Raw genomic sequence first — 48,012 nt, 5'->3', positions numbered from 1 at the left:
CGCTCGGATACCGCACGGTCATCGTCATTCCCGAAACGCAGAGCCAGGAAAAGAAGGACGCGTTGCGACTGATGGGTGCCGAGCTGGTCGAAGTTCCTGCGGTGCCGTACAAAAATCCAAACAACTACGTGAAGATTTCGGGCCGGCTGGCCGCCGAACTTGCCAAGACGGAACCGAACGGCGCGATCTGGGCGAACCAGTTCGACAACGTCGCGAACCGTGACGCGCATGTGGAAACGACTGCGCCGGAGATCTGGCGTGACACAGACGGCAAGGTCGACGGTTTCATCTGCGCAGTGGGCTCCGGAGGCACGCTCGCCGGCGTGGCTCAAGGGCTGCGTGCCAAAAATCCCGCGATCAAGATCGGTATTGCCGATCCGGAAGGGGCCGCACTTTACAATTACTATGCGCATGGCGAGCTCAAGGCGAGCGGGAGCTCGATCACCGAGGGCATCGGCCAGGGCCGCATCACCGCCAACCTGGAAGGATTCACGCCGGACTTCGCCTATCAGATTCCCGATTCGGAAGCCGTGCCCTATGTCTTCGACCTGATCGAAAAGGAGGGGATCTGTGTCGGCGGTTCGACCGGCATCAACATTGCTGGCGCGGTCCGGCTCGCCAAGGAGCTCGGTCCCGGCCACACGATCGTGACGATTCTTTGCGACTATGGTAACCGCTATCAGTCCAAGCTCTTCAACCCGGACTTTCTGACTTCCAAGGGACTGCCGGTCCCAACCTGGCTGAAGACCGCTTCGAACATCACCGTGCCATACGAGCCAGTTGGATAAGATTCGCGATGACCAAGTTCGTTACCGCCCTCTTCCGTGAAGATTTCTACCTCTCGACCTGCGAAGCAAGCGTGACCGGAATTCTCGAGGACGGCGGGATCGAGCTTGACCAGACCTGCTTCTACGCCACCTCCGGCGGACAGCCGGGCGATACCGGCTTTCTCGAGCGTAACGACGGAAGCCGAATCGCGATTGCGGGCACCCGGCACGGCGCCACCAAGGACGTGATCGTCCATGTCCCGGCGGAGGGCCAGCCTTCGCCGGCGATCGGGGAAAAGCTTGTCCTGCATATCGACTGGCCGCGGCGGTACCGATTGATGCGCATGCATACTGCCTGCCACCTGCTGTCCGTCGTCTGCCCGTTCCCGATTACGGGCGCCGCCGTCGGCGAGGACGAAAGCCGCGTCGACTTCGACATGAGCGAAACGATCGACAAGAATCAGGTGACGGCTGCGCTCATGAAGCTGGTCGAGGAGAACCATCGCGTTTACGTGCAATGGATCACGGACGAGGAGCTCGCCGCCAATCCGGGCATCGTCAAATCGAAAAACGTCCGTCCGCCGATGGGCCTCGGACGAGTGAGCCTCGTCTGCATTGGCAAGGATTCCGCCGTCGACAGCCAGCCCTGCGGCGGCACGCACGTGTCCGAGACCCAGGAAATAGGAGCGATTCACATCGCCAAGATCGAAAAGAAGGGTAAGGAGAATCGGCGTTTTCGGATACGCTTCGGAACGCCCGAAGATCGTGCGGCTGTTTGAATCTCTGGAGTGACGACAATGAACAACAACGAGAACAAGAGTGCTTTTGTCGTTTCCGCCGACTGGCTCCAACAGCGTCTCGGCGACCCATCGGTGAAAGTCCTCGACGCAGCCTGGTACCTGCCGGCGCAGAACCGAGACCCGAAGGCAGAATACGAAGCGGCGCACATTCCTGGCGCCATATTCTTCGACCAAGACGCGATCGCCGATCAGTCGAGCGGACTGCCGCATACCCTCCCCTCGCCGCAAGTTTTCGCGCAAGCTGTCGGTGCCATGGGCATTGGTGAGAACGACACGATCGTCGTTTACGACGGGCCGGGCATCCTCACCGCGCCGCGTGTCTGGTGGATGTTCCGGATCATGGGCGCAAAGCACGTCTTCGTTCTCGATGGCGGCATGGACGGCTGGAAGGCAGAGGGACGGCCGACGACCAGGGAGATCCCCAACCCGACGCCACGCGTTTTCAACGCCACGTTCAACGCGGCCGCCGTCACCTCCTTCGAGAGTATGAAGGCAGTCGTGGAGACGCGGCTCGCGCAGATTGCCGATGCGCGCGGCGCAGGCCGCTTCACGGGCGAGGAGCCGGAGCCGCGCGCCGGCCTGCGTTCGGGACATATGCCCGGAGCTAAGAGCCTGCCGTCCGGCGTCTTTTCCGAGGGAGGCAAGTTCAAGGACCTTGATGCCTTGCGCCAGACCTTTGCGGATGCCGGCGTCGACCTGACGAAGCCCGTCGTCACCACTTGCGGCTCCGGCGTCACGGCTGCGATCATAACACTCGCCCTTCAATCGCTGGGGCATACGGACAATACGCTCTATGATGGCTCCTGGTCGGAATGGGGCGGACGGCCCGACACGCCCGTAGCGACCGGCAGAGAGTAAGTGCCATGCAAGGATCGAAACCTGCAGCCATCACGGCGCATGTGACCGAACTCGAAATGACGTCACCGCCGAAACAAAGCCTGCCGATGCCGGTCAACATACACACGGCCATGTTGCGCGTATCGGAAATCCCGCTCGCCTACTACCGCTTCCTCTACCTTCGCGTCGGCAAACGCTGGCACTGGACCGAACGCCTGCGGATGAGCGACGAGGAACTGGCGGGTTTGCTCCACAACAAGGCAACAACGCTCACGGTACTCTACGTCGACGGTGCACCGGCCGGCTTCTTCGAGCTGCACGAACGCGCAGACGAGGTTATCGAACTCACGCATTTCGGCCTCATGGAACACGCGCTCGGCCTCGGCCTCGGCAAATGGTTCCTGCTGCAGACGTTGCTGGCGGCCTGGGCGATGAACCCGCGCAAGGTCAAGGTGACGACGAACAATCTCGATCATCCGCGCGCCCTCCAGCTCTATCAGCAGTTCGGTTTTTCTCCGGTCGCGACGCGGGAGGCAACTGTCGAACCGTTGACTGACGCCGAACTGCTTGCCTTGGCAAGAAAGCTCTAACGGCGCCGCGCGTCTTTGCAGGTGAATTGCGGCATGTTTCTTCTCTTGAAGCGAGCCGCTTCAAGAGAACAGCAACGGGCAAGTTTCGGGTGTCGAAACGACGCGAAACAGCGCATTCCGTTCCTCCACGATTGTTTTCGACGAGGAGAACCGCCATGGCCCTGCGCTACATCCCGATGCCTGACGACGATGCCGAACGACTGCGCGGCAACGGCCCAGACGCCTACGGCAACCCGCCCGAGCGACGCATTTCGGATGGGACTGGCGTTCCCTGCCGGCATTGTCTGCGTAACGTCGATCGCGGCCAGCCCTACCTTGTTCTGGCGTATCGACCCTTCCCGTCAGTGCAAGCTTACGCGGAAACCGGGCCGATCTTTCTGCATGCCGACGAATGCCAGGCACATGACGGAAACTCGCTGCCGCCGATCCTCGCATCCAGCAAGGACTATTTGCTGCGGGGATATGGGAGCGACGACCGCATCGTCTATGGCACCGGCGGCCTCGTTGCGGTGGAGAGGCTGGCAGAGCGCGCCGAAGACTTGCTGGCCCGGGCGGAAGTTGCCTACGTGCATGTGCGTTCCGCCAAGTACAACTGTTATCAATGCCGTGTCGAGATCGCCTGAGCCTACGGCGCCGCGCGTCTATCAGACGTGCAAAGGATGTTGCAGTAACTTAAAGCGGCCGTGACTTGAGGAAACATGCAATGGGGCCCGGCGCCTTGGACGCCGGGCCTGCAAAGTGATCGCGTCAGGCGACGTTGAGAACGGCCTCGGGCGCGTGGGCATCGTAGCCGAGCGCCTCTGCTACTGGCCTGTTCGTCACGCGGCCCTTGTGGACGTTGAGACCGGCACGCAGGTGGCGGTCTTCGGCGATTGCCTTGAGACCACGGTCGGCGAGCTGTAATCCGTAGTAAAGCGTGGCATTGTTCAAGGCCTGTGCCGAGGTCACCGGCACCGCGCCCGGCATGTTCGCGACGCAATAATGCACGACGCCATCCACCTCATAGGTCGGATCGGAATGCGTCGTCGCATGCGACGTCTCGAAGCAACCGCCCTGATCGATGGCGACATCGACGATAACCGCGCCCTTCTTCATACCGGAAAGCATTTCGCGTGTGACGAGCTTGGGGGCGGCAGCACCGGGGATGAGTACGGCGCCGATGACCAGATCAGCGGAAAAGACTTCCTCTTCAAGAGCATCGATCGTTGAGAACCGGGTGTGAATGCGGCCGTTGAAGATGTCGTCGAGCTGACGGAGGCGCGGGATGGAGCGATCGAGGATCGAGACATCTGCACCGAGACCAACGGCCATCTTTGCGGCGTGCAGGCCGACAACACCACCGCCGATGATCGAGACCTTGGCCGGGAGCACGCCAGGCACACCGCCGAGGAGAATACCACGGCCGCCGTTCGCCTTTTGAAGCGAGGTCGCGCCGGCCTGGATGGCAAGCCGTCCAGCCACCTCCGACATCGGCGCAAGCAGCGGCAATCCGCCGCGCTCATCGGTCACGGTCTCGTAGGCGACTGCGGTAACGCCCGAGTTGAGCAAGCCTTTGGTCTGCTCGGGATCCGGCGCCAGATGCAAATATGTGTAGAGAATTTGGCCCTCGCGCAGCTGGGCCCATTCGGAAGGCTGCGGTTCCTTGACCTTGACGACCATGTCCGCCTTTTCGAACACCTCCTTCGCCGTCGAAACGATCCGCGCGCCCGCGGCGCGGTAGGTGTCGTCGTCTGCCCCGATCCCTGCCCCGGCCTTGGTTTCGACGATCACCTCGTGACCATGGGCGACATATTCCCGCACCGATCCGGGCGTCAGACCTACACGGTATTCATGGTTTTTGATTTCCTTCGGGCAACCGACACGCATCTTCGCGTTCCTCTCCTGTCTGTGGGCTTTCCGCCGCATTGATGACAAGCTCAGCAAAACAGATGGGACGGCGAATGTCCTTGCAAAGAGAGGCCCGGTAACGCATTGCTTTCGAATATTATTGCGTAATTGAATGCCATCGTGAGGGAAATCTCGAATGAGCGCGCTCGACACCATTGATCATGCGATTCTGCGTATCCTCCAGCAGAACGGCAGGATATCCAATGCGGATCTCGCCGCGAAGGTCGGCCTTTCCCCCTCTGCCTGCTCCCGCCGGGTCGATATTCTCGAGAAATCGGGCACGATCAGCGGCTATCACGCCCGGATCGCGCACAAGGCTCTCGACTACAAGATCATGGTCATCGTGCACATCTCGCTTTCGGGCCAGTTCGCCAAGACGCTTGCCGAATTCGAGGCGGCGGTAAAACTCTGCCCCAATGTGCTGGTCTGTTATTTGATGTCGGGAGAATACGACTACATCCTGCGCGTCGCGGCAAAAGACCTCGAGGATTACGAGCGGATCCACCGCGACTGGCTGTCGGCCCTGCCGCATGTAGTGAAGATCAATTCCAGCTTCTCGCTTCGCGAGGTTATCGACCGGCCGAATGTCGGCATTTGAGCGTCCTCGGCGTGGCTCGCTGGCCCCGATTATCGTCCGACCACTCGGTTGCGGCCACCACTCTTGGCGGCATAGAGACGCAAGTCCGCCTGCGACAACAACTCGCGAATGCCGTTTCCATCTCCGAATGCCGATGACAGGCCGATGCTGGCGGTCACCGGAGCCCCATTCGGCGTCGTCACGCGGCCGGAAACCGCGAGCCGTATCTCCTCGGCGCGCGAAAGCGCGTCCGGATAGGCGAGCCCCGAGCACAGGACGACGAATTCTTCGCCACCGTAGCGGAACAGGCGGTCGGTCGGCCTGATTGTCGCCTTTACCGTTGCGACCAGATTCTGCAGGACATGATCGCCCTCGATGTGCCCGAAGCGATCATTGACGCTCTTGAAGTGATCGACATCGATGATCATCAGACTGACCGGCGTGTTCTTCGCGGCAGCATCGCGCAGCATCTGCTGCCCCTCGGCCTCGAAGCGGCTTCGATCGAGTGCACCGGTCAACGTGTCCTGGCCGGAGCGCGACAGCAGATCCTCGTAGCGTTCCCGGAAGGTCAGATCATTGAAGACATCGCCAAGCGGCCGATCGGAGATCGCCAAAAACGGGTGGCGCGATGCATTGAGATAAAGCCCGATGGCAATCGCATAAAACGGCGCGGCCAACATCTTCGCCATCCAGCCGCCCCAGAACACGTCCGCCGGCGCATCGTTCACCCAATGCAGCGCCGCATAAAATCCCAGTTGATCGAGCGTCAGGACCACGACGCCGCAGATCAGGAACCTTGCCGTGACAAACCGACGAAGCCAGCGCCCGAGCCTCTCGTAAAGCAGGATGATGACCAAGGAGTCGAAATAGAGAAGCGTCGTGCCCCATACCATCAGCCATCCCATCTCGTCGATGAAAGCGATGTCGGCGACGCGATTGGGCACGATGGCAACAGTGTCATGCAGCCTGAGCAGCAAGCTTAATGCCACCGTCAGAAAGTTACCGGCGAGCAATCCGTAGATAGGCTGACGAACCGTCGCTGCATCCTCCTTCACATAGAGGAGCAGGATCATCATGAGCTTGCCGGAAAAGAACACGGCGGAGCCGGGGGAGATCACTCCGAACGGAAGTTGAACATAGAAAACGGCGGCGAGATAGGTCTCGATGAAATGCATGACGCCGAGCGCCGCCACGAAAACACCAAGCCCCAGGCGCCCGCGCAAATGCAGCAGCCAGATCATTGCCGCTACATAGACCAGCGCCTCGCCGACAAAGAGAATGAGATTGGCGTTTGGCATGCGCACGAGATTTCCGTTTTCGCTCGCCAGTCTCTTAGGAAGAAACTTTGAAGAAAACTTTACTCATGCCCGCCAACACCGTGGCCAATATGCAAGAATCCGCCGCTTTGCCTTGCGGGCACCTTCCGCCATAGTCGCCTGCAAACCAGGACGTTGCCGGAGGTTGCCACTGCGCACTCGGAGAACTCTTTCAACATGGAGACCGCGATGCCATCGATGACCGCTCTTCACCCAATTTCGCGCCGTTCCCTGCTCGGCGGGCTCGCTGCCTCGTCCGCTCTCGCGATGCTTCATCCGTTTTCCGCCCAGGCCAAAGCCAACCAGGCACATCTGCGCATCATGGAAACGACCGACCTGCACGTGCACGTCTTTCCCTACGACTATTACGGCGACAAGCCGAACGACACTGTGGGCCTTGCACGCACCGCCTCCATCATCGATACGATCCGCGCCGAGGCAACAAACGCCATTCTCGTCGACAACGGCGACTTCCTTCAGGGGAATCCGATGGGCGATTACATCGCCTACAAGCGCGGCATGAAGGAAGGCGACATGCATCCGATCATCGCCGCGATGAACGTGCTCGGCTACGATTGCGGCACGCTTGGCAACCACGAGTTCAACTACGGCCTGGACTTCATGTTCAACGTGCTGAACGGCGCCAATTTTCCGATCGTCTGTGCCAACCTGACCAAGGGCGCGCTTGCGGCGAACGCCCGTCAGGATGCGCTCTTCCTCAAGCCCTATGTCATTCTCGACCGCAAGGTGAAGGATGGTGCCGGCCAGGAACACGCAATTCGTATCGGCCTGGTCGGGTTCGTCCCACCGCAGATCATGACCTGGGATGCGAAGAACCTTGAAGGCAAGGCGAACACACGCGACATCGTCAAGGCGGCGGAGGCGTGGATTCCGCAGATGCGCGAGGAAGGCGCCGACATCGTCGTCGCGCTTTCTCACTCCGGAATCGGTCAGCAGAACTATGCCGAAAACCTTGAAAATGCATCGGTGCCGCTGGCTGCGATCGACGGTGTCGACGCGATCGTGACCGGTCACAGCCACCTCGACTTTCCCGGGCCGAAATTCGAGGGCTTTGCCGGTGTCGACAACGCGAAAGGGTTGATTTCCGGCAAGCCGGGTGTCATGGGCGGCTTCTGGGGCTCGCATCTCGGCCTGATCGACCTGCTCATCGAGCGCGACGGCGGCCGCTGGCGCGTGATCAGTTCGACCAGCGAGGCACGTCCGATCTATCGGAGGGAAGAGAAAAAGGTAATCGCCCAAGTCGGTGACAAGGCAGAGGTTCTGGCGGCGGCCCAAAAAGACCATGAGGCGACGCTCGCCTATGTCCGTACGCCGGTCGGCAAGACCTCGGCCCCGCTCTATTCCTACTTCGCTCTTGTCGCCGACGACCCGTCGGTCCAGATCGTCAGTCAGGCGCAGACCTGGTACATCCGCGGCATGCTCAAGGACACGGAGCACAAGGATCTGCCGGTATTGTCGGCGGCGGCTCCCTTCAAGGCAGGTGGTCGCGGTGGTGCCGACTACTATACCGATGTGCCGGCGGGCGACATCGCCATCAAAAACGTCGCCGATCTCTACCTCTATCCAAATACGGTTCAAGCGGTCGTCATCAATGGCGAGCAAGTGCGCAATTGGCTTGAAATGTCGGCCGGTGTCTTCAATCAGGTTGCATTCGGATCGGTAGACGCAGAACTGATGAACGCGGGCTTCCCGTCCTACAACTTCGACGTGATCGACGGCGTCACTTATCAGATCGACCTCTCGCAGCCGGCAAAGTTCGATAAGGACGGCAAGCTTGCAGATGCCTCGGCAAGCCGCATCCAGAACCTGCAATTCGACGGCAAGCCGATCGATCCCGCGCAGAAATTCGTCGTGGTGACCAACAACTATCGTGCCGGCGGTGGCGGCAACTTCCCGGATATCGCCTCCGACAAAGTGATCTTTGTCGCGCCCGACACCAACCGCGACGTCATCGTCCGCTATATTGTCGAGCAGGGAACGATCAACCCTTCGGCAGACGCGAACTGGAGCTTTGCGCCGCTCAACGACACGAGCGTGGTTTTCGACAGCGGCCCCAAGGCAAGACAGTTCCTTTCGCAGGTGAAAGCCGTGACGATCGAAGAAGCCGGCGAAGGCACTGAGGGGTTCGCCCGATTCCGCATCAGGCTTTGAGACGCTGAACGTGGAGGCGGATCGGACACGCTCTTTATCGCGAGGAAGCCGGCCTATCTCGTGCGCCATGTCTTGTCGCCGGAGGCGGAAGCTAATCCAAACTCTGAGAAAAGCGCTCTAAGCCGACGCTAGGGGCGGATATTCACCGATGAGTGAGATTTTGCGGCTTGGCGTTACACCGGCCTGGATGGCGAGTCGTCGTTGAAAAGCAAGGCGCGTTGCTCGTCGATGATCTGCCTTCCCTTTCGCAGGGCCGCATCGATAGCATCCTGTTCGGAGGCGAAGAGATCGGCGCGAATGAAGGTGCGCACCTTCACGCCGGCATCAGGCATTGCACGTTCGATGCTGCCTGCCAAGCGAAACTGAGGCCCCTCCCGCATGGGAGTTGCGCGGATCAAGCAATCCCCGTAGGATTCCGTCTTGCCGGCGGCCTGTTCCGCCTGCTTTTCGGAGCTACCGGAGAAGCCGAACAATTTCGAGAAAAACGATGCCATGCTCCACAGTTAGCCGTGGCCGCTGGCGCTGTCAAAGGCTAAGTGCGCGGCGATGCCGTCCACCTGCTCGACGCGCAGATCAAATGACGAGATTTGCAAGAATCTCATTCTCGGTAATGTCCTGGTAGCGCAGACCAGCCGCATCGAACCGCGCCTTTAGGGCCGGGAAGTTCTCTGCGTGCCTGGTCTCTATTCCTATGAGGACCGAACCGAAGTTGCGCGCCGACTTCTTCAAATACTCGAACCGCGCGATATCATCCTCGTCGCCAAGCAAATTGAGGAAATCGCGCAGCGCACCGGGGCGCTGGGCCATGCGCAGGATGAAATATTTCTTGAGCCCGGCATGCCGCATCGCCCGCTCCTTGACATCGGGAAGACGCTCGAAGTCGAAATTGCCTCCGGATACGACGGCAACCACCGTCTTGCCTTCCAGCCGCTCGCGCCCGAGAGTCTCCAGCGCCGTGATGGAAAGCGCGCCGGCCGGCTCCAGAACCACCCCCTCGACGTTCAACATATCTATGATCGTCAGGCAGATCGCGTTCTCTGGCAGCAACATCACTTGCTCAGGCGCAAAAGCGTGCAGCGCGGCGAAGTTTAGATCGCCAACGCGCGCGACAGCCGCGCCATCGACGAAGTTATCCACCTGGTCGAGCGTGACCACGCCACCGGTCTCCAGGCTCCGCCTCAGACTCGGCGCTCCCGCCGGCTCGCAAAATACGAAACGATCAGCAGAAAGCGTGTCAGCGAAATAGCCCGTGACGCCGGCGGATAGCCCGCCGCCGCCGACCGGCAAGGCGACGAGATCGGGAACGACGCCCCCTGGCAGTTGCTCGGCAATTTCAGCGGCAACAGTCGCCTGCCCTTCGATGATATCCGCATGGTCGAATGGAGGCACCATAACGCCGCCGATCGCGTCGACGTGGTCGCGCGCGGCCTTATAGCAATGATCGAAAATGTCGCCCACGAGACGGATCGTGATGAACTCGCCACCAAACATGCGGGTTTTGTCTATCTTCTGCTGTGGTGTGGTCACCGGCATGAAGACGACGCCTGGAACGCTGAAATGACGGCAGACAAAAGCAAAGCCCTGCGCATGATTTCCCGCGGAGGCGCAGACGAAGGTCTTCCCGGCCGCTCCTGCGGCAAGCGCCTTACGAAAGAAATTGAAGGCGCCGCGGATCTTGTAGGAGCGCACGGGCGAGAGGTCCTCGCGCTTCAGGAAGACGGTCGCGCCGTAGCGGGCACTGAGGTGATCGTTGAGTTGTAGCGGCGTCGCCGGAAAGATCTCACGGAGCGCGAGCGCTGCACTTTCAACATCCTGCTTCATCACGTAGGCTTTATCCGTTGCGTTTGCCGATGCCTGACGCTATGGCACATTGCATGGCGCGAGGCCATCGATTTGACACGAATCGATCGAGCAAGCCACTATGGCCGCGGCACTGGCCGAACATGCGGTCGTTCCGACAATTGTTTCCGGGAAATCGAAGCTTGAATGCAACCCTGTTCCGGCACGCTGTCCACATTGCGGCGATCCTCGGCCTCTATCTTTCCGCCGCGATGCTGGTCCCGGCCATGGTCGACCTCTATTTCGGACATGCGGACTGGCAGATCTTCGCCGTAACGGCCTTCCTGACCGGCGGCCTGTCAGCGGCGACTTTCATGGCGACCCGTGCCGGACCTCCGCCGTTCTCGAAGAAATTCGGCTTTCTTCTGGTCAACCTGCTCTGGCTCGTTTTCTCCGTCGTCGGTGCAATCCCGCTCTGGCTCTCCTCGCTCGACCTTGATTTCGCTCAAGCGCTCTTCGAATCCGTTTCCGCGGTTACGACCACCGGCTCGACCGTCATTGTCGGGCTCGACAATGCACCACCTGGCCTGCTGCTCTGGCGCTCGCTTCTTTGCTGGCTCGGCGGCATCGGGATCGTCGTTCTCGGCCTCTTCATCATTCCCTACTTGCGCGTCGGCGGCATGTCCTTCTTCAAGATGGAGTCCTCCGACACGGGCGACAAGCCATTCGCCCGCATCGCAAGCTTCAGCCGCGCCTTTCTCGCGATCTATGTGACGATCACGCTGCTCTGCGCGATCGGCTACAGCGTGACCGGCATGAACCGCTTCGATGCGATCAATCACGCAATGTCGACCGTCGCCACCGGTGGCTTTTCAACCCATGATGCATCATTTGGCTATTTCGGCAGCATTCCACTGCTATGGACCAGCACCTTCTTCATGACGCTCTGCAGCCTGCCCTTCTCCATCCTGATCGTGCTTGTCGTCCGTGGGCGCCTTGACGCGCTCCGCGACCCGCAAATCAGCGTTTTCCTCGGCTATCTCACCGCGTTTTCGGTGGCCGTCGCCGTCTATCATCGGCTTGCAAACGGCGTCGAATTTCATCTGGCGCTGGCACACTCCTTCTTCAATGTCACGTCGATCCTTTCGACCAGCGGCTATGCGAGCGAAGACTATAGTCTTTGGGGGCCGTTCGTCGTCATGACCGCGTTTATCGCCACCTTCATGGGTGGTTGTTCCGGCTCGACTGCCGGCGGCATCAAGGCCTATCGTTTTGTCGTGCTCTTCAACGCGATCCGCTCCGGGTTGAACAAGCTCGTCTATCCCAATGCGATCTATGCGGTACGCTACGGTAATAACACCGTGGATGCGGATACGCAGCGCGCCATCTTACTGTTCTTCATAACCTATATTCTGCTTTGGGTTTTCGGCAGTCTGGTGATGGGGGCGCTCGGCTATGATCTGATCACGGCGGTCTCCGCCGTCATCACCTGCCTCTCCAATGTAGGTCCCGGCCTCGGCAGCATTATCGGTCCCGCTGGCAACTTCTCGACGCTCGAGGATCCCGAACTCTACCTTTTATCGCTGATGATGCTGCTCGGACGCCTCGAGGTGCTGACCGTTCTCGTCATCCTGACCCCGGTGTTCTGGAAGCACTGAGTGCCTTGATTAGCATCGACTTGGCAATGCCTTGACTTGGCGTGGCAAATACCGAAAGTCTTGAGGCAATGGGCACAGGGGAGGAACTCGATGCCGAAACACCTGCTCTTGCTTGCAACAGTGGCTGCCGCGATCGTTGCGACGACCGACAGGGCAGTCCTGGCCGGTCCACTTTCTGATGCCGCCACGAAAGCGGAACAGCAGGCGACCTCGGGAGACGCGGCAGGTGCCCGGGAGACCCTCCGGCAGGCAGTGAGCGATTTTTCCCAGACGCTTCCGTTCGCGATCGGCAAGGCGGTCTTCGTCACGGCCGAGCCAGCGGGCTACGCCATGTACGAGCCCAAAGCCGATCCGACCTTCAAGGCCGGAGAAGCAATCGTATCCTACGTCGAGCCGGTTGGGCTCACCTGGAAGGAAGCGAGCGCCAAGGGCAAGATCCAGACGCGTTTCACGGTGGATTTTGACATCCTCAATCCAAAGGGCGAGATCCTCGCCAGCCAGAAGGCATTCGGCGATTTCACCTTCACGGGCTACCTGCGCAACCAGGAAATATACTCGACCCTGACGATCGACGTGACTGGCGCCCCCGCCGGCGACTACGTCCTGCGCTTCCATTTCAATGATATCAACAGCGGCAAGAGCGCAACTGTCGACCAGCCCTTCAAGATCGCCGCACAATAGGCCCATGCCGAACAGAATTACGACAATCGGTTTCGATGCCGACGATACGCTGTGGCAGAACGAACAGTTCTACCGCCTGACAGAAGCGCGCTTCGCCGAATTGCTGCGGGACCACACCGACCCCGAGGAGCTGCCTGCGAGATTGCTCGCAGCCGAAAAGCGCAATCTCGGTCTCTACGGCTTCGGCATCAAGGGTTTCACCCTGTCGATGATCGAGACGGCGCTCGAGGTAACCGGCGGCAACCTGCCGCCGTCCGTCATTGCCGAAATCCTGGCCGCCGGACGGGAAATGCTTGGCCATCCTGTCGAACCGCTGCCAAATGTCCAGGAGACACTCGAAGCTCTCGCCGGACGCTTTCGCCTGATCATGATTACCAAGGGCGACCTCTTCGATCAGGAACGAAAGCTTGCCGCCTCCGGCCTCGGCGACTTCTTCGCCGCCATCGAGATCGTCAGCGACAAGACGATGTCGACCTATGAGCGGATATTCTCCCAACACGGCGACGGCCCGTCACGGAGCCTCATGGTCGGTAATTCACTAAAGTCCGACATCGTCCCTGCCCTCGCAGCCGGCAGCTGGGGCGTCTACGTCCCGCACGCCCTCACCTGGTCGTTCGAACATTACGAGAAACCGGAAGACCATCCGCGTTTTCACGAAATCGCAGAGCTTGGTCAGCTTGAGACGGTACTGCGCACAATTGCAGGCTGATGGCGGCTCGGTCGCGGGGGGAAGCTTGGTGCGGACGACGGGAATCGAACCCGTACGGTGTTAACCGAGGGATTTTAAGTCCCTTGCGTCTACCAGTTTCGCCACGTCCGCCTGCGGCCTAGATCAAACACTTAGGGGATTCAGTCAAGGAAATGTTTTTCAGCGCAGTGGCCCGTCGGTTCTGCAGACACTCCTCTGTGCGAGTCGTTGACGCCGCTCGCCGACGCCCGGGCGAATACCTCCTGATCATCTCAAGCGAAAAATTGTGCGAACCCCTGATTCGCCAGGGGTTCAATCGGCGCTCATTGCTGGCAAGCTAAGGTGCCTCGAAAATTTGTCCTTGCATCGCAGACAGAGGGTAACGGCGTGCGTCCACTGCAAGCGTCATCTGACGTGCCTTTGCTTCCAGAAGACCTGGATACGCTTCAGCGTGTGTTCGACCGCCTCTGCAACGAGCATCGATGGCCGCGCGACAGTGCCTTCGCGCAAAGATACGGCAGGATGCTGATCGAAGCCTATCAGGCTGGAACCACAAATGAGCTCCATCTTCTCATGGCCGGCCGCTCGTTCGTGAGATCCCGCGAGGCCAGGAGAACCGTGTGATGGCGGAAACCCGGCACAACCGCGACGAATGGGACGAAAAGCGCCGTCGCATCGATGCGGTGAAGGAAGCCTTTGCAAGCGCCATCGCGGCACGCCAGGCGGAATTGCATCATCAACAAACGCTTGGCCGGCGCACGATCTGGAAGACCCTGTTCTCGGCAACAAATCGCAAATCGTCAGCCGGGATCGATACCGCTTTCAAAGACTAATATTTCGCTTCATCAATATGTTGCGCGATTATTCTCGCAAGCGAGATAAGAGGCTTCATGGGCGAGCAGTTCGCCTGGATCGTTTTGCCTTGGCCACAGAATGCTGACAGAAACTGACAGCAGCGGCTCCTATAATCCTGCCGTCGGAAAAGGAGACGACGATGCTGAGCCCGATCTCGTTCTTTCAGAATCCTGCGGAAAGTTAACCCGGTGCGCCGCAGGCGCGTGCAAAATGCCCGGTCATTCGCTCGGTACGAATGGCGGGAGGCGGCAGGCTTACGCGACCTCACGAAATCTCGAGACGAGATTCAGGGTCAGTGATAGTAAAAACAATCGCAATCGGCTTTGTAGCCGTCTTCTCTGCGCCAGACTCTAACCGCTAGTTTCGACGATTTTCCGGTATCGTCCAGCCGCAACCCAAGCAGCGAAACCGCCGCTGCTTTCGGATTGGGCGCGTCGACTTCGATGACCGATCCGACCTGATGAACGCCCAAGCGTGCGGTCCAGGTGAAGATCTGAACGTTATAATGCATTGAAAATCCTCCGTCGCGTAGTCATCGCGTACGGGGACGGCGTCGTCAGGGGCGAATACGCTCAGACCCAACTGCCCCTTCAAGCATCATCAGCCATCCTCGACGGTTGCTTCAGGTCGATCTCCCCCATCAGCGTGTTCGAAATGCCAATTTCCCTTTTCATCCTGGAAGCTGATTTCCTCGTCGTCGCCGCCGACTTGCTGTTCGGCCGCTGCGACCTTTGCGGCCGCCAGTGCCATCTCGCGACTGGGAAAGGATTCTGAATACGCGTCGGCTGCCTTATAGGCCCAGCCTCCGTCGTGTGGAACGATCGAATAAGTGATCCGCGCCATTCTTCACTCCCCTGGATTTCCTGGGACAGTGTCTGCCCCCGGCGGACCGTTGCCGCACGGTCCTCCTTCTTCCTCCTCATCAATGGCATTTGCATGCCGAACGGGTAGAATGTTAGCACAAAAAAACGCCGCTAGGCCACTTTTGCGATGATTTTGGCCGCCTTTTGAAGCCTTGATAGAACTTCAAGGCGCGGTCCCGCCGGACCGCGCCAGCAGTTTTCGAACCAGACCTGTCAGGACGCAAGTTTCGCAGCGATCTTCGCGACGTGCGCGCCTTGATAACGGGCGGCTTCGAGTTCGACTGCCGACGGCTGGCGCGAACCGTCGCCACCGGTGATCGTCGAGGCGCCATAGGGAGATCCGCCCTTGATTTCGTCCAGCCCCATCTGGCCCTCGAATGCATAGGGAAGACCGACGACGATCATGCCGAGATGCATCAACGTCGGGATCAGACCTAGTATCGTTGACTGTTACTCCTTCGATGTCAGACAATTCAGCTTGATCGTGGCCGCAGGCAGGATTTATCAAAACGCATGTCGTCGCCAGAACGTCGGCGGTCGACAGACTGTCAAGCTATCTTCAAACAGTGACGAGATCGCACTGGACGATCACCAACAACGCGGGAGCCCCAATGACCACTGCAAGGATCGTCACCGCCGCCATGCTCGCCATTGGCGATGAACTCCTCTCCGGCCGGACGAAGGACAAGAATATCTGCCATCTGGCGGAGATGCTGAGCATGATCGGTATCGACCTGCGGGAGGTTCGCATCGTCGCGGATGACGAGGCGGCAATTGTGGGCGCGGTCAACGCCTTGCGTGGGCGTTATGACCATGTCTTCACATCCGGCGGCATCGGGCCGACGCACGATGACATCACCGCCGACGCCATCTCTAGGGCGTTCGGAGTCGAGTGCGTCTACGACCCGGAAGCAATGTCGCTGCTTGGCGCCATGTATGAACGACGCGGCATGGAGTTTACCGATGCGCGTAGGCGCATGGCGCGCATGCCGGTCGGCGCCGTCCATATCTCCAATCCGGTTTCGACGGCGCCCGGCTTCAGGATCGACAATGTTTACGTCATGGCCGGCGTGCCGCAGGTCTTTCAGGCGATGCTCGACAGCTTGCTGCCCAGCCTCCAGACGGGCACGCCGGTGCTGTCACGCACGGTCCGCTCGCCCTATGGCGAAGGTGATATCGGCGGACCTTTGACGGAAGTTCAAAAACGGCATCCGGAAACGAGCATCGGTTCCTACCCCAAATTCGATGGCAAGAGCTTCTCGACCGATATCGTCATCCGTGCTCGCGATGCTGACGTGCTCGCCGCCGCCGAAGCCGATGTCATCGCGATGATCGAGACAATCACCGGCGCCCGCTAGCGGGCATCCGTTGTCCAGCGTTCGACAAAGCCAACGAGCGGCGGAAGGGATTTCCGGACAAGCCTGTCCGGCCCTTGCGCTCCGGGCTTCATTTTCAGTATTGCATACTCAAATCGTAACGAAGCGCGCTCTGCGATCCCATGGTCTGCCGCCGCACTTCGCAACCTGTGTTCGACGAGAAGCCGGAGCCCGCACATGTCTCTTCCAGATAAAGCCTTTCCAGTAACCTGGGACCAGTTCCACCGCGACGCCCGCGCGCTCGCGTGGCGGCTGGCCGACAACCGACAGGAATGGCGTGCGATGGTCTGCATCACCCGCGGGGGCCTCGTTCCGGCGGCAATCGTCTCCCGCGAACTCAACATCCGCATGATCGAGACCGTCTGCATCGCCTCCTATCACGACTATGACACGCAGGGACAGATGAAGGTCCTCAAGGGTATATCCCCGGAAATCGCCAGGGACGGCGGCGAAGGCGTGCTGATCGTCGACGATCTGACGGACACCGGCAAGACCGCCGCCGAAGTGCGCGCAATGCTGCCTAAAGCCCATTTCGCCGCCGTCTATGCCAAGCCGAAGGGACGCCCGCTCGTCGACACCTTCGTGACCGAGGTGAGCCAGGATACCTGGATCTATTTCCCGTGGGACATGGGCTTCACCTACCAGGAGCCGATCGCCAAGGGCACGCGCGGCTGATGCTGCGTAGAGTGTAAGTTACGGAAGCGGCGGGATGTTCTTGATGAGTGTCTCCGCCGTCATGCCGCGACCTGCGCGCGTGCCGGCCTCTCCGTGGCGCCAGACAGCGGCGGCGGCAGCCTCGAAGGCCGGCATGCCCTGTGCCAGATGAGCGCCGACCATACCGGCAAGGACATCACCCGATCCTGCGGTGGCGAGTGATGGCGGAGCATTGGCATTGACGACAGCACGCCCTGATGGAGCGGCGACAACCGTGTCGGGTCCCTTGTAGACGATGACCGCGTGGCTCAGTCGCGCAGCCGCTTGCGCCTTTTCAATCTTGGACCGCGCAGCATCCGCGGCGATCTCGGGGAACAACCGTGCGAACTCGCCCTCGTGCGGCGTCATCACCAGTCGCCCCCCGCTGTTGGCTGCTCGTTCGAAGAGTTCGGCCCTTGCCTTCTCGAAAGACGTCATCCCGTCGGCATCGAGAACCAGGGCCCGATCGCAAAGCGTCAGGGCAAAGTCCCTCGTCTTCTTGCCGACACCAAAGCCCGGTCCGAGCACGAATGCGTTCACCCGCTTGTCCTTGAGCCATGCGGCAAGGTCTTCCGTGTTCCGAATTTCCCGGAGCATCACCGCCGTAAGGTGGGACGCATTGGCGGCAAGCGCTTCCGCCGGCGATGCAAGCGTCACCAGGCCGGCACCCGCTGCGAGGCCGGCGGCGGCCGACAGGCGTGCTGCGCCAGTCGAGAGCGAACCGCCCGAAAGCACACCCAGATGGCCCCGTCGGTACTTGTGCGTGGCCGGATCAAGAGCGCTGGCGTGCGACCCCCACGCGGCTGGTGTATTGAGCCGCAGGTCGCCGGCCCGCTCGCTGACCAGCCGCGCCGGAATACCGATGTCGAATACCTCCAGGGCGCCGCAACGGACGCGCCCGGGCATGAGAAGATGGCCGGGTTTCCTGGCTATGAACGTGACCGTATGTGCGGCAGTGAAGCTCGTACCGCGCACCTCTCCCGTGCGCCCGTCCACGCCCGAGGGCAGATCAACCGCGACTACCGGTATTCGGCTCTCGCTCACCCGCTCGATAGTCTTATACGCCTCTTCCGGCAGATCGCGGGCAAGCCCTGCCCCGAACAAGGCATCGATGACAACGTCACCAGGTTGCGGCTCGTAAGCGATGAGCGGCTGCACCGCGAGTGAACAGGCGCGCTGCGCTCGCGCCGCGTCCCCTTTCAATGCCTCCGGCTTGCCAAGCGCAAACACGGCCACATCGGCGCCGCTGTCCGCGAGCGCAGACGCGGCAACATAGCCATCGCCGCCATTGTTGCCAGGTCCGCAAAGCACGACGAAGCGAAGTGCTTCCGGAAAGAGCCGCAAGGCCGCCGCCGACACCGCCATTCCGGCTGAACGCATCAGAGTGAAGCTATCGATGCCCGAATCGGCGGCCGCTTTGTCGATCGCCATCATTTCGGCGGGTGTCACCAGAACGTCTTGGAGCGCCTCAAGCATGAAGCAGATCTAACCGCGCCGAGGCGCCCAAAGCAAGAAGGCGCTAGAATAAACGAGTTGAGTATTTTTTATGCATTTGCACATTATTGGTGCTCAAATAACGTGCTTGTGGCGTCTGGCGCAGCACGATTACCGGCACCAAACCTCGAAACTTCATAAAAAATAGGCAGAATGACCGGAAAGGCATGGCGCAATCCCGCCCGCCCCCGATCAAGCTGTGAAAATTCACTATCCGGGGTTTTATTCTGCGACAAAACTGGCACGCTACGTGCATATTGGAGGGCGAGCGGGCATGAACCTGCTTTAAAGGGAGAAGCGGAGAGACATTTTCTCATGAAAAAGATCGAAGCGATCATAAAACCCTTCAAGCTCGACGAAGTGAAGGAAGCCCTTCAGGAAGTCGGCCTGCAGGGGATAACCGTCACGGAAGCCAAGGGCTTCGGACGACAGAAGGGACACACGGAGCTCTACAGGGGCGCCGAATATGTGGTGGACTTCCTGCCGAAGGTAAAGGTCGAAGTGGTGCTGGCGGACGAAAACGCAGAGGCCGTCATCGAGGCCATTCGCAATGCCGCGCAGACCGGCCGCATCGGTGATGGAAAGATTTTCGTGTCCAATGTGGAAGAAGTCATTCGAATCCGCACCGGCGAAACCGGCCTCGACGCCATCTAATCACGCCATCAGATCCTGGGGGGCCGTCCGGCCCCGATTTTTCAAAACCTCGTCATCTCAAAACAGGGATTTACAACAAATGACGACTGCGAGTGAAGTTCTGAAGCAAATCAAGGACAACGACGTCAAGTTCGTCGACCTGCGCTTTACGGACCCGAAGGGCAAGCTGCAGCACGTGACGATGGACGTCGTCTGCGTCGACGAAGACATGTTCGCCGACGGCGTCATGTTCGACGGCTCCTCGATCTCCGGTTGGAAGGCCATCAACGAGTCCGACATGGTGCTGATGCCCGATCCGGAAACGGCTCACATGGACCCATTCTTCGCTCAGTCGACCATGGTCATTCTCTGCGATATTCTCGATCCGGTTTCCGGCGAATCCTACAACCGCGATCCGCGCGGCACGGCGAAGAAGGCGGAAGCCTATCTCAAGGCCTCCGGCATCGGCGATACGGTCTTCGTTGGTCCGGAAGCAGAATTCTTCGTGTTCGACGACGTGAAGTACAAGGCCGACCCGTACAACACCGGCTTCAAGCTCGATTCGTCCGAACTGCCGTCCAACGACGACACCGAATACGAGACCGGCAACCTCGGCCATCGTCCGCGCATCAAGGGCGGCTACTTCCCGGTACCGCCGATCGACAGCTGCCAGGACATGCGCTCTGAAATGCTGACCGTGCTTGCCGAAATGGGCGTCACGGTTGAAAAGCATCACCACGAAGTGGCCGCCGCCCAGCACGAGCTTGGCGTCAAGTTCGATGCGCTCGTTCGCAACGCCGACAAGATGCAGATCTACAAATACGTCGTGCACCAGGTTGCCAATGCCTACGGCAAGACCGCAACCTTCATGCCGAAGCCCGTCTTCGGCGACAACGGTTCCGGCATGCACGTCCACCTGTCGATCTGGAAGGACGGCAAGCCGACCTTTGCCGGCGACGAATATGCCGGGCTTTCGGAGACCTGCCTCTACTTCATCGGCGGCATCATCAAGCACGCCAAGGCCCTCAACGCCTTCACCAACCCGTCGACGAACTCCTACAAGCGTCTCGTCCCGGGCTATGAAGCGCCGGTTCTGCTCGCCTATTCGGCCCGCAACCGCTCGGCTTCGTGCCGTATCCCGTTCGGCAGCAACCCGAAGGCCAAGCGCGTCGAAGTCCGCTTCCCGGATCCGAGCGCAAACCCCTACCTCGCCTTCGCCGCCATGCTGATGGCCGGCCTCGACGGCATCAAGAACAAGCTTCATCCCGGCAAGGCGATGGACAAGGACCTCTATGACCTGCCGCCGAAGGAACTGAAGAAGATCCCGACCGTTTGCGGCAGCTTGCGCGAAGCGCTCGAAAGCCTCGACAAGGATCGCAAGTTCCTGACAGCCGGCGGCGTCTTCGACGACGACCAGATCGACTCGTTCATCGAACTGAAGATGCAGGAAGTCATGCGCTTCGAAATGACGCCCCATCCCGTCGAATACGACATGTACTACTCGGTCTGACGAATATGGACCGGTCAGCAGGCATGCCCGGTCCGCTTACGACAATGGAAAAGGCGGGCCTCACTTGAAGCCCGCCTTTTCATTTGCAATGCCCCTAAAGAACGGTTCACCGCAGACCTATTGATGTTCCGCACGCGGCAACCCAGATTATTGTCTGAAAGGATGTGTTGCGTCATGAAACAAAGAAACGCGAAATTTGAGATCGGACAGGTGGTTCGCCACCGGGTCTTCCCGTTCCGCGGCGTCATTTTTGACGTCGATCCGGAATATGCCAACACCGAGGAATGGTGGAATGCCATCCCGCCGGAAATTCGGCCAAGCAAGGACCAGCCCTTCTATCATCTCTTCGCCGAGAACGACGACACCGAATATGTCGCATATGTTTCCGAACAGAACCTCGTGTCCGATGACAGCGATAGCCCGATTCGCCACCCGCAGGTGGACGCCCTGTTCGACAAGGCGGACGCCGGACATTACAAACCCAAGGCAACCTATCGACACTAGGGCATTGTCAGTTTGATGGTTGCCTGACGCTCCGGCACTACGGTCCCAGCGTTTTGTGCTTAGGCCGCCTGAAGAGATCGGATAATCACGCCGCACGGCAAAAAAAACGCCCGGACCAACGCCCGGGCGTTTCGACTTCAGAAACCGAGAATGGTTATTGCTGCTTGGCGGCCTTCTGGGCCTCTTCCAGCTTCTTGCGGGCGTCTTCCGCCTTCTTCTGCATCTCTTCCTGCAGCAGACGCTGGCGTTCTTCCAACTGCGACTGTTCGATCGGCTCGCCATCGAACACGCCGGTGAAACCTTCCAGCGACATCTTGATCGGGTTCGGAGCGCGCTGGAAATTGACCGACGTGAAGACGACTTCGTTGCCCTTCTTCAGATTGGCGATCAGCGCGTCGGAAAGCGGCGCTTCAGCAACGCACTTGTCAGGCATGCAGATGGCGTAGTCGAGCTTGACGCCCTTGCCACCATCGATCTGCATCTGAACGCCCGGCGGAATCATGCGGGCAGAAGGTACGGAAACCTGCATAACCTTGCGGTTGATCTTGCCGGAGACGGTGATGAGGCCGACGGCGGTGATGAGCTGACCATTGTTGGCGGTGAGCAGGTTCTGAACGATGCAGACGTCGTTGTCTTCCTGCTTGGTGCAAACCTTGAACCAACCCTGCGGCGGCTTGCCTGCCTGCGCGAAAGCAACGCTGGGCGCACCGGCGGCTGCAACAGAGAGCGCCAGCGCTGCCATTGCCGCGCGATTGGTGAAGTTCGACTTGAAGATCATTGTGATTCCGTCTCCTGAAATCCGGTTCCGGAACAAACTGTTCCGCTGGTGAATATCGTCAGCCGCCGTTGTCCTGTTGGCCAATTGAGGCATTTGAATGGCCCCGTTTCCGGAAACACCTGTTACATTGGCTCGTGGTGTTTATCCAGTGTTTCGTTGCATTTTTTGCAACCCGTGAAGCTCGAAATGCCCGGATTCCACGATCTTCCAGGATCGAACCCATCAAGAATCGCGGTGGTCGATTCCTGGACACCAGACCGGAAACCGCTCTGGTGAAGGTTGGAAATGTGGGCTCGCATTGGTAACGTGGCGGGAATCGGCCTGTAGAAATCCCTCGGGAGGTGAAGTTGCGCGCAGTTCTTTCCGGCCTTGTCATGCTTTTGGCCGCCAGCACATTTGGCAAGGAAGCCGTGGCCGCGCCTGTGCATGCCATTTCCATGCATGGTGAGCCCGGACTGCCCGCCGACTTCAAGAACTTCCCTTACGTCAACCCCAACGTGAAGAAGGGGGGCAAGATTTCCTATGGCGTCGTCGGCACTTTCGACAGCCTCAATCCCTTCATTCTGAAGAGTATGCGGACAACCGCCCGAGGCATGTGGGATCCGGGCTTTGGCAATCTCGTCTACGAATCGCTGATGCAGCGCTCCCAGGATGAGCCGTTCACAATGTATGGGCTGCTTGCGGAAACCGTCGAGTGGGACGACGATCGCACCTTCATCCAGTTCAATCTGAACCCCAAGGCACGCTGGGCAGACGGCCAGCCCGTGACGGCCGAAGATGTTATGTTCAGTTTCGAGTTGATGCGCGACAAGGGACGCGCGCCCTTCAGCAATCGCCTTTCCAAGGTCGCCAAGATGGAGAAGGTCGGCGAACGCAGTGTCCGCTTCACTTTCAACGAGGATGTCGATCGCGAATTCCCGCTTCTGCTCGCGCTTTCACCGGTATTGCCGAGACACGCGATCAACGTCGATACCTTCGACAGGACGACACTCGAGCCGCCGCTTGGCTCCGGACCCTATCGCGTCGCCGAAGTGAAGGCGGGCGAGCGCATCATCTACCGCCGGAATCCGGACTACTGGGGCAAGGATCTGCCTTCCAAGATCGGCCTCGACAATTACGACGAGATTTCGGTCGAGTATTTCCTTCAGGAGAACTCTCTCTTCGAGGCCTTCAAGAAGGGCGAGGTCGATGTCTATCCGGAAGGTAGCGCGACGAAATGGGCACGCGGTTACGATTTTCCGGCGGCGCGCTCGGGCGACGTGATCAAGGACAGCTTCACGCCGAAGACGCCCTCCGGCATGCTCGGCTTCGTCTTCAATACGCGCAGGCCGATGTTCGACAACATCAAGCTGCGCCAAGGCCTCGCGCTCGTTTTCGACTTCGAATGGGTGAACAAGAATCTTTTCGACGGTGCCTACACCCGAACCCAGAGCTATTGGCAGAATTCGTCGCTTTCCTTCCTCGGTGTCGCGGCAGACGATCGTGAACTGGGGCTCATGGGCGACGTCAGAGAGAAGATCAATCCGACCATTCTCGATGGAACCTACCGCCTTCCTGTCACCGATGCGTCCGGTCGCGATCGCAACGTGCTGCGCGAGGCGGTGACGCTGCTTCGCGAAGCCGGCTACGCCATCAAGGACGGCAGGATGGTCGACGCTAAAGGCACGCCGCTCGCCTTCGAGATCATGAGCCAGAACGCAGGGCAGGAAAAGATCGCGCTCGCCTACCAGCGGTTTCTCGCGCCGCTCGGGATCGTCGCGACCGTGCGCACCGTCGACGATTCCCAGTACCAGCAACGCAGCCAATCCTTCGACTACGACGTGATCATAAAGTCCTTCCCCTCTTCGCTTTCCCCGGGCGTCGAGCAACTCGGGCGCTGGGGTTCGCAATCGCGGGACAGGCAGGGCAGCGATAACTTTGCCGGTGTCGCCGACAAGGACGTCGACAAACTGATCAACAATATCCTGCAGGCACGGACCACCGAAGACTTCACCGCCGCAGTCCGCGCTCATGACCGGCTGCTGGTTTCCAACGCCTATGTCGTGCCGCTCTACCATCTCGACGCGCAATGGATCGCACGGTGGAAACACATCGGGCGCCCCGCCACTGTGCCGCTCTACGGCTACCAGCTACCGACCTGGTGGGACGAGCGCGCGCAGTAACGACCGCGCCGTGCGTCTTTCAGATGCACAAAGGTCGCTGTAGATCTTTGAATCGCTGCATGGCTTCGTTCTTAAATCGGCTTCGATTTCAGGACACATGCAGCAGGTTCCCATTTGGTAACGCATTGAAAGCATCGCCATAGCGGCCTATCTCGCAGGTTCACGAAGAAAGAAAGGCTGGCACTATGGAAACGGTCAAAATCGATATCGTCTCGGATGTTGTCTGTCCGTGGTGCTATCTCGGAAAGAGCCGCCTCGACCAGGCGATCGCCAACGTCGCCGGCGACATCCATGTGATGATCCAGTGGCGGCCATACCAGCTCAATCCCGATCTGCCGCCGGAGGGCGTCGACCACAAGCGGCACCTTGCCGCAAAGCTCGGCGGTCAGGAGGCTGTCGATCAGGCCCACAAGATGCTTGAAGGACTTGGCCAGGAAGACGGTATCGACTTCAACTTCGATGCCGTGAAGATCAGCCCTAACACCCTTGACGCCCACCGGCTGATCCGCTGGGCAGCAACCAATGGCGAGGAAGCCCAGGCCGAGGTCGTGCGCCTGCTGTTCGAGGCAAATTTCGAGGAAGGGAGAAACGTCGGCGATCACGCTGTCCTTCTGGAGATTGCCGAGCAGGCTGGACTCGACGGTCCGGTCATCGCCGCCCTTCTCACCTCCGACGCGGACAAGGACGCGGTCAAGCAGGAGATCGAAGTGGCTCGCGAGATGGGCGTCAGCGGCGTCCCATGCTTCATCATCGAGCAGCAATATGCTGTGATGGGCGCGCAATCGGTCGATGTGCTGACGAACGCATTGCGCGAGATCGCGCAGATGAAAGCAAGCACTGCTCACTGAACCGCCTGCTGGAAACCGAAATGCCGCCCGGCAAACCGGGGCGGCATTTTTGTTTCAGGCCACCTTTGCAAGTTCGGCGAGCTGCGTCATGACCATTGCAGCGCCGGACAGCCTCTTGTCCGGTGTCGCGAGTTCGCGCTGGAAGAAGATGCTTTGGTCCGGGCGGATCTTCGCGAGCGTTCCCTGTTTGGCGATGTAACCGACGAGCGCGGCGGGGCTCGGAAATTCCTTGTTGCGGAATTGAACAACCACGCCTTTCGGCCCCGCATCGAGTTTTTCGACGTTGGCCGTGCGGCAGAGCGACTTGATGTAAACGATCTTCAGGAGGTGCTGAACCTCCGTCGGCAGCGGCCCAAAGCGATCGATCAGCTCCGCGCCGAAGCCATCGATCTCCTTCAGATCCGTCAGTTCGCCGAGACGACGGTAAAGTCCGAGCCTCAGGTTCAGATCCGGCACATACTCCTCCGGGATCATCACCGGCGTCCCGACCGATATCTGCGGCGACCAGCCGGTATCGTGGATTTCCTCCTCGCCCTTGAGCTCGGCGACAGCCTCCTCCAGCATCTGCTGGTAGAGCTCGAAGCCGACTTCCTTAATGTGGCCGGACTGCTCCTCGCCAAGCAGGTTGCCGGCGCCGCGGATATCGAGATCGTGGCTCGCGAGCTGGAAGCCGGCACCCAGCGTGTCGAGCGACTGCAGCACCTTCAGCCGGCGCTCCGCTGGCCCCGTCAAGGTCTTGTTGACCGGCAGGGTGAAGAGCGCAAAGGCGCGAACCTTGGACCGGCCCACCCGACCGCGGAGCTGATAAAGCTGGGCTAGACCGAACATGTCGGCGCGGTGCACAATCAAGGTATTGGCGGTCGGCACGTCCAGACCCGATTCGACGATCGTCGTCGAAAGGAGCACATCATATCGCCCTTCGTAAAAGGCGTTCATGATGTCTTCGAGTTCGGTAGCCGGCATCTGGCCATGGGCGACCGCGACCTTCAGTTCCGGAACATCGGAATTCAGGAAGTCGTGGATATCCGAAAGATCGCTCAAGCGCGGGCAGACATAGAAGCTTTGGCCGCCGCGATAATGCTCACGCATCAGTGTCTCGCGGATCACCAGCGCGTCGAAGGGCGAGATGAACGTGCGCACCGCCATGCGGTCGACCGGTGGCGTCGTGATCAGCGACAATTCGCGAACGCCGGTCAAGGCAAGCTGCAGCGTTCGCGGAATAGGCGTTGCCGACAGGGTAAGAACATGCACGTCCGATTTGAGTTCCTTGAGCCGTTCCTTGTGCTTGACGCCGAAGTGCTGCTCTTCATCGATGATCAGCAGCCCGAGATTGGCGAACTTGACCGTAGAGCCGAGCAGCGCGTGGGTGCCGACGACGATGTCGGTCTTGCCGTCGGCCACTTCCTTCTTCGTCAACGCGAGTTCCTTCGATCCAACGAGCCGCGAGGCCTGCTGAATGCGGATCGGCAGGCCACGGAATCGCTCGGCGAACGTCCTGAAATGCTGGCGGGCAAGCAATGTCGTCGGAACGACGACCGCCACCTGAACGCCGTTCATCGCGGCAATGAAGGCAGCGCGCAACGCCACCTCGGTCTTGCCGAAGCCGACATCGCCGCAAACCAACCGGTCCATCGGCCGTCCGCTTCCGAGATCGTCGCGGACAGCATCGATCGAGTTCATCTGGTCTTCGGTTTCATCGTAAGGGAAGCGCGCGGCGAACTCGTCATAGACCCCGTCGTGGGCAGCCAGAACAGGCGCGTGGCGGGTATGTCGCTCGGCAGCGATGCGGATAAGGCCGCCGGCCATGTCGAGCAGCCGCTTCTTGAGCTTGGCCTTGCGCGCCTGCCATGCGACGCCGCCGAGCTTGTCGAGCATCGCGTCGGTGCCCTCGGAACCGTAGCGCGACAGAAGCTCGATGTTCTCGACCGGCAGAAAGAGCTTGGCATTCTCCGCATAGACAAGTTCGAGACAGTCATGCGGCGCGCCGGCTGCCTCGATCGTACGCAAGCCAACGAAACGGCCGATGCCGTGTTCGGCATGGACGACATAGCTGCCTTCGTCGAGGCCGGTCACCTCTGCGATGAAGTCGGCGCCACGTTTGCGACGCTTCGAACGGCGCACCATCCGGTCGCCAAGAATGTCCTGCTCGCCGATGACCACGAGATCGCCGGTCTCGAAGCCGGCTTCGAGACTGAGGACCGTGGAAGCCGCCTCGCCCGGCTTCAGCGAGCGCACATCGGACAGAGCCTTAATCGGACGAATATTGGCAAGCCCGTGCTCCGCGAGAACCTGCAGAAGCCGATCGAGCGATCCTTCCGACCAGCCTGAAATGACGACCCTTGCACCTTTCGCTCGCCTTTCGGCGATGTGCTTCACGGCTTGATCGAAGACGTTCGCACGCTCGCCGTCGCTTTCTACCTCGCCTGCCGCTTTTGCCCAGCGCAGCCCCTGCCGCGCATCGATGGCGACCACCTGACGCGCTTCCCCCTCATGTTCATTGAATGGCGACAGGCGGACCGCGTTGCGTTCGTTGAGCATCGCTCCGAAGCCCTCGGCTCCGAGGTAAAGCAGTTCCGGCGGCACGGGTTTGTAGGGCGTACCCTGCGACATCTGGCCTTTTACCGGCGATGCGGAGGCAAGGCGCGCATCATAATAGTCGAGGATGAGCTTCGACCGCTCCGCCGCTGCTTCGCGCACCAGATGGTCCGTGACGATGCGGAAACCCTCGAGGTAATCGAAGACTGTCTCCAGGCCGTCGTAGAATAGCGGCAGCCAATGCTCCATGCCGGCGTAGCGGCGCCCTTCCGATACCGCCTGATAAAGCGCATCGTCCCGAGTCGCGGCACCGAAGAGTGACAAATATTGCTTGCGGAAATGACTGATGGTCTCTGGCGTCAGCGACACTTCGCTCATCGGATTGAGATCGAGCGAGCGCACTTGGCCGGTCGTGCGCTGGCTCGCCGGATCGAAGGAGCGGATCGTCTCAAGCGTGTCGCCGAAGAAATCCAGGCGCAATGGTTCGCCGCTGCCGGGCACATACACGTCGAGAATGCCGCCTCGGACGGCGAACTCGCCGACCTCGCGCACCGTCGGCACGCGCTCGAAACCGTTTCGCTCCAGCCGCGCGGCAATATCGTCCATGCGGACCTGGTTGCCCGGCCTTGCTGAAAAGGCGAGGCTTTCGATCACATCCTGCGGAGAAATCTTCTGGAGCGCCGCGTTAACGGTGACGAGCACGATCGCCGGATGCGGCTTCGTCCGGTGCGCTATCAACGCACTCAAGGCAGCAAGCCTCCGCGCGGATGTGTCAGCACTCGGGGAAACGCGGTCGTAGGGCAAGCAGTCCCAGCCCGGCAGGGTGAGAACCGGAATGTCCGGGGCCACGAAGCCAAGAATCTGCTCAAGGTCGGCGATCCGCTGACCGTCGGAAAGGATATAGGCGACGGGGCTTCCTGCTCGCGCCAACTCGGCAAGAATCAATGCCTCGGCGCCGGACGGCACCGGGCCGATCGTCACTTCCTTTGTCGCGGAAAGGATCTTCTTCGGATGAAGGCCAGATATCATGGGTGCGTCTATTTCGTTTCCTGGCGAACATTGTCGAAATCGGGGCGATAAGCTGCGATCCGGCCGAACAACGGCGTCGCATAGCGTTCCGGCAGAGGCTGCTCGCCGGTTATCCACCGGACGAGATCGTTGTCTTCCTCGCGCATGATCGTCTCGAGTTCATCGAGTTCCGCATCTGACAGGGTCGCCAACTCCGCTTCGGCGAATTGTCCAAGAATCAAGTCCATCTCGCGAATGCCGCGATGCCATGAGCGAAAGAGGATCCTGCGCCGACGCTGGTCGAGATCGGCGCTGGTACGCGTGATGCCGGTCATGGAAAATCCTTCCTGCCGTCCGCAGCCAAGGGCGGGCTTTTTTGTCATTGGGCTCTATAAACGCTGGAAGGCAGGTTGTCAGCCTTGCCAAAGCCGGAATTATCATCGCAATTTCATCACCATGCGCCCTGCCCTCCTCGACCCGGTGTTTTCGCCTCTCGACACGCTGCCCGGCATCGGTCCGAAAACCGGGGAACTCTATGCGCGGCTGCTCGGCCGCGAAACGATCGACGATTGCCGGGTGATTGATCTTGTCTTCCACGCCCCCCACTCGATGGTTGACCGACGCCAGCAACCGGGCATTGCCTATGCGCCGCAGGGATCGATCGTCACCATCACCGGCCGCGTCGACCGGCATCAGCCATCGCCTCGCGGCAGGCCGAACGTACCCTACCGAGTCTTCCTGCACGACGATACCGGCGAACTGGCGCTTACGTTTTTCCGCGTCAAGGGAAATTGGCTGGAAAAGGCGTTGCCTGTCGACGAAGCCGTTGTCGTCAGCGGCAAGGTGGATTGGTTCAACGGCCGGGCGTCTATGGTGCATCCCGACTACATGGTAAGGGTCGCCGAAGCGGAAAATCTGCCGCTCGTCGAACCTGTCTATGGCCTGACCGCCGGCCTCTCGCCGCGAACGCTGCGGCGCTCGATCGAGGCGGCGGTGGCGCGCATGCCGGATCTGCCGGAGTGGCTCGATGAGCCGCTGCTCCGTCAGCATGGGTTTCAAAGCGCAAGGGAAAGTTTCCAGCGCCTGCACGAGCCGCGGGATGAAACCGATATCGACGCACAGGCCCCGGCGCGACGCCGACTCGCCTACGACGAATTTCTTGCGGGGCAATTGTCGCTTTCGCTCGTACGCCAGCGGCTGCGCAAGGTCGCGGGCACGCCCGTTCATCCGACCGGCAAATTGAGCGAGCCTGTCCTCCGAGCGCTGCCCTTCTCTCTCACGGCGAGCCAGGCCGCCGCGATCGGCGACATACTTGCCGACATGTCCGGCAGCGATCGCATGCTGCGCCTGCTGCAAGGCGACGTCGGATCCGGCAAGACGGCCGTGGCGCTGATGTCCATGCTCGCAGCGATCGAATCCGGCGGCCAGGCGGTGCTGATGGCGCCGACCGAGATCCTTGCCCGGCAACATCATGCGACGCTCTCGAAAATGGCCGCGCCGGCCGATATCACGATCGATGTTCTGACCGGCCGCACGAAAGGCAAGGAACGCGACGCGATCCTGGAGCGGATCGCCTCCGGCGAAACGCAGATGGTGATCGGAACACACGCTCTTTTCCAGGAGGCCGTGAACTACCATCAACTCGTGCTCGCGATCGTCGACGAACAACATCGTTTCGGCGTTCACCAACGGCTGAGGCTTACTGCCAAGGGCATTTCCCCGCACATGCTCGTGATGACGGCGACGCCTATTCCGCGCACGCTCGTGCTTGCCGCCTTCGGCGACATGGATGTCTCCAAGCTGACAGAGAAGCCGGCCGGGCGAAAACCGATACAGACGGTGACGATCCCCACCGAGCGGACGGATGAGATCATCGACAGGCTCGATGCGGCCCTCGGGCAAGGCAAGAAAGCCTACTGGATCTGTCCGCTCGTCGAGGAGTCGGAGGAGAGCGACGTGATGTCCGCCGATGAACGCTATCAAAGCCTCGTCCGGCGCTTCGGAAATGATGTCGGCCTTGTCCATGGCCGCATGTCCGGTCCGGATAAGGACGCCGTGATGCTCGCCTTCAAGCACGGCGAGGTTCGCCTGCTTGTAGCAACGACCGTGGTTGAGGTCGGGGTCGACGTTCCCGACGCGACGATCATGGTGATCGAGCATGCCGAGCGCTTCGGGCTGGCGCAACTTCATCAGTTGCGGGGTCGCGTCGGCCGTGGTGACGAGGCCTCGACCTGCATCCTCCTATACAGGAGCCCGCTCAGCGAGGCCGGCCGCGCACGTCTCTCCGTTCTGCGCGAGACCGAGGACGGCTTCGTCATTGCCGAGGAAGACTTGAAATTGCGCGGAGAAGGCGAGCTTCTCGGAACGCGCCAGTCCGGCACACCCGGTTTCCGCATCGCGAGTCTGGAGGCGCACGGAGATCTTCTCGAGATCGCCCGCAGGGATGCCGCTTATGTCATCGAACGCGATCCGGATCTCACGTCGGTGCGAGGCGAAGCCTTGCGGACGCTTCTCTACCTTTACCGACGCGACGAAGCGATCCGGTTCCTGCGCGCCGGTTAGGCGGGTGTTCGGTAACTAAGCCGTCTTCTGGTGGGTGATCGGCCGCGGCGGGGCGTTGGCAAGCGGCTTATGGTCGGGCGCGACAAGGCCGCCGGAAATGAGGAGCTTGGCTGCGTCCTCGGCGCTCATCTGGAGCGGTATGATTTTCTCCCGCGGCACAAACAGCAGGAAGCCGGCCGTCGGAATCGGCGTCGGCGGGAGGAACACTGTGACCATGTCCATGCCCCGCTCATCGAACTTCGCGGCGATCTCACCCTTCACGTCTGTCGCGATGAAGACCAGCGACCAGAGGCCCGGGCTCGGATACTCGATCAGCCCCGCCTTTTTGAACGACGAGGACTGCTCCTGAAGAACCGTCTGGAAGATCTGCTTCAGCGATTTGTAGATCGTGCGGACGAGTGGCGTCCTGTTGACGAGCGACTCGCCGAAAGAGACGATCGACCGACCGACGAGATTGGCCGTCAAGAAGCCGACGAGCGTAATGACAATCACGGCAACGAGGAGGCCAAAACCGGGTATGGCGACCGGCGAATAGGTGTCCGGATTGTAAAAGTTCGGCAGGTAAGGTTTCACCCACCCGTCCGCCCATTCGATGAAGGAACGAACCAGCCAGACGGTGATCGCCAGGGGTGCACAGATGATAAGCCCGGTCAGGAAATAATTGCGCAACCGGGTTGCGATGATGCCGCGTTTGGAACCTTCCGTCATGCCGTTGTTGCCATCAATTCGTCACGTCGGCCCAAAGGCCGGATGATACGCGACATTGCCGGAAACCGTCGTTCCCGACAAGGCCAAAACCATGAAATATTGCGGTGCACAACCCGGAAAGACAAGCGTGGATTCATTGCGAAATCCGAAGTTCCGGTAGAACTCCGGCTCGCCGACAACGACGCAGCCGGAAGCGCCGGATTTCCGTAGCATATCAAGGCCTTGGCGAATGAGCGCGCTGCCCACGCCGCGCCCCTGCCTGTCTGGTCGCACCGAAACGGGACCAAGTCCATACCATCCGGCAGCGAAGGGGGTGATCGTCACGGGCGAAAATGCCACGTGACCGATCACCTCGCCGGCGTCATCAGCAACAAGCGAGAGCGCAAGCGCGCCGTCGGCACGCAGGCGCTCGATGATGAGCGGCTCCGTCTGATCGCTGTGCGGATGACCGGCAAAGGCGGCCGCGGTCACATCGCGGATCGCCTCGCGATCATCGCTCCGCTCCGGTCGGATGATCATTCGACCGTTACCGACTTGGCGAGGTTACGTGGCTGATCGACATCGGTGCCCATGAAGACGGCCGTGTGATAGGCAAGAAGCTGGATCGGCAACGCGAAGATCATCGGCGCGATGATCTCGTCGACGTTCGGCAACACGATCGTATGCATCGTGTCGAGCTTCGACGCGGCAGCTCCCGTCTCGTCCGTAATAAGAATGATGCGCCCGCCACGAGCGGCAACTTCCTGCATGTTCGAGACCGTCTTGTCGAAGAACCGGTCGTGCGGCGCGATGACGATCACAGGCATGTTCTCGTCGATCAACGCGATCGGACCATGCTTCAGTTCACCGGCCGCATAACCTTCCGCATGGATGTAGGAAATCTCCTTGAGCTTCAACGCGCCTTCCATCGCAAGCGGGAAGCTGGTACCGCGGCCGAGGTAGAGCACGTCACGGCACTTCGACAGTTCGCGCGATAGCAGCTCGATCTTCGGTTGGACGCTGTTCAACACCTGGCCCATGATGCGCGGCATCTCGGCAAGACTTCTCACCAGCGCCTGTTCTTCCTGCTCGCTGACCGTGCCTCGCGCCCGGCCGGCGCCGACGGCAAGCGCGGCTAGCACGGCAAGCTGGCAGGTGAAGGCCTTGGTCGAAGCCACGCCGATCTCGGGACCGGCGAGGATCGGGAAGACCGCGTCTGACTCCCGCGCGATCGTCGATTCGCGGGTATTGACGACGGCTCCGATCTTCAGGCCGTGTTCCTTGCAGTACCGGAGCGACGCCAGCGTATCGGCCGTTTCGCCAGACTGCGAAATGAAGAGAGCGGCCGATTGCGGCGAGAGCGGGATCTCGCGATAGCGGAACTCTGAGGCGACATCGATTTCGACCGGAAGACGCGCATAACGCTCGAACCAATACTTGCCGATCAGTCCCGCGAGATAGGCGGTGCCGCAGGCGGAAAGCGCAAGGCTCGGCACTTTCGCGAAATCGATCGCGTCTGAAACGGCCGTCACTCGGTTTTCAATGAAGTTGATGTAGTGGCCCAGCGCGTGGGAGATGACCTCCGGCTGCTCGTAGATTTCCTTCTCCATGAAATGGCGATGATTGCCCTTGTCGACCATATAGGCCGCGACCATCGAAATCTGACGCGGACGCGTTACGACATTGCCGTCGATATCGAAGATGTGCGCACCGGCCTTGCCGATAACGGCCCAGTCGCCATCAATCAGATAGGTGATTTCATTGGTGAAGGGCGCCAAGGCGATCGCGTCCGACCCCAGGAACATTTCGCCGTCGCCATGGCCGATCGCGAGCGGCGGCCCGTTTCGCGCCGCCATGATCGTCGACGGATCATCTTCGAAGAGCACCGCAAGCGCATAGGCCCCGGTAACGCGCTTCAACATCGCATGCATGGCTTCGCGCCGTCCCATGCCGTCACGATGGTATTTCGCCAGGAGATGCGCCACGACTTCCGTGTCGGTGTCGGTCCGGAACTCGGCGCCCGATGCGGTGAGTTCGTCCTTCAATTCGGCGAAGTTCTCGATGATGCCGTTATGGACCACGGCAACGCCATCGGTGAAATGGGGATGCGCATTGCGTTCCGTCGGGGCGCCATGCGTCGCCCAACGCGTATGTGCAATGCCGATGCTACCGGCCAGAGGTTCCTCTTTGAGCCTCGTTTCGAGATTGATCAGCTTGCCCTCGGCACGGCGGCGCTTCAGCCTGCCTCCGTCGATGGTCGCGACGCCGGCCGAATCATAGCCCCGGTATTCCAGCCGCTTCAGGGCATCGACCAACCGCTCCGACACCGGCTGACTGCCGACGATACCAACAATACCGCACATATCCCTCTCCGCATCCCCTTCACGCCGATGACCGCGTGGCAACTCTCCGAAGCGACTCTCGCCGCCTTTGGGCCTTGGTAACGAAATTGGCGCACGAGGCAATCCACCTCGATTTCACTTTCAGTTTCAGTATTTAACGAGATCTACTCGGCAGCCTTTGCCTTCTTCTTGGCAGCCTTCTCCGCTTCGTAACGCTCCCGCAGGATCCTCGCCCTGCCCGGCTTGATTTCCTGACGCGCGCGTCCGAAGGCGACTGCGTCCGCGGGAACATCCTCGGTAATGACGCTGCCGGATGCAACAAGCGCGCCATCGCCGATCGCCACGGGCGCGACGAGCGACGAGTTTGAACCGACAAAGGCATTTTCTCCGATGCGGGTCACATGCTTGTTCACCCCATCATAGTTGCAGGTGATGGTTCCCGCCCCGATGTTCGATCCGGCGCCGACGAACGCATCGCCGATATAGGTCAGATGGTTGACCTTGGCGCCGGCACCGATTTCAGCCTTCTTGACCTCGCAGAAATTGCCGACCTTCGATTTGGGGCCGAGATCGGCGCCGGGGCGAAGGCGTGCAAACGGTCCTACTGTCGCGTCTGCACGAACAAGCGCCCCTTCAAGATGCGAAAACGCGTGAATGATCGCTCCGCTTTCGACCCTGACGCCAGGGCCGAAGACCACGTTCGGCTCTACAAGAACGTCCTGGGCAAGCTCGGTGTCCCAGGAAAGGAAAACCGTTTCGGGCGCGATCATCGACACGCCTGTCAGCATCAGTTCGTGCCGCCGGCGCTCTTGCCAGAGACGCTCGATATAGGCGAGTTCCGCCCGTGTGTTGCAGCCGGTCAGTTCCTCCTCGGGGGCCTCGACCGCAATTGCCCTGCCTCCGGCGGTCCGAACGATTTCAACGAGATCGGTTAGATAGTACTCGCCCTTGACATTGGCATTGCCTATACGCCCGAGAAGATCGAGGGCCTTGTGGCCGTTAATGGCCATCAGCCCGCCGTTGCAATAGGTGATGCCGCGCTCCGCCTCGGAAGCATCCTTGTGTTCGCGAATTGCGACCAGCACTCCGTCTTCGATGATGAGGCGTCCGTAACCGGTCGGATCGGCGGCTTCGAATCCGATGACGACCACGTCATTGCCTTCGGCCAACCCGTCGCGCGCCGCCTTGAGCGGCCCTGCCGTGATAAGTGGGGTGTCGCCGAAGACGACCAGAAGGTCGTCATAACCTCTTGCGATCGCGTCGCGCGCCGCGAGCACCGCATGCCCCGTGCCAAGCCGCTCCTTTTGAAGGAACGAGGTCACGGTAATGCCGGAAGTTTGGGCGGCAGCGGAAACGGATTCGGCATCACGGCCGACGACGAGCGCCGCGTCCGAGATCGAGGCGCTGGCGAGGGCGTCGACGACATGGGTGATCATCGGTCTGCCCGCCACCGGATGCAGCACCTTCGATAGGGACGATTTCATCCGCGTGCTTTCGCCAGCCGCCAGGATGATCGCCAGGCAAGTCCGTTCCATTCTCATCTTCTCCTTGGCATTAATCGCAGGCGGAACGCCCTATCGCCTGACTCGACCGTGTTCTTATTAGCAAGATATTGCGAGAAACATAATTCTCACAATCACGTCGCGTTACCCGCGGTTAAAACCACCACGAAGATTTTCCGGCGCTGAGATCAAGCCTGCGGACGCAGTCTGCTGTCCGTCAGGAGACCGCTTTCTTCGAGAATGGGATAGGCGACGGAAGCAATGTGCGCGTTGACGCGCTTCAGGTCTCTCAACATGTCGAGATGCAGCGAACTCGTCTGCAGGCTTTGCAGCAGGCCGTCACGAAGCCGTTCGAGGTGCCGCTCCGCCGAGCGTTTCTCCATATGGCGGACGTCGACCTTGACCTCGATCAGGTGGCGAGCGAGGTCCGCATTGCGGCTGACGAAGATCGTCTGAGCGATGCGCAGGTTGTCGATGGTCAGGTTGAACAGGCTTTTCAGCTCCTGATAGCCATCCTCGGAAAACTTCAACCCGTTGGTGACTTTCTTGCCGATTTGCTCGCAGATTCCCTTCTCGATGATATCGCCCATGTGCTCGAGATTGATCGCATAGTCGATGATGACGATCGAGCGGCGACCGTCCTCGGCGCTGAGCCCGTCGCGGCCCAGACGCGACAGGAATATCTTCACCTCCTGCTGGAGCAGGTCCACCTGCTTTTCCATTTTTCCGATGTCACGCAGCTCACCGAGGTCGTTGTTGTTGAAGGCATTCGAGGCGCGTGTCAGCATTGCCTCGACCAGATCCCCGACCCGCAACACTTCACGTGTCGCCCCGGAAAGCGCCATCACCGGCGTATCGAGCGTCGTTTCGTCGAGATAACGGGGCCCCGTCTCGCCAGACTCTTCGTCGGGAACGAACCGGCCCATCAACCGCGCCAGCAATCCTGCGAACGGCCAGGCAATAATCGCGACGACGAGATTGAAGACAAGATGGACGTCGACCGGCAGGTTCTGTCGCGGCAGCGGCAGATGCTGCAGCCATTCGGCATTGATCCCTGCAATCGGAAGGGCAATGAGGCAGCCGATACCGCGCACCACGAGGTTTCCCAGCGTCACGCGGCGCGCAGGCGGCGCTGAACCGAGCGTGGCGATAACCGGCGGGACGGCTCCTCCGATATTGGCGCCAAGCACCATTGCGACGGTCAGCCCCGCGGACAGCACACCAGCAGACGACAGGGAAAGAACGAGCATGACGATCGCCAGGCTGGACGACGACGCGAAAGCCAGGCCCGCCGAGATGATCAGCGCAACGGGCCAGGCGCTGTCGAGCATGCCGAGAAACGCGGCGAGCGCACGGGATTCGCGCATCGGTTCCGTCGCGACCGAGAGCAGATCAAGCGACAGCAGCATCAAACCAATGCCGACAAGCGCGAAGCCGGCGCCCTGACGCGCACTCGACCGGCTCATCCGGTGCATGACAACGCCAGCGAGAATAATGACCGGCGAGAGCCACTCGATCCCGGTGGCGACGATCCAGGCGGTCATCGCCGTGCCGACATTGGCGCCCAGCAGAACGATCTGCGCCATCTGTGCGCGCACCAGCCCCTTCTCGACGAAGGAAGCCGTCATCAAGGCTGTGGCGGTCGAGCTCTGCAATGCAAGGGTGGCGATGAGACCTGTCACAAACGAGCGAACAGCGCCGCTCGTCCCCTGCGCGAGGCCGGTGCGCAGCCTCGATCCGAATGCACGGGTGACGCCATCCTTGACGAGCGACAGGCCGAACAAAAGTAGGGCCACCGCTCCGAAAAGATTGACCATCACGATCGTTGACTGCATGGCATAAATTCCCGTAACGGCCGCTGGAATCGGAGTAGTTTACTCCATTATCGAGCACACAATTCCCATTATCGAGCACACAATTCCCATTTCCTCGCTATGAGACATGCGCTGGAAATCGGGAATTTCGCAGATCAGTTTCGGTTGCCGGCTAACGAATCCGACATCGACTTTCTTGTTCGCGTCCGATCTCGTCGGAACCCGCATTTTTTTGAACATCCCGAGTTGCACGGAATGAAATCCAATCGTCCGACCAACGGGCCGCAATTTGCCGCTGAGCGCCCTTCAATTCCTGTCTGGTTTGTTCTAAGGAACGAATTCGTTTGGCGTAAAGCCACCGCATTACAACAAGGTTTCTGCCCCTATGCTCGAATCGCTCAGAAAAGCTTCCCAGACATGGATCGTCAAAGGCCTGATGGCCATTCTCGTCCTGTCCTTCATGGTATGGGGCGGTCAGACGCTGATGGTGGCGAGTGTTCCCAATGCGGTGGTGACAGTCGGCGACGTCAAGGTCTCGGCCAGTGATTTCCGCCTGGCTTACGAGCGCCAACTGAGCCTGCTTTCGAGGCAGCTCGGCACGCCGCTGACGCGCCAGCAGGCCCGTGCCTTCGGCATTGAGGCACAGGTCTATTCTCAACTCGTCGCCGGCGCAGCGCTCGATCAACTTGCCCAGGATATGAATCTCGGCCTTTCCGAGGATCGCCTTGCGAAGCTCATTGGCGAGGACCCGGCCTTCCACAGTGTCAACGGCCAATTCGATCGTCTGACTTTCTCAAGCGTGCTGCGCAACGCGGGCCTTACCGAACAGGATTACATCAACAACCGCAGCCAGGTGGCGGTCCGGTCGCAGATCGTCGATTCGTTGTCCGATGGATACACCGCTCCCAAGGTGCTGACAGACGCCGTTGGCAAATATCGCCACGAAAAGCGCTCGATCGACTACCTGATGCTCTCGAACGCGAACATCGATGCGGTCAAGGCGCCGGCCGACGACGTGCTTGCACCCTGGTTCGAAAGCCACAAGGCGAACTATCGCGCTCCGGAATACCGCAAGTTCAGCTACATCAAGCTGGAACCGGAAGACCTGATTGCTACTGAAACCGTATCCGACGAGGAACTGCGCGCCGACTACGAGAAGCGCAAGGAAAGCTTCCGCTCGGCAGCAACGAGAACCGTCGAACAGCTCGCCTTCCCTTCGCGTGAGGCGGCAGACGCTGCGGCAGCCAAGCTCTCCGCCGGCACGACGTTCGACGATCTGGTCAAGGCCGAAGGCAAGAGTGCGGCGGATGTTCTTCTCGGCGAGTTCACCAAGGATCGCATGCCCGACGCGAAGATCGCGGAGGCTGCCTTTGCGGTTCCGGCAGAAGGTGGTGTTACGCCGGTCGTGGAAGGCGCGTTCGGGCCGGTTATCCTGCGCGTAACCAACATCAAACCGGAAAGCACACGTAGCTTCGATGAGGTGAAGGAAGAACTGCGGAGGGAAATCGCCCTTTCTGCCGCGCGCGAAGAGGTCATCAGTCTTCACGACAGGATCGAGGATGAACGTGCCGCCGGCGCCACGGTCAAGCAGGTTGCCGACCAGATGAAGCTGAAGCTCGTGACCATCGATGCGATCGACGCCACGGGCAAGGATCAAAATGGCGATGAAGTCCCCGGAATTCCGGAGGCGCGCACGCTTCTCCAGGAAGTCTTCAAGGCGGAAGTGGGGCTCGACACGCTTTCGGTCAACATCGGCCGCGACGGCTCTGCCTGGTTCGATCTTGAAGAGGTCATCCCGGCCCGCGATCGTACGCTGGACGAGGTTCGCGACGAAGTGGCTGCGGATTGGACAGCGGAACAACAGCGAATGGCGCTGGCCAGGAAGGCAGCAGAACTCAAGCAGCGCGTCGAGAAAGGCGCGAAGCTTGCGGACATAGCAACAGAGCTTGGCCTTGTCGTCGAGACGAAAGCTGGCCTCACCCGCTCGACCGAAGATGCTGCACTGAGCCCAGCCGCTGTTGCGGCAGCCTTTGGCGGTCCGAACGGACACGTTGCCAACGCGCCGGGCATTGACGGCGAAGGGCAAATCCTCATTCAGGTAACGGCCGTCGACGACAGCGCCCCGGCCGACGCCCTCGAAAATGACGACCGTCAAATCGAAGCCATCGCTCGCGCTAGCGGCGACGACATCCTTGACCAGATGGTCTCCACCCTGCAGGCGGTTTACGGGGTGGCGATCAATCAGACGCTCGCCGAAACCGCATTGGCGCAACGCTGACGGACAATGCTGACCGACAAGGAAACGAACTGATGAGTGATTTGAAGCCGTTCGTCGCGAAAGTGGCAGCTCGCGAGGCACTGAATCGTGAGGACGCGCGGGCGGCTTTTGAGATCATCATGTCCGGAGCGGCAACGCCTTCGCAAATCGGCGGTTTCCTGATGGCACTTCGGGTGCGCGGCGAAACCGTCGACGAAATCGTCGGGGCCGTTGGCGCGATGCGCGCGCGCATGCTGCCGGTCGCGGCCCCGGAAGACGCTATCGACATCGTCGGCACCGGTGGCGACGGCGCCGGCACCTACAACATCTCGACGCTCGCTTCCCTGATTGTCGCGGGCGCCGGAGTGCCGGTCGCCAAACATGGCAATCGTGCGCTGAGTTCGAAATCCGGCACAGCCGATGCGCTCTCCTGCCTCGGCGTCAAGCTCGACATCGGACCCGAGGCGATTGCCCGCTGCATAAGCGAGGCCGGCGTCGGTTTCATGTTCGCGCAGCAGCATCACTCCGCCATGCGCCACGTCGGCCCGACGCGGGTCGAGCTCGGTACGCGAACGATCTTCAATCTGCTCGGTCCGCTCTCGAATCCGGCCGGCGTCAAGCGGCAGCTCGTCGGGGTCTATGCGTCGCAATGGGTAGACCCGCTTGCCGAAGTGTTGCGCGACCTCGGTTCGGAAAACGTCTGGGTGGTCCATGGCGAAGGACTCGACGAAATCACGACGACCGGCGTGACCAAAGTTGCCGCGCTGCAGGACGGCAAGATCACGAACTTCGAGTTGACACCGGCCGATTTCGGCCTTCCCACGGTCACGCTTGAGGCGCTAAGAGGCGGAGACGGGGCACACAACGCCGTCGCGCTGCAGGCCGTTCTCGACGGCGCGCAGAACGCCTATCGGGACATTTCGCTTGCGAACGCCGCCGCTTCATTGATGATAGCGGGACGCGCCAATGATCTTACCGAAGGCATGGCGCTCGCCAGGCAGTCGCTCTCGAGCGGTGCGGCGAAGACTGCCCTGCAGCGGCTGATCAGCGTCTCCAATGCCGCTTGAGGAGAGTAGCTCCATGACGGATATCCTGCGCAAGATCGAAACCTATAAGCGCGACGAGATCGCCTCGGCGAAATCGCGCGTTCCTCTTGAGGAACTGAAGGCAAGGGTCGCGGATCAAACATCGCCGCGGGGCTTCCACGCCGCCCTCGCTTCGCGCCGCAAGGAAGGCGAATTCGGCCTGATCGCCGAGATCAAGAAGGCAAGCCCTTCGAAAGGATTGATCCGTCCCGACTTCGATCCCCCGGCACTGGCCCGGGCCTATGCCGCCGGCGGCGCAGCCTGCCTTTCCGTCTTGACTGATGGACCGAGCTTTCAGGGCGCGCCGGAGTTCCTGACGGCAGCGCGCGCCGCCTGTACCCTTCCGGCGTTGCGCAAGGACTTCATGTTCGATCCCTATCAGGTGTTCGAAGCGCGAGCCTGGGGCGCCGACTGCATCCTGCTGATCATGGCGTCCCTGAGCGACGACGATGCGCGCCGCCTCGAGGACTCGGCCTTTGCGCTCGGCATGGATGTCCTTATCGAAGTACATGACGCCCGGGAGATGGAACGGGCGCTAACCTTGACCTCCCCGCTCGTTGGCATCAACAATCGCAACCTAAGAACATTCGATGTCGACCTCGCCGTCTCTGAGCAACTGGCGGCGATGATTCCGCACGAACGGCTCCTTGTCGGCGAAAGCGGCATCTTTACCCATGAGGATTGCCGGCGCCTGGAAAAGAGCGGCGTCACCACGTTTCTCGTCGGCGAGAGCCTGATGAGGAAGGATGATGTCGAGGCGGCGACGCGGGCGTTGCTGACAGGCTCCGGAAGCGTACTGGCGGCCGAGTGATGAGCGGTTCCTCCCTCACCCACATCGACAGCGCCGGCGAGGCGAATATGGTCGATGTCGGCGACAAGGCCGAGACCGTGCGTCTCGCCGTCGCCGAAGGCCACGTAAAAATGCGCAGCGAGACTCTCGCGTTGATCCTTGAAGGCAATGCCAAGAAGGGCGATGTCATCGGCACGGCGCGGCTTGCCGGCATCATGGCTGCGAAACAGACGTCCAATCTCATTCCGCTCTGCCACCCGCTTATGCTGACGAAGGTCGCGGTGAATATCGTGCCTGATGACGCCCTGCCCGGCCTGCGTGTCGAGGCAATGGCAAAGCTGACGGGGCGGACTGGCGTCGAGATGGAGGCCCTGACCGCCGTCAGCGTTGCCTGCCTTACGATATACGACATGGCAAAGGCCGCCGACCGCGAGATGGAGATCGGCGGTGTTCGGCTGGTCAGCAAATCGGGTGGGCGCTCAGGCGATTATCGGCGCCAAGGAGAGACGCGCTAATGTCACTACTTTCGGTTGAGGACGCACTCGCCAGGGTGATTGGCAAGGCTCGGCCGCACCGTCGGACAGAAACACTCCCACTGCACGATTGTCTCGGCAGGGTGCTCGCCCAGGATATTGCCGCACGGGTCACGCATCCCGCCTTCGACAATTCCGCGATGGACGGCTACGCGGTTCGCCACGAGGATATCGCTGACATCGGCGCGCAGCTTGTCGTCATCGGTCAGTCCGCCGCGGGCCATGGATTCCGAGGAGAGGTGCATGCCGGTGAAGCCGTGCGCATCTTCACCGGCGCGCCCCTCCCCGCCGGCGCCGACACCGTGATCATCCAGGAGGATACTGAAAAGCTTTCGGGCGGGAAGATCCGCACGTTGTTCGCCCCCGCAAAGGGCCGTCACATCCGGCTTGCGGGACAGGATTTCGTGGAGGGCGACATTGCGCTTGTCGCCGGCAGCGTGCTCGATGCCGGGCGACTGACGCTCGCTGCGGGCATGAGCCATGAAAGCCTGCCGGTGTTCGAGAGACCGAGGGTTGCTATCATCGCCACCGGCGACGAGTTATTGCCGCCGGGAAGTTCCCCTGGTGCGGACCAGATCATCGCGTCGAATACTTACGGCGTCGCCGCAATTGCGCGCGAGAACGGCGCCGAAACCCTCGACCTAGGCATCGTACCGGATGACCAGGAGGCAATTTCCGCCGCCGTTGCCAAGGCCCAGACGGCTGGAGCGGACGTCCTCGTAACGCTCGGCGGGGCCTCCGTCGGCGATCATGATCTTGTTCAGTCGACTCTGCTTTCGCGCGGCATGGTGCTGGATTTCTGGCGCATCGCCATGCGCCCCGGCAAGCCGCTCATGGTGGGCGAACTCGCCGGCATGGCGGTGCTCGGCTTGCCGGGCAATCCCGTTTCGAGCCTCGTATGCGCCGTGCTCTTTCTCGAACCGCTGGCTCGGCACTTGGCGCATCTGCCGCCTCGGTCGCGGATGACAACGGCAAAGCTGGCGGCCCCGCTGCCCGTCAATGATCGCCGGCAGGACTATATCCGCTCGCGACTGACCGTCGAACCTGACGGATCGCTCATCGCCCATCCGTTCGCGCGCCAGGATTCCTCGATGATGAACATCTTCGCGCAATCCGACGGGCTCATCGTTCGCGCTCCACATGCCGCAGCAGCTTCGAGCGGCGATCCATGCAACATATTGCGGCTGCGCTGACCCGCTCAACCTAAGCAAAAGCGCGCCCGCTGCGACTTTCTACTTATCAGCCGCCTGTCATACGACAGACATGGAAAGCGTATAGCTAGGAAATCACTCAATCATCTGTTCCGGCGGCTGACTACGGATGGACTAGCAGGCGCCAGGGCAGTTTGAGGAAAGGTCGGGTTCGCCCCGGCCTTTTGCTTTTTAGCAATGTGTCTGCGCCACGAGCGTCAGGCTTCGTCGTCGACGCCGCGGGCGACGAGAATCTTGTCAATCCGGCGTCCGTCCATGTCGATGACCTCGAAGCGGTAACCATGGGCCTCGGCGATATCGCCCTCCTCCGGCGTCTTCCGCAATTGCTGAACGAGAAAACCCGCGATCGTTTCGAAATTGCCGTCCGCCTCGATGCCTTCGATGCCGATCGCCAGATGAATTTCGTCGATCGGCGTGCGTCCGTCGACAATATAGCTGCCGTCCTCGCGCAAACGGATATGCGCGTGCTCGATGTCATCGTAGTTCGACGGCAGTACGCCGACGATGGCCTCCAGGATGTCAGCCGTCGTGATGATGCCTTCCGTGCTGCCGTACTCGTCGACGATCATCGCCATGTCGATGCTCGACGTCTTGAAGGCATCGAGCGCCTTCAGGCATGAGGCCGTCTCCGGCAGCGTCAGGATCTCGCGGAGGTGCGCACGCAGGTTGAACGATGCAGTTGCGGGGATGTTCAGAACCTCCTTCGCCAGGATCGCGCCGAGAACATCGCCTGTGGGGCCATCTACGACGGGATAACGGGAGTGGCCGAACTCCCGGACCTTGCGCCGGATCACCTCAAGCTCGTCGTTGACGTCGATGAAGCGCATCTCCGTGCGGTGCGTCATGATCGACTTTACGTTGCGATCACCAAGCCGAATGATCCGGCGAAGCATTTCATGCTCGGTCTTTTCGATCGCGCCGCTTTCGACGCCTTCCGCCATGATCGCCTGAACCTCCTCTTCCGTCACATGATCCGGATCGTCCGGACGCATGCCGAACAGGCGTATTACCCCTGCAGCCGACATCTCGAAAAGATAGACGACGGGTGCGGTGATACGGGAGAGCAAAGTCATCGGCCTCGCGACGAACAGCGCCAGTCCCTCCGAATTCCTGAGCGCGAGCTGCTTCGGAATGAGTTCGCCGATAACGACAGAGAGGAAGGTGATGAGTGTGACCACCAACCCGACAGCGACAGTGTGTCCATAGGGGCTGATCCAAGCCACCCCGTCGAAGAACGGAGCTATCTTGGCCGCGATCGTTGCACCGCCATAGGCGCCCGCCAGGATGCCGACGAGGGTTATGCCGACCTGCACCGTGGACAGGAACTTTCCGGGGTCCTCGGCCAGCCTTAGCGCGGCCTCCGCCCGTGGATTTCCCTGTTTTACCATTTGGCGAAGCAGTGGTTTGCTTGCCGAGACGATCGCCATTTCCGAGAGCGCGAAGAAGGCGTTTATCAGGAGCAAGACAAAAATGACAATAAGCTCGGCCATGGTCTCCAGGTCACCGTTGATGGAAGGCCGCACTGCACGGAACGACCGTCTCCCAGATAGGCTACGGGCGAAGCTCGGGCAAGGTCAGGCTTCAACTTCGTGGCGAAAGGTGGCCGCGCCGCCTCTATGCGGTACCCGCGTGCAGCGCCTGTCGAACACGATCGCGACCAACCCTGATGACATGTTCCATCGCCGAACGGGCCGCCGCCTCATCCCTTCTGCCGATTTCTTCGACGATTCGCATGTGATTGCGGGCGACCTCGTCGATGCCGCTCTTTTCGGCGGTGGGCGAGCTCAACTTGAACACACCAACAAGTGCCGCCTCGATCAGGCTGCCAACCGTGCGCAGGAAGGGGTTCCCGGAAGCGTCCAGAACGGAAAGATGGAACTTGAGGTCGGCGACGGCGAGGCTTTCAGCGGTGTGGTTCGCGTCACCCATCGCGACGGCGAGACGCATCATGCCGCTGATTTCCGCATCAGTCGCGTTTCGGGCCGCCAACGCCGCGGCATGCGGCTCGAACGCAAGCCGCACCTCACTGAGATGGTAAAGGAATTCGTCGTCGACACCGGATGCGAAGTGCCAGGTCAGGATGTCGCTGTCGAAGAGGTTCCAGTCGTTCTTGGGCCTCACACGCGTGCCGATGCGGGCGCGTGGCACCACGAGTCCCTTGGCCGCCAAGGTCTTCATCGCTTCGCGCAGGACGGTTCTTGAAACCCTGAAACGCACCGCCAGTTCCGGGTCGCCAGGCAGGATGCTGCCGACCGGAAATTCCCCTGAAACGATCGCCTTTCCGAGTTGATCCACCACTTGCGCATGGCTCGTGCGTTTCGGTGCGCCGGATATCACTGTCTCAAACAGGCTCTTGCTCAAACCCGTTCCCCCCTCCCAAGAATACCTCCGCGGAGGCCGCGCACTCGTCTGTCGTTGGTGGCGTTTCAACCGCCATCTTCATGCCCCAGCGCGAAGGGAATTCAACTTTAGTTCGAATATGCGATTCCTCAAAGCCGCTCCGAAGCCACGGCGGGGGTCGGTTTGTCGCACCTGATAGTCGACCGCCCAAAAATCGGCAAACCCCGCGTGTTGACGCGGGGTTTGCCGGCTGTCGAATTAAACGACGTGGCTGGTTTAGCAGGTCTAGCCGGCTTATTGCGGCAGCTTGTCGTCAACGCCTTCAACGTAGAAGTTCATGCCGAGCAGCGTGCCATCATCGGCGCTTTCGCCCGCCTTCAGCCAGGCGCTGCCGTCCTGCTTGTTTAGCGGGCCGGTAAACGGCTTCAATTCTCCCGATTTGATCTTGGCCTCGGTTGCTTCGGCCATCGCTTTCACATCATCAGGCATGTTCGTGTAGGGCGCCATGGTCAGGATGCCGTCTTTCAAGCCATCCCAGCTCGATGTCGTTGTCCACTTTCCATCGAGGAATGCCTGGGTGCGCTTCACATAGTAGGCGCCCCATGTATCGACGATCGCCGTCAACTGCGTCTGCGGACCTGCCGCGATCATATCGGATGCTTGGCCGAATGCCTTGATGCCGCGCTCGGCAGCAACCTGCATTGGAGCGGTCGTGTCGGTGTGCTGCGTCAGGATATCGACACCCTGGTCGACCAGCGCCTTGGCGGCATCGGCCTCCTTGCCGGGGTCGAACCAGGTATTCGCCCACACGACCTTGATCTTGAAGTCCGGATTGACGGAGCGGGCGCCGATCACGAAGGCGTTGATACCCATTACGACTTCCGGAATCGGGAACGAAGCGATGTAGCCGGCAACACCCTTCTGCGAAAGCTTGGCAGCGATCTGGCCCTGGATGTATCGACCTTCGTAGAAGCGGCTGTTGTAGGTCGCGACGTTCGGGGCGGTCTTGTAGCCGGTTGCGTGTTCGAACTTCACGTCGGGGAATTTCTGCGCGATCTTGATCGTCGCGTCCATGAAGCCGAACGACGTCGTGAAGATCAGCCCGCAACCCGAACGCGCCAGGCGTTCAATTGCGCGCTCCGCGTCTGGACCTTCCGGCACGTTTTCGAGAAACTGAGTCTCGATCTTGTCGCCAAGTTCCTTTTCGAGCTGTTGGCGGCCGACGTCGTGTGCTTGCGTCCAGCCGCCGTCGGTCTTGGAGCCAACGTAGACGAAGCAGATCTTGGCCTTTTCCTGAGCACTTGCCGCGGACGCGAAGCCGAGCACGGCAGTTGTGGTTGCGAGGGCGAGCAGTAGTTTTTTCATTTTGACCTCTGTCGGTTGTCCGTCTGGCTTGTTTTTGTTCATCGGTCCGGCACAAACGGTTTGCCGAGCGACGCCGGCGTGTTGATCAGGGTCATGCGCCGGTTGTGTGAGATAAGAATAAGTACGACGATTGTCGCGATATAGGGAAGCGAAGAAAGAAATTGCGAGGGAATGCCTATACCGAAAGCCTGCGCGTGAAGCTGGCTTATCGAAACCGCCCCGAAGAGATATCCGCCGGCAACGACGCGCCAGGGGCGCCAGGATGCGAAGACCACCAGGGCAAGAGCAATCCAGCCGCGTCCCGCCGACATGTTCTCCACCCATTGAGGTGTATAGACTAGCGATAGCTGCGCACCGGCGAGACCGGTGCAGGCGCCGCCAAACAAGACCGCCAGATAGCGTGTTCTTATGACATCTACGCCGAGCGCATGGGCCGAGGCGTGACTATCGCCCACGGCGCGCAGCTTCAGCCCCGTGCGGCTACTGAACAGGAACCAGTGGACACCGGCGACC

Annotated in this window: 44 protein-coding genes, 1 tRNA gene and 1 pseudogene; 25 read left to right on the top strand and 21 right to left on the bottom strand. The window is 60.5% G+C overall.

Annotated features, from left to right (window positions below; genetic code table 11):
* The 5 genes from QN219_RS04665 to QN219_RS04645 form a co-directional block, all read left to right on the top strand.
* Positions 1–788: cysteine synthase A (locus tag QN219_RS04665; protein ID WP_283998367.1), on the top strand; the 788-nt coding region annotated here is incomplete at its 5' end.
* Between the two features lie 8 nt (positions 789–796).
* Positions 797–1,546, top strand: coding sequence for an alanyl-tRNA editing protein (locus QN219_RS04660; RefSeq protein WP_283998365.1), 750 nt, complete (start codon positions 797–799; stop codon positions 1,544–1,546).
* Between the two features lie 18 nt (positions 1,547–1,564).
* On the top strand, positions 1,565–2,425 hold the full coding sequence (gene sseA / locus QN219_RS04655) for a 3-mercaptopyruvate sulfurtransferase (RefSeq protein ID WP_283998363.1): 861 nt from the start codon (positions 1,565–1,567) through the stop codon (positions 2,423–2,425).
* A 5-nt stretch (positions 2,426–2,430) separates the two neighbouring features.
* Positions 2,431–2,994 carry a GNAT family N-acetyltransferase gene (locus QN219_RS04650; protein WP_283998360.1) on the top strand — a complete coding sequence of 188 codons (564 nt, stop codon included), beginning with the start codon at positions 2,431–2,433 and terminating at the stop codon, positions 2,992–2,994.
* A 155-nt stretch (positions 2,995–3,149) separates the two neighbouring features.
* Positions 3,150–3,617, top strand: coding sequence for a DUF1203 domain-containing protein (locus QN219_RS04645; RefSeq protein ID WP_283998358.1), 468 nt, complete (start codon positions 3,150–3,152; stop codon positions 3,615–3,617).
* A gap of 124 nt (positions 3,618–3,741) precedes the next feature.
* On the opposite strand, the gene ald is transcribed toward QN219_RS04645, so the two are convergent.
* Positions 3,742–4,860 (bottom strand): alanine dehydrogenase, encoded by a 1,119-nt coding sequence (gene ald / locus QN219_RS04640; protein ID WP_283998356.1) that lies wholly within the window; start codon positions 4,858–4,860, stop codon positions 3,742–3,744.
* Between the two features lie 157 nt (positions 4,861–5,017).
* Between ald and QN219_RS04635 the strand changes: the two genes are divergently transcribed.
* Positions 5,018–5,479, top strand: a complete 462-nt coding sequence (locus QN219_RS04635) for an Lrp/AsnC family transcriptional regulator (protein WP_283998354.1) — start codon at positions 5,018–5,020, stop codon at positions 5,477–5,479.
* A 29-nt stretch (positions 5,480–5,508) separates the two neighbouring features.
* On the opposite strand, the gene QN219_RS04630 is transcribed toward QN219_RS04635, so the two are convergent.
* Positions 5,509–6,756 (bottom strand): GGDEF domain-containing protein, encoded by a 1,248-nt coding sequence (locus tag QN219_RS04630; RefSeq protein ID WP_283998351.1) that lies wholly within the window; start codon positions 6,754–6,756, stop codon positions 5,509–5,511.
* Between the two features lie 216 nt (positions 6,757–6,972).
* Here QN219_RS04630 and QN219_RS04625 point away from each other — a divergent pair, with 216 nt between their 5' ends.
* Complete coding sequence (locus tag QN219_RS04625; protein ID WP_283998915.1) at positions 6,973–8,946, top strand: bifunctional 2',3'-cyclic-nucleotide 2'-phosphodiesterase/3'-nucleotidase; 1,974 nt, start codon at positions 6,973–6,975, stop codon at positions 8,944–8,946.
* Between the two features lie 173 nt (positions 8,947–9,119).
* Here the strand turns inward: QN219_RS04625 and QN219_RS04620 are convergent, their stop codons facing one another.
* On the bottom strand, positions 9,120–9,440 hold the full coding sequence (locus QN219_RS04620) for an HlyU family transcriptional regulator (RefSeq protein ID WP_283998349.1): 321 nt from the start codon (positions 9,438–9,440) through the stop codon (positions 9,120–9,122).
* Positions 9,441–9,519: 79 nt separating this feature from the next.
* Positions 9,520–10,767: a threonine ammonia-lyase gene (gene ilvA / locus QN219_RS04615; RefSeq protein WP_283998347.1), complete on the bottom strand. Its 1,248-nt coding sequence runs from the start codon at positions 10,765–10,767 to the stop codon at positions 9,520–9,522.
* 161 nt (positions 10,768–10,928) lie between these two features.
* On the opposite strand from ilvA, the gene QN219_RS04610 reads away from it, so the two are divergent.
* From QN219_RS04610 to QN219_RS04600, 3 genes are all read left to right on the top strand, one after another.
* On the top strand, positions 10,929–12,383 hold the full coding sequence (locus QN219_RS04610; protein ID WP_283998345.1) for a TrkH family potassium uptake protein: 1,455 nt from the start codon (positions 10,929–10,931) through the stop codon (positions 12,381–12,383).
* Between the two features lie 90 nt (positions 12,384–12,473).
* Positions 12,474–13,064: a hypothetical protein gene (locus QN219_RS04605; RefSeq protein ID WP_283998343.1), complete on the top strand. Its 591-nt coding sequence runs from the start codon at positions 12,474–12,476 to the stop codon at positions 13,062–13,064.
* A gap of 4 nt (positions 13,065–13,068) precedes the next feature.
* Complete coding sequence (locus QN219_RS04600) at positions 13,069–13,773, top strand: HAD family hydrolase (RefSeq protein WP_283998341.1); 705 nt, start codon at positions 13,069–13,071, stop codon at positions 13,771–13,773.
* A 26-nt stretch (positions 13,774–13,799) separates the two neighbouring features.
* Here QN219_RS04600 and QN219_RS04595 read toward each other — a convergent pair.
* Positions 13,800–13,884 (bottom strand) — tRNA-Leu (locus QN219_RS04595).
* Between the two features lie 255 nt (positions 13,885–14,139).
* On the opposite strand from QN219_RS04595, the gene QN219_RS33935 reads away from it, so the two are divergent.
* Together QN219_RS33935 and QN219_RS04590 are read left to right on the top strand one after the other, a co-directional pair.
* Positions 14,140–14,376 (top strand): hypothetical protein, encoded by a 237-nt coding sequence (locus tag QN219_RS33935; protein ID WP_309486544.1) that lies wholly within the window; start codon positions 14,140–14,142, stop codon positions 14,374–14,376.
* Positions 14,376–14,585 carry a hypothetical protein gene (locus QN219_RS04590; RefSeq protein ID WP_283998339.1) on the top strand — a complete coding sequence of 70 codons (210 nt, stop codon included), beginning with the start codon at positions 14,376–14,378 and terminating at the stop codon, positions 14,583–14,585. The genes QN219_RS33935 and QN219_RS04590 overlap by 1 nt, the downstream gene beginning before the upstream one ends.
* A 314-nt stretch (positions 14,586–14,899) precedes the next feature.
* Here the strand turns inward: QN219_RS04590 and QN219_RS04585 are convergent, their stop codons facing one another.
* From QN219_RS04585 to QN219_RS04575, 3 genes and pseudogenes are all read right to left on the bottom strand, one after another.
* Positions 14,900–15,118: a hypothetical protein gene (locus tag QN219_RS04585; protein ID WP_283998337.1), complete on the bottom strand. Its 219-nt coding sequence runs from the start codon at positions 15,116–15,118 to the stop codon at positions 14,900–14,902.
* A gap of 89 nt (positions 15,119–15,207) precedes the next feature.
* On the bottom strand, positions 15,208–15,450 hold the full coding sequence (locus QN219_RS04580; RefSeq protein WP_283998335.1) for a DUF2188 domain-containing protein: 243 nt from the start codon (positions 15,448–15,450) through the stop codon (positions 15,208–15,210).
* Positions 15,451–15,683: 233 nt separating this feature from the next.
* Positions 15,684–15,920 (bottom strand): annotated as a pseudogene (locus QN219_RS04575) (NAD(P)H:quinone oxidoreductase); the annotation flags it as partial.
* A gap of 161 nt (positions 15,921–16,081) precedes the next feature.
* Between QN219_RS04575 and QN219_RS04570 the strand changes: the two are divergent.
* Both QN219_RS04570 and gpt read left to right on the top strand, forming a co-directional pair.
* Complete coding sequence (locus QN219_RS04570) at positions 16,082–16,828, top strand: competence/damage-inducible protein A (protein ID WP_283998334.1); 747 nt, start codon at positions 16,082–16,084, stop codon at positions 16,826–16,828.
* Between the two features lie 195 nt (positions 16,829–17,023).
* Positions 17,024–17,521, top strand: a complete 498-nt coding sequence (gpt, locus tag QN219_RS04565; protein ID WP_283998332.1) for a xanthine phosphoribosyltransferase — start codon at positions 17,024–17,026, stop codon at positions 17,519–17,521.
* An 18-nt stretch (positions 17,522–17,539) separates the two neighbouring features.
* On the opposite strand, the gene QN219_RS04560 is transcribed toward gpt, so the two are convergent.
* Positions 17,540–19,015 carry an NAD(P)H-hydrate dehydratase gene (locus QN219_RS04560; protein WP_283998330.1) on the bottom strand — a complete coding sequence of 492 codons (1,476 nt, stop codon included), beginning with the start codon at positions 19,013–19,015 and terminating at the stop codon, positions 17,540–17,542.
* Between the two features lie 333 nt (positions 19,016–19,348).
* Between QN219_RS04560 and QN219_RS04555 the strand changes: the two genes are divergently transcribed.
* The 3 genes from QN219_RS04555 (at position 19,349) to hspQ (ending at position 21,680) form a co-directional block, all read left to right on the top strand.
* Positions 19,349–19,687 (top strand): P-II family nitrogen regulator, encoded by a 339-nt coding sequence (locus tag QN219_RS04555; RefSeq protein WP_003528058.1) that lies wholly within the window; start codon positions 19,349–19,351, stop codon positions 19,685–19,687.
* A gap of 79 nt (positions 19,688–19,766) precedes the next feature.
* Positions 19,767–21,176 carry a type I glutamate--ammonia ligase gene (gene glnA / locus QN219_RS04550; protein WP_173512932.1) on the top strand — a complete coding sequence of 470 codons (1,410 nt, stop codon included), beginning with the start codon at positions 19,767–19,769 and terminating at the stop codon, positions 21,174–21,176.
* A gap of 174 nt (positions 21,177–21,350) precedes the next feature.
* Positions 21,351–21,680, top strand: a complete 330-nt coding sequence (gene hspQ / locus QN219_RS04545; RefSeq protein WP_283998328.1) for a heat shock protein HspQ — start codon at positions 21,351–21,353, stop codon at positions 21,678–21,680.
* Positions 21,681–21,834: 154 nt separating this feature from the next.
* Here the strand turns inward: hspQ and QN219_RS04540 are convergent, their stop codons facing one another.
* On the bottom strand, positions 21,835–22,458 hold the full coding sequence (locus QN219_RS04540) for an invasion associated locus B family protein (protein ID WP_173512930.1): 624 nt from the start codon (positions 22,456–22,458) through the stop codon (positions 21,835–21,837).
* 374 nt (positions 22,459–22,832) lie between these two features.
* Between QN219_RS04540 and QN219_RS04535 the strand changes: the two genes are divergently transcribed.
* Both QN219_RS04535 and QN219_RS04530 read left to right on the top strand, forming a co-directional pair.
* Entirely contained in the window at positions 22,833–24,620 is a 1,788-nt protein-coding gene (locus QN219_RS04535; RefSeq protein ID WP_283998914.1) for an extracellular solute-binding protein, read from the top strand.
* Between the two features lie 185 nt (positions 24,621–24,805).
* Positions 24,806–25,468 (top strand): DsbA family protein, encoded by a 663-nt coding sequence (locus QN219_RS04530; RefSeq protein WP_283998326.1) that lies wholly within the window; start codon positions 24,806–24,808, stop codon positions 25,466–25,468.
* Positions 25,469–25,522: 54 nt separating this feature from the next.
* On the opposite strand, the gene mfd is transcribed toward QN219_RS04530, so the two are convergent.
* Positions 25,523–29,032 carry a transcription-repair coupling factor gene (mfd, locus tag QN219_RS04525; protein ID WP_283998324.1) on the bottom strand — a complete coding sequence of 1,170 codons (3,510 nt, stop codon included), beginning with the start codon at positions 29,030–29,032 and terminating at the stop codon, positions 25,523–25,525.
* A gap of 8 nt (positions 29,033–29,040) precedes the next feature.
* On the bottom strand, positions 29,041–29,346 hold the full coding sequence (locus tag QN219_RS04520; RefSeq protein ID WP_283998322.1) for a succinate dehydrogenase assembly factor 2: 306 nt from the start codon (positions 29,344–29,346) through the stop codon (positions 29,041–29,043).
* Between the two features lie 121 nt (positions 29,347–29,467).
* Between QN219_RS04520 and recG the strand changes: the two genes are divergently transcribed.
* A complete protein-coding gene (gene recG / locus QN219_RS04515; RefSeq protein ID WP_283998321.1) occupies positions 29,468–31,573 on the top strand; it encodes an ATP-dependent DNA helicase RecG in 2,106 nt (701 codons plus the stop codon).
* A gap of 15 nt (positions 31,574–31,588) precedes the next feature.
* Here recG and QN219_RS04510 read toward each other — a convergent pair whose 3' ends face one another.
* The 5 genes from QN219_RS04510 to QN219_RS04490 form a co-directional block, all read right to left on the bottom strand.
* Positions 31,589–32,281 carry a DUF502 domain-containing protein gene (locus QN219_RS04510; RefSeq protein WP_283998319.1) on the bottom strand — a complete coding sequence of 231 codons (693 nt, stop codon included), beginning with the start codon at positions 32,279–32,281 and terminating at the stop codon, positions 31,589–31,591.
* A gap of 21 nt (positions 32,282–32,302) precedes the next feature.
* Entirely contained in the window at positions 32,303–32,800 is a 498-nt protein-coding gene (locus QN219_RS04505) for an N-acetyltransferase (RefSeq protein ID WP_283998317.1), read from the bottom strand.
* Positions 32,797–34,623 (bottom strand): glutamine--fructose-6-phosphate transaminase (isomerizing), encoded by a 1,827-nt coding sequence (glmS, locus tag QN219_RS04500; RefSeq protein WP_283998315.1) that lies wholly within the window; start codon positions 34,621–34,623, stop codon positions 32,797–32,799. The genes QN219_RS04505 and glmS overlap by 4 nt, the downstream gene beginning before the upstream one ends.
* 143 nt (positions 34,624–34,766) lie before the next feature.
* Positions 34,767–36,137, bottom strand: coding sequence for a bifunctional UDP-N-acetylglucosamine diphosphorylase/glucosamine-1-phosphate N-acetyltransferase GlmU (glmU, locus tag QN219_RS04495; RefSeq protein ID WP_283998313.1), 1,371 nt, complete (start codon positions 36,135–36,137; stop codon positions 34,767–34,769).
* 155 nt (positions 36,138–36,292) lie between these two features.
* Complete coding sequence (locus QN219_RS04490; RefSeq protein ID WP_283998311.1) at positions 36,293–37,939, bottom strand: Na/Pi cotransporter family protein; 1,647 nt, start codon at positions 37,937–37,939, stop codon at positions 36,293–36,295.
* 364 nt (positions 37,940–38,303) lie between these two features.
* Between QN219_RS04490 and QN219_RS04485 the strand changes: the two genes are divergently transcribed.
* The 5 genes from QN219_RS04485 to glp are packed head-to-tail and all read left to right on the top strand — an operon-like array spanning position 38,304 to position 43,776.
* Complete coding sequence (locus QN219_RS04485) at positions 38,304–40,196, top strand: peptidylprolyl isomerase (RefSeq protein ID WP_283998309.1); 1,893 nt, start codon at positions 38,304–38,306, stop codon at positions 40,194–40,196.
* A 32-nt stretch (positions 40,197–40,228) separates the two neighbouring features.
* Positions 40,229–41,242 carry an anthranilate phosphoribosyltransferase gene (gene trpD, locus QN219_RS04480; protein ID WP_283998308.1) on the top strand — a complete coding sequence of 338 codons (1,014 nt, stop codon included), beginning with the start codon at positions 40,229–40,231 and terminating at the stop codon, positions 41,240–41,242.
* Positions 41,243–41,255: 13 nt separating this feature from the next.
* The gene (gene trpC / locus QN219_RS04475) at positions 41,256–42,071 is read left to right on the top strand and encodes an indole-3-glycerol phosphate synthase TrpC (protein WP_283998306.1); all 816 of its coding nucleotides are present in this window, start codon (positions 41,256–41,258) and stop codon (positions 42,069–42,071) included.
* Positions 42,071–42,565: a cyclic pyranopterin monophosphate synthase MoaC gene (gene moaC / locus QN219_RS04470; protein ID WP_283998304.1), complete on the top strand. Its 495-nt coding sequence runs from the start codon at positions 42,071–42,073 to the stop codon at positions 42,563–42,565. Before trpC ends, moaC begins: the two co-directional genes overlap by 1 nt.
* Positions 42,565–43,776 (top strand): gephyrin-like molybdotransferase Glp, encoded by a 1,212-nt coding sequence (gene glp, locus QN219_RS04465; protein ID WP_283998302.1) that lies wholly within the window; start codon positions 42,565–42,567, stop codon positions 43,774–43,776. Before moaC ends, glp begins: the two co-directional genes overlap by 1 nt.
* Positions 43,777–43,991: 215 nt before the next feature.
* Here glp and QN219_RS04460 read toward each other — a convergent pair whose 3' ends face one another.
* The 4 genes from QN219_RS04460 to QN219_RS04445 form a co-directional block, all read right to left on the bottom strand.
* Entirely contained in the window at positions 43,992–45,284 is a 1,293-nt protein-coding gene (locus QN219_RS04460; RefSeq protein WP_283998300.1) for a hemolysin family protein, read from the bottom strand.
* A gap of 124 nt (positions 45,285–45,408) precedes the next feature.
* Positions 45,409–46,155, bottom strand: a complete 747-nt coding sequence (locus QN219_RS04455; RefSeq protein ID WP_283998299.1) for a FadR/GntR family transcriptional regulator — start codon at positions 46,153–46,155, stop codon at positions 45,409–45,411.
* A 273-nt stretch (positions 46,156–46,428) separates the two neighbouring features.
* Entirely contained in the window at positions 46,429–47,499 is a 1,071-nt protein-coding gene (locus tag QN219_RS04450) for a BMP family ABC transporter substrate-binding protein (protein WP_283998297.1), read from the bottom strand.
* 38 nt (positions 47,500–47,537) lie between these two features.
* The coding region (locus tag QN219_RS04445; protein WP_283998295.1) for an ABC transporter permease at positions 47,538–48,012 on the bottom strand (475 nt) is incomplete at its 5' end.

It is taken from the genome of Sinorhizobium sp. 8-89 (assembly GCF_030124325.1).
GTDB lineage: Bacteria > Pseudomonadota > Alphaproteobacteria > Rhizobiales > Rhizobiaceae > Sinorhizobium.
The sequence above is the reverse complement of the archived record's forward strand: the minus strand, read 5'-3'. Positions and strand labels throughout refer to the sequence as shown.

Bases quoted from the DNA above. Each gene is read 5' to 3' on its own strand.
- QN219_RS04660 (WP_283998365.1), top strand. From the start codon at position 797: ATGACCAAGTTCGTTACCGCCCTCTTCCGTGAAGATTTCTACCTCTCG.
- sseA (WP_283998363.1), top strand. From the start codon at position 1,565: ATGAACAACAACGAGAACAAGAGTGCTTTTGTCGTTTCCGCCGACTGG.
- QN219_RS04650 (WP_283998360.1), top strand. From the start codon at position 2,431: ATGCAAGGATCGAAACCTGCAGCCATCACGGCGCATGTGACCGAACTC.
- QN219_RS04645 (WP_283998358.1), top strand. From the start codon at position 3,150: ATGGCCCTGCGCTACATCCCGATGCCTGACGACGATGCCGAACGACTG.
- ald (WP_283998356.1), bottom strand. From the start codon at position 4,860: ATGCGTGTCGGTTGCCCGAAGGAAATCAAAAACCATGAATACCGTGTA.
- QN219_RS04635 (WP_283998354.1), top strand. From the start codon at position 5,018: ATGAGCGCGCTCGACACCATTGATCATGCGATTCTGCGTATCCTCCAG.
- QN219_RS04630 (WP_283998351.1), bottom strand. From the start codon at position 6,756: ATGCCAAACGCCAATCTCATTCTCTTTGTCGGCGAGGCGCTGGTCTAT.
- QN219_RS04625 (WP_283998915.1), top strand. From the start codon at position 6,973: ATGACCGCTCTTCACCCAATTTCGCGCCGTTCCCTGCTCGGCGGGCTC.
- QN219_RS04620 (WP_283998349.1), bottom strand. From the start codon at position 9,440: ATGGCATCGTTTTTCTCGAAATTGTTCGGCTTCTCCGGTAGCTCCGAA.
- ilvA (WP_283998347.1), bottom strand. From the start codon at position 10,767: ATGAAGCAGGATGTTGAAAGTGCAGCGCTCGCGCTCCGTGAGATCTTT.
- QN219_RS04605 (WP_283998343.1), top strand. From the start codon at position 12,474: ATGCCGAAACACCTGCTCTTGCTTGCAACAGTGGCTGCCGCGATCGTT.
- QN219_RS04600 (WP_283998341.1), top strand. From the start codon at position 13,069: ATGCCGAACAGAATTACGACAATCGGTTTCGATGCCGACGATACGCTG.
- QN219_RS04590 (WP_283998339.1), top strand. From the start codon at position 14,376: ATGGCGGAAACCCGGCACAACCGCGACGAATGGGACGAAAAGCGCCGT.
- QN219_RS04585 (WP_283998337.1), bottom strand. From the start codon at position 15,118: ATGCATTATAACGTTCAGATCTTCACCTGGACCGCACGCTTGGGCGTT.
- QN219_RS04580 (WP_283998335.1), bottom strand. From the start codon at position 15,450: ATGGCGCGGATCACTTATTCGATCGTTCCACACGACGGAGGCTGGGCC.
- QN219_RS04570 (WP_283998334.1), top strand. From the start codon at position 16,082: ATGACCACTGCAAGGATCGTCACCGCCGCCATGCTCGCCATTGGCGAT.
- gpt (WP_283998332.1), top strand. From the start codon at position 17,024: ATGTCTCTTCCAGATAAAGCCTTTCCAGTAACCTGGGACCAGTTCCAC.
- QN219_RS04560 (WP_283998330.1), bottom strand. From the start codon at position 19,015: ATGCTTGAGGCGCTCCAAGACGTTCTGGTGACACCCGCCGAAATGATG.
- QN219_RS04555 (WP_003528058.1), top strand. From the start codon at position 19,349: ATGAAAAAGATCGAAGCGATCATAAAACCCTTCAAGCTCGACGAAGTG.
- glnA (WP_173512932.1), top strand. From the start codon at position 19,767: ATGACGACTGCGAGTGAAGTTCTGAAGCAAATCAAGGACAACGACGTC.
- hspQ (WP_283998328.1), top strand. From the start codon at position 21,351: ATGAAACAAAGAAACGCGAAATTTGAGATCGGACAGGTGGTTCGCCAC.
- QN219_RS04540 (WP_173512930.1), bottom strand. From the start codon at position 22,458: ATGATCTTCAAGTCGAACTTCACCAATCGCGCGGCAATGGCAGCGCTG.
- QN219_RS04535 (WP_283998914.1), top strand. From the start codon at position 22,833: ATGCTTTTGGCCGCCAGCACATTTGGCAAGGAAGCCGTGGCCGCGCCT.
- QN219_RS04530 (WP_283998326.1), top strand. From the start codon at position 24,806: ATGGAAACGGTCAAAATCGATATCGTCTCGGATGTTGTCTGTCCGTGG.
- mfd (WP_283998324.1), bottom strand. From the start codon at position 29,032: ATGATATCTGGCCTTCATCCGAAGAAGATCCTTTCCGCGACAAAGGAA.
- QN219_RS04520 (WP_283998322.1), bottom strand. From the start codon at position 29,346: ATGACCGGCATCACGCGTACCAGCGCCGATCTCGACCAGCGTCGGCGC.
- recG (WP_283998321.1), top strand. From the start codon at position 29,468: ATGCGCCCTGCCCTCCTCGACCCGGTGTTTTCGCCTCTCGACACGCTG.
- QN219_RS04510 (WP_283998319.1), bottom strand. From the start codon at position 32,281: ATGACGGAAGGTTCCAAACGCGGCATCATCGCAACCCGGTTGCGCAAT.
- QN219_RS04505 (WP_283998317.1), bottom strand. From the start codon at position 32,800: ATGATCATCCGACCGGAGCGGAGCGATGATCGCGAGGCGATCCGCGAT.
- glmS (WP_283998315.1), bottom strand. From the start codon at position 34,623: ATGTGCGGTATTGTTGGTATCGTCGGCAGTCAGCCGGTGTCGGAGCGG.
- glmU (WP_283998313.1), bottom strand. From the start codon at position 36,137: ATGGAACGGACTTGCCTGGCGATCATCCTGGCGGCTGGCGAAAGCACG.
- QN219_RS04490 (WP_283998311.1), bottom strand. From the start codon at position 37,939: ATGCAGTCAACGATCGTGATGGTCAATCTTTTCGGAGCGGTGGCCCTA.
- QN219_RS04485 (WP_283998309.1), top strand. From the start codon at position 38,304: ATGCTCGAATCGCTCAGAAAAGCTTCCCAGACATGGATCGTCAAAGGC.
- trpD (WP_283998308.1), top strand. From the start codon at position 40,229: ATGAGTGATTTGAAGCCGTTCGTCGCGAAAGTGGCAGCTCGCGAGGCA.
- trpC (WP_283998306.1), top strand. From the start codon at position 41,256: ATGACGGATATCCTGCGCAAGATCGAAACCTATAAGCGCGACGAGATC.
- moaC (WP_283998304.1), top strand. From the start codon at position 42,071: ATGAGCGGTTCCTCCCTCACCCACATCGACAGCGCCGGCGAGGCGAAT.
- glp (WP_283998302.1), top strand. From the start codon at position 42,565: ATGTCACTACTTTCGGTTGAGGACGCACTCGCCAGGGTGATTGGCAAG.
- QN219_RS04460 (WP_283998300.1), bottom strand. From the start codon at position 45,284: ATGGCCGAGCTTATTGTCATTTTTGTCTTGCTCCTGATAAACGCCTTC.
- QN219_RS04450 (WP_283998297.1), bottom strand. From the start codon at position 47,499: ATGAAAAAACTACTGCTCGCCCTCGCAACCACAACTGCCGTGCTCGGC.